The sequence below is a fragment of the Brevibacterium sp. NPDC049920 genome (assembly GCF_040656435.1).
Lineage (GTDB): Bacteria > Actinomycetota > Actinomycetes > Actinomycetales > Brevibacteriaceae > Brevibacterium > Brevibacterium pityocampae.
Window position 1 is genome coordinate 56,585 of the sequence record NZ_JBFAMF010000003.1, and the last position, 57,671, is coordinate 114,255.

46 protein-coding genes (2 of these 46 running past the window's edge) are annotated in these 57,671 nt (G+C 72.0%); 22 read left to right on the forward strand and 24 right to left on the reverse strand.

Annotated features, from left to right (window positions below; genetic code table 11):
• The 4 genes in view from AB0I45_RS03530 to AB0I45_RS03545 are tightly spaced (at most 34 nt apart) and all read left to right on the forward strand, a layout consistent with a single transcriptional unit that may run on beyond the window.
• Positions 1 to 247, forward strand: partial view of an LLM class flavin-dependent oxidoreductase gene (locus tag AB0I45_RS03530; RefSeq protein WP_247423912.1) — the final stretch only. 959 nt of this gene lie to the left of the window's left edge; 247 of the gene's 1,206 nt are visible here — the last part of the coding sequence; its start codon lies beyond the left edge, outside the window; the stop codon is at positions 245 to 247.
• Complete coding sequence (locus AB0I45_RS03535) at positions 244 to 576, forward strand: NAD(P)H-dependent oxidoreductase (RefSeq protein ID WP_295689605.1); 333 nt, start codon at positions 244 to 246, stop codon at positions 574 to 576. Before AB0I45_RS03530 ends, AB0I45_RS03535 begins: the two co-directional genes overlap by 4 nt.
• The gene (locus tag AB0I45_RS03540; protein WP_175406993.1) at positions 569 to 1,090 is read left to right on the forward strand and encodes a MarR family winged helix-turn-helix transcriptional regulator; all 522 of its coding nucleotides are present in this window, start codon (positions 569 to 571) and stop codon (positions 1,088 to 1,090) included. Before AB0I45_RS03535 ends, AB0I45_RS03540 begins: the two co-directional genes overlap by 8 nt.
• 34 nt (positions 1,091 to 1,124) lie before the next feature.
• Complete coding sequence (locus AB0I45_RS03545) at positions 1,125 to 2,078, forward strand: 2-hydroxyacid dehydrogenase (protein ID WP_295689600.1); 954 nt, start codon at positions 1,125 to 1,127, stop codon at positions 2,076 to 2,078.
• A 103-nt stretch (positions 2,079 to 2,181) separates the two neighbouring features.
• Here AB0I45_RS03545 and AB0I45_RS03550 read toward each other — a convergent pair whose 3' ends face one another.
• The gene (locus tag AB0I45_RS03550) at positions 2,182 to 3,231 is read right to left on the reverse strand and encodes a hemolysin family protein (protein ID WP_247423904.1); all 1,050 of its coding nucleotides are present in this window, start codon (positions 3,229 to 3,231) and stop codon (positions 2,182 to 2,184) included.
• On the reverse strand, positions 3,228 to 4,706 hold the full coding sequence (locus AB0I45_RS03555; protein ID WP_295689597.1) for a hemolysin family protein: 1,479 nt from the start codon (positions 4,704 to 4,706) through the stop codon (positions 3,228 to 3,230). Before AB0I45_RS03555 ends, AB0I45_RS03550 begins: the two co-directional genes overlap by 4 nt.
• Positions 4,707 to 4,867: 161 nt before the next feature.
• Here AB0I45_RS03555 and ilvD point away from each other — a divergent pair, with 161 nt between their 5' ends.
• Together ilvD and AB0I45_RS03565 are read left to right on the forward strand one after the other, a co-directional pair.
• On the forward strand, positions 4,868 to 6,586 hold the full coding sequence (ilvD, locus tag AB0I45_RS03560; RefSeq protein ID WP_137320218.1) for a dihydroxy-acid dehydratase: 1,719 nt from the start codon (positions 4,868 to 4,870) through the stop codon (positions 6,584 to 6,586).
• 64 nt (positions 6,587 to 6,650) lie between these two features.
• A complete protein-coding gene (locus AB0I45_RS03565) occupies positions 6,651 to 7,748 on the forward strand; it encodes a C39 family peptidase (RefSeq protein ID WP_295689594.1) in 1,098 nt (365 codons plus the stop codon).
• A gap of 20 nt (positions 7,749 to 7,768) precedes the next feature.
• On the opposite strand, the gene AB0I45_RS03570 is transcribed toward AB0I45_RS03565, so the two are convergent.
• Both AB0I45_RS03570 and AB0I45_RS03575 read right to left on the reverse strand, forming a co-directional pair.
• Entirely contained in the window at positions 7,769 to 8,323 is a 555-nt protein-coding gene (locus AB0I45_RS03570) for a hypothetical protein (RefSeq protein WP_295689592.1), read from the reverse strand.
• Complete coding sequence (locus AB0I45_RS03575; protein ID WP_137320214.1) at positions 8,320 to 8,544, reverse strand: helix-turn-helix transcriptional regulator; 225 nt, start codon at positions 8,542 to 8,544, stop codon at positions 8,320 to 8,322. Before AB0I45_RS03575 ends, AB0I45_RS03570 begins: the two co-directional genes overlap by 4 nt.
• A 301-nt stretch (positions 8,545 to 8,845) precedes the next feature.
• Here AB0I45_RS03575 and AB0I45_RS03580 point away from each other — a divergent pair, with 301 nt between their 5' ends.
• Positions 8,846 to 10,045: an alpha/beta fold hydrolase gene (locus AB0I45_RS03580; protein ID WP_295689591.1), complete on the forward strand. Its 1,200-nt coding sequence runs from the start codon at positions 8,846 to 8,848 to the stop codon at positions 10,043 to 10,045.
• Between the two features lie 194 nt (positions 10,046 to 10,239).
• Positions 10,240 to 11,727, forward strand: a complete 1,488-nt coding sequence (locus AB0I45_RS03585) for a nucleobase:cation symporter-2 family protein (RefSeq protein WP_217494870.1) — start codon at positions 10,240 to 10,242, stop codon at positions 11,725 to 11,727.
• A 73-nt stretch (positions 11,728 to 11,800) separates the two neighbouring features.
• Here AB0I45_RS03585 and AB0I45_RS03590 read toward each other — a convergent pair whose 3' ends face one another.
• The 7 genes from AB0I45_RS03590 to AB0I45_RS03620 form a co-directional block, all read right to left on the reverse strand.
• On the reverse strand, positions 11,801 to 12,934 hold the full coding sequence (locus AB0I45_RS03590; protein ID WP_137320212.1) for a ring-opening amidohydrolase: 1,134 nt from the start codon (positions 12,932 to 12,934) through the stop codon (positions 11,801 to 11,803).
• A gap of 160 nt (positions 12,935 to 13,094) precedes the next feature.
• Positions 13,095 to 13,757 carry a carbon monoxide dehydrogenase subunit G gene (locus AB0I45_RS03595; protein ID WP_217494869.1) on the reverse strand — a complete coding sequence of 221 codons (663 nt, stop codon included), beginning with the start codon at positions 13,755 to 13,757 and terminating at the stop codon, positions 13,095 to 13,097.
• Between the two features lie 49 nt (positions 13,758 to 13,806).
• The gene (gene cutA, locus AB0I45_RS03600) at positions 13,807 to 16,197 is read right to left on the reverse strand and encodes an aerobic carbon-monoxide dehydrogenase large subunit (RefSeq protein ID WP_295689585.1); all 2,391 of its coding nucleotides are present in this window, start codon (positions 16,195 to 16,197) and stop codon (positions 13,807 to 13,809) included.
• Entirely contained in the window at positions 16,194 to 16,694 is a 501-nt protein-coding gene (locus tag AB0I45_RS03605) for a (2Fe-2S)-binding protein (RefSeq protein WP_295689583.1), read from the reverse strand. The genes cutA and AB0I45_RS03605 overlap by 4 nt, the downstream gene beginning before the upstream one ends.
• Positions 16,691 to 17,596, reverse strand: a complete 906-nt coding sequence (locus AB0I45_RS03610) for an FAD binding domain-containing protein (protein ID WP_360316777.1) — start codon at positions 17,594 to 17,596, stop codon at positions 16,691 to 16,693. The genes AB0I45_RS03605 and AB0I45_RS03610 overlap by 4 nt, the downstream gene beginning before the upstream one ends.
• Positions 17,593 to 19,086 (reverse strand): solute carrier family 23 protein, encoded by a 1,494-nt coding sequence (locus AB0I45_RS03615; RefSeq protein WP_137320208.1) that lies wholly within the window; start codon positions 19,084 to 19,086, stop codon positions 17,593 to 17,595. Before AB0I45_RS03615 ends, AB0I45_RS03610 begins: the two co-directional genes overlap by 4 nt.
• Positions 19,087 to 19,263: 177 nt before the next feature.
• On the reverse strand, positions 19,264 to 21,039 hold the full coding sequence (locus AB0I45_RS03620) for a PucR family transcriptional regulator ligand-binding domain-containing protein (RefSeq protein WP_360316781.1): 1,776 nt from the start codon (positions 21,037 to 21,039) through the stop codon (positions 19,264 to 19,266).
• Here AB0I45_RS03620 and AB0I45_RS03625 point away from each other — a divergent pair.
• Positions 21,018 to 21,950, forward strand: coding sequence for a DUF2877 domain-containing protein (locus AB0I45_RS03625; RefSeq protein WP_360316784.1), 933 nt, complete (start codon positions 21,018 to 21,020; stop codon positions 21,948 to 21,950). The two genes, AB0I45_RS03620 and AB0I45_RS03625, sit on opposite strands and share 22 nt — an antisense overlap.
• 11 nt (positions 21,951 to 21,961) lie before the next feature.
• Complete coding sequence (locus AB0I45_RS03630; RefSeq protein WP_360316787.1) at positions 21,962 to 24,943, forward strand: DUF1116 domain-containing protein; 2,982 nt, start codon at positions 21,962 to 21,964, stop codon at positions 24,941 to 24,943.
• Positions 24,944 to 24,950: 7 nt separating this feature from the next.
• On the opposite strand, the gene AB0I45_RS03635 is transcribed toward AB0I45_RS03630, so the two are convergent.
• The 8 genes from AB0I45_RS03635 to AB0I45_RS03670 form a co-directional block, all read right to left on the reverse strand.
• On the reverse strand, positions 24,951 to 26,084 hold the full coding sequence (locus AB0I45_RS03635; RefSeq protein ID WP_137320204.1) for an XdhC/CoxI family protein: 1,134 nt from the start codon (positions 26,082 to 26,084) through the stop codon (positions 24,951 to 24,953).
• Positions 26,077 to 27,201: a VWA domain-containing protein gene (locus AB0I45_RS03640; protein ID WP_360316791.1), complete on the reverse strand. Its 1,125-nt coding sequence runs from the start codon at positions 27,199 to 27,201 to the stop codon at positions 26,077 to 26,079. Before AB0I45_RS03640 ends, AB0I45_RS03635 begins: the two co-directional genes overlap by 8 nt.
• Positions 27,198 to 28,763 (reverse strand): NTP transferase domain-containing protein, encoded by a 1,566-nt coding sequence (locus tag AB0I45_RS03645; RefSeq protein ID WP_360316794.1) that lies wholly within the window; start codon positions 28,761 to 28,763, stop codon positions 27,198 to 27,200. Before AB0I45_RS03645 ends, AB0I45_RS03640 begins: the two co-directional genes overlap by 4 nt.
• Before the next feature lie 77 nt (positions 28,764 to 28,840).
• A complete protein-coding gene (gene arcC / locus AB0I45_RS03650) occupies positions 28,841 to 29,782 on the reverse strand; it encodes a carbamate kinase (RefSeq protein WP_360316797.1) in 942 nt (313 codons plus the stop codon).
• On the reverse strand, positions 29,779 to 31,827 hold the full coding sequence (locus AB0I45_RS03655; protein WP_360316800.1) for a hydantoinase B/oxoprolinase family protein: 2,049 nt from the start codon (positions 31,825 to 31,827) through the stop codon (positions 29,779 to 29,781). Before AB0I45_RS03655 ends, arcC begins: the two co-directional genes overlap by 4 nt.
• Positions 31,824 to 33,950: a hydantoinase/oxoprolinase family protein gene (locus AB0I45_RS03660; RefSeq protein ID WP_360316803.1), complete on the reverse strand. Its 2,127-nt coding sequence runs from the start codon at positions 33,948 to 33,950 to the stop codon at positions 31,824 to 31,826. The genes AB0I45_RS03655 and AB0I45_RS03660 overlap by 4 nt, the downstream gene beginning before the upstream one ends.
• Positions 33,951 to 34,152: 202 nt before the next feature.
• Positions 34,153 to 35,967: an ABC transporter ATP-binding protein gene (locus AB0I45_RS03665; protein ID WP_360316806.1), complete on the reverse strand. Its 1,815-nt coding sequence runs from the start codon at positions 35,965 to 35,967 to the stop codon at positions 34,153 to 34,155.
• Positions 35,964 to 37,712, reverse strand: a complete 1,749-nt coding sequence (locus tag AB0I45_RS03670) for an ABC transporter ATP-binding protein (RefSeq protein ID WP_360316809.1) — start codon at positions 37,710 to 37,712, stop codon at positions 35,964 to 35,966. Before AB0I45_RS03670 ends, AB0I45_RS03665 begins: the two co-directional genes overlap by 4 nt.
• A 356-nt stretch (positions 37,713 to 38,068) precedes the next feature.
• On the opposite strand from AB0I45_RS03670, the gene AB0I45_RS03675 reads away from it, so the two are divergent.
• The 7 genes from AB0I45_RS03675 (at position 38,069) to serA (ending at position 46,034) form a co-directional block, all read left to right on the forward strand.
• On the forward strand, positions 38,069 to 39,952 hold the full coding sequence (locus AB0I45_RS03675; protein ID WP_345032794.1) for an acetolactate synthase large subunit: 1,884 nt from the start codon (positions 38,069 to 38,071) through the stop codon (positions 39,950 to 39,952).
• Positions 39,952 to 40,464 (forward strand): acetolactate synthase small subunit, encoded by a 513-nt coding sequence (ilvN, locus tag AB0I45_RS03680; RefSeq protein ID WP_137320197.1) that lies wholly within the window; start codon positions 39,952 to 39,954, stop codon positions 40,462 to 40,464. The genes AB0I45_RS03675 and ilvN overlap by 1 nt, the downstream gene beginning before the upstream one ends.
• Before the next feature lie 93 nt (positions 40,465 to 40,557).
• Positions 40,558 to 41,586 carry a ketol-acid reductoisomerase gene (ilvC, locus tag AB0I45_RS03685; RefSeq protein WP_137320196.1) on the forward strand — a complete coding sequence of 343 codons (1,029 nt, stop codon included), beginning with the start codon at positions 40,558 to 40,560 and terminating at the stop codon, positions 41,584 to 41,586.
• 208 nt (positions 41,587 to 41,794) lie between these two features.
• The gene (locus AB0I45_RS03690) at positions 41,795 to 42,640 is read left to right on the forward strand and encodes a hypothetical protein (protein WP_137320195.1); all 846 of its coding nucleotides are present in this window, start codon (positions 41,795 to 41,797) and stop codon (positions 42,638 to 42,640) included.
• A gap of 41 nt (positions 42,641 to 42,681) precedes the next feature.
• Positions 42,682 to 43,968, forward strand: a complete 1,287-nt coding sequence (locus AB0I45_RS03695; protein ID WP_137320194.1) for a GNAT family N-acetyltransferase — start codon at positions 42,682 to 42,684, stop codon at positions 43,966 to 43,968.
• A 14-nt stretch (positions 43,969 to 43,982) separates the two neighbouring features.
• Positions 43,983 to 44,231 carry a hypothetical protein gene (locus tag AB0I45_RS03700; RefSeq protein WP_360316816.1) on the forward strand — a complete coding sequence of 83 codons (249 nt, stop codon included), beginning with the start codon at positions 43,983 to 43,985 and terminating at the stop codon, positions 44,229 to 44,231.
• A 210-nt stretch (positions 44,232 to 44,441) separates the two neighbouring features.
• On the forward strand, positions 44,442 to 46,034 hold the full coding sequence (serA, locus tag AB0I45_RS03705) for a phosphoglycerate dehydrogenase (RefSeq protein WP_360316819.1): 1,593 nt from the start codon (positions 44,442 to 44,444) through the stop codon (positions 46,032 to 46,034).
• Positions 46,035 to 46,082: 48 nt separating this feature from the next.
• On the opposite strand, the gene AB0I45_RS03710 is transcribed toward serA, so the two are convergent.
• Positions 46,083 to 47,060 (reverse strand): CoA ester lyase, encoded by a 978-nt coding sequence (locus tag AB0I45_RS03710; RefSeq protein ID WP_360316822.1) that lies wholly within the window; start codon positions 47,058 to 47,060, stop codon positions 46,083 to 46,085.
• Positions 47,061 to 47,216: 156 nt separating this feature from the next.
• Between AB0I45_RS03710 and AB0I45_RS03715 the strand changes: the two genes are divergently transcribed.
• The 5 genes from AB0I45_RS03715 to thyX all read left to right on the forward strand — a co-directional run bounded on the left by AB0I45_RS03715 (position 47,217) and on the right by thyX (position 53,330).
• Positions 47,217 to 48,257: a 3-isopropylmalate dehydrogenase gene (locus tag AB0I45_RS03715; RefSeq protein ID WP_137320190.1), complete on the forward strand. Its 1,041-nt coding sequence runs from the start codon at positions 47,217 to 47,219 to the stop codon at positions 48,255 to 48,257.
• A gap of 199 nt (positions 48,258 to 48,456) precedes the next feature.
• Positions 48,457 to 49,548, forward strand: coding sequence for a branched-chain amino acid aminotransferase (locus AB0I45_RS03720; protein ID WP_360316826.1), 1,092 nt, complete (start codon positions 48,457 to 48,459; stop codon positions 49,546 to 49,548).
• Positions 49,549 to 49,731: 183 nt separating this feature from the next.
• The gene (locus tag AB0I45_RS03725; protein WP_137320188.1) at positions 49,732 to 51,207 is read left to right on the forward strand and encodes an MFS transporter; all 1,476 of its coding nucleotides are present in this window, start codon (positions 49,732 to 49,734) and stop codon (positions 51,205 to 51,207) included.
• A 45-nt stretch (positions 51,208 to 51,252) separates the two neighbouring features.
• Positions 51,253 to 52,326, forward strand: a complete 1,074-nt coding sequence (locus AB0I45_RS03730) for a biotin/lipoate A/B protein ligase family protein (RefSeq protein ID WP_360316830.1) — start codon at positions 51,253 to 51,255, stop codon at positions 52,324 to 52,326.
• 218 nt (positions 52,327 to 52,544) lie between these two features.
• Positions 52,545 to 53,330 (forward strand): FAD-dependent thymidylate synthase, encoded by a 786-nt coding sequence (gene thyX / locus AB0I45_RS03735; protein WP_137320186.1) that lies wholly within the window; start codon positions 52,545 to 52,547, stop codon positions 53,328 to 53,330.
• Positions 53,331 to 53,428: 98 nt separating this feature from the next.
• Here the strand turns inward: thyX and AB0I45_RS03740 are convergent, their stop codons facing one another.
• From AB0I45_RS03740 to AB0I45_RS03755, 4 genes are all read right to left on the reverse strand, one after another.
• Positions 53,429 to 54,625: a cell envelope integrity protein TolA gene (locus tag AB0I45_RS03740; RefSeq protein WP_345032775.1), complete on the reverse strand. Its 1,197-nt coding sequence runs from the start codon at positions 54,623 to 54,625 to the stop codon at positions 53,429 to 53,431.
• Between the two features lie 165 nt (positions 54,626 to 54,790).
• Complete coding sequence (locus tag AB0I45_RS03745) at positions 54,791 to 55,825, reverse strand: alcohol dehydrogenase catalytic domain-containing protein (RefSeq protein ID WP_360316836.1); 1,035 nt, start codon at positions 55,823 to 55,825, stop codon at positions 54,791 to 54,793.
• A gap of 57 nt (positions 55,826 to 55,882) precedes the next feature.
• Complete coding sequence (locus AB0I45_RS03750; RefSeq protein WP_247423875.1) at positions 55,883 to 56,857, reverse strand: 3-methyladenine DNA glycosylase; 975 nt, start codon at positions 56,855 to 56,857, stop codon at positions 55,883 to 55,885.
• A 74-nt stretch (positions 56,858 to 56,931) separates the two neighbouring features.
• Positions 56,932 to 57,671, reverse strand: partial view of an ATP-dependent helicase C-terminal domain-containing protein gene (locus tag AB0I45_RS03755; protein WP_360316840.1) — the 3' portion only. Its footprint extends 1,942 nt past the window's final position; the window shows 740 of its 2,682 coding nt (coding positions 1,943–2,682); its start codon lies beyond the right edge, outside the window; the stop codon is at positions 56,932 to 56,934.

Below are 57,671 nucleotides of genomic sequence, written 5' to 3' on the forward strand. Positions count from 1 at the left end.
GATGGATATCTTCGGTGCCGAGGTGCTGCCCGTCCTCCGCAAGGAGATGGACGTCCTCCGCCCGGCCGATGTGCCCGACGCCCCCACCCACGAGTGGCTCGTCGAGCGCCACCGTGCCGGACTCGACCCGGTGGCCGGGGGCAGCCCGGAGTCCCGCGCCTTCCAGGACCGGGCCGCGCGCGCCGAGCGGGAGTCCGCGGAGAGCGCGTCCACCGGCGCCGCAAGCAGTGCAGGAGGTGCGCGATGACCTACCGCATCATCGCCGTCTCCGGCGGCATCGGCGACCCGTCGAACTCGACCGCGCTCGCCGAGCGCATCCTCGCCGCCGCGCGCGAACAGCTGCGGCTCGGCGGCGTGGACGCCGAGGTCGAGGTGATCGAGCTCCGCCCGCTCGCCCACGACCTCGTCGACATGACGCTCACCGGCATCGCGTCCGAGGCACTCGAGACGGCATTCGACCGGATCCGCACCTCGCACGGGCTCGTCGTCGCCGCCCAGCCGGCGGAGACCCGCAGCGTCTTCGACGACCTCGACCCGGAGGCGGTGACCCCCTTTGACCAGCTCCTCGGTGCCTGAACCCGGCGCGCCTCCCGGCACGCCGGCCGGCGGCGCCCCATCCGCCGGTGAGGTCCCCGGGGCGGGGCCGAACCTGCTCGCGGAGGCCGGGGTGCTCGACGCCTGGCGCAGCTACCTCGAGACCTCGCAGCGGCTCATCGGCCACCTCGACACCGAGCTCCGCTCCGCCACCGGGCTCGGGCTCAGCGACTACAACCTCCTGCTCCTCCTCGTCGAGGCGCCCGCCCGCACCCTGCGGATGAGCGTCCTCGCCGAGCGCCTCGTGTTCTCCGCCCCCCGGCTCAACTACCGGATCGGGGTGCTCGAGAAGAAGGGGTGGGTGGTCAAGAGCGCCTGCCCGCAGGACGGCCGTGCGCACCTCATCACCCTGACCGATGCCGGCTGGGACGAGTTCCGGGCCGCCGGCCGGGTGCACCGCGCCCACATCGGCGAGGTGTTCGAGGACGCTCTCGCCCCCGGCGATGCGGCGGTCCTCCTCCGGATCACCCGCGCGATCGCGGACCGGCTGCCCTGAGACCGGGCGCCGGGGCATCTGCCAGAATGAGGGCATGACGACTCTCGACATCCGCACCATCGCCTTTCCCGACGCCGAGCTGCGCGACCGCGTCGACTCCCGGATCCCCAACCACCAGCGCGCCGATCTCAAGCTCGTCGTGTGGTCCGCGGAGGACCAGGAGGCCGGGGTGAGCCGCGAATCGATCGACGCGATCGTCCTGCCCTACATCGACGCCGGACCGACCGTGGAGCTCCTCGACGAGCTCCCGAACCTCAAGCTCATCCAGCTCCAGACCACCGGCTACGACATCGTCGCCGACCGGGTCGGCACCGACGTCGCCATCGCCACGGCCTCCGGGGTGCATGCCGCGGCCACCGCGGAGATGGCGATCGCGCTCACCCTGGGCAGCCTGCGCGGCATCGACGACGCCGCCCGGGACATGGTGTCGCGGACGTGGAACCACCGTCGCCGGCGCTCGCTCGCCGACCGGCGGGTGCTCGTCGTCGGCGTCGGCGGGATCGGCGCGGAGATCTGCCGGCGCCTGGCCCCGTTCGAGGTCGAGATCACCCGGGTCGGCACCCGGGCCCGGACCGACGAGTTCGGGCAGGTGCACGCCACCGAGGAGCTGCCGAAGCTCCTCCCGCACGCCGAGGTCGTCATCCTCATCACGCCGCTGACCGAATCGACCCACCACCTCGTCGACGCGGAGTTCCTCGCCCAGCTGCCCGACAACGCCCTCGTCGTCAACGTCGCGCGCGGGCCGGTCGTCGACACCGCGGCCCTCGTCGAGGAGCTGCGCTCCGGTCGCCTCCACGCCGCCCTCGACGTCGTCGACCCCGAGCCGTTGCCGGAGAACCACTCGCTGTGGGGCACCCCGAACACGCTGCTGACGCCGCACGTCGGCGGGGACACGACGGCATTCGTGCCGCGCATCGAAGTGCTGCTCGCCGAGCAGCTGCGCCACATCCAGGCCGGCGAGACGCCCGCCAATATCATCACCGAATGACCGCCGCTTCCGGGTGACTTCCGTCGCCGGATGACCGCTGCCCCCGGGTGGCGGTTACCCGGGGGCAGCGGAACGGCGGCTGAAACGACTCGGGCCGGGCGGCTCAGACCGGGCTCGTGGCGTCGCGCACCTCGCCGACGAGCTCCTCGAGCACGTCCTCGAGCGCGACCACGGCGACCTCGTCCGCGGAGCGCGGCCCGCCGTCGATGAGCGCCATGTGGGAGTTCGTCCGCTGCATGGCCACCATGACGCGGCGCAGCTTGGCGTCGCCGGGCACCGCGCCGAGCTCGCGGATCACCGTGTCCGGGAGTGCTGCGAGACGTTCCTCCGGGCCCAGGACGAGCAGATCCTTCGCGTGCACGTAGCCCACGAGCCCGCCCGATCCGTCGGTGACCGGGAACCGGGAGAACCCGGTCTCGATGCACAGCTGCTCGACCTCGGCGACCGTCGCGGTGCGCGGGATCGTGCGGACGGTGCCCGGTGCCAGGGCGACATCGGCGGCGGTGAGCTCCTCGAACTTCAGCGCGCCGGTGAGGAGTCGGATCTCCTCCTCGCCGAGCAGGCCCTCGCGGCCCGACTCCGCGACGAACTCGAGCACCTCGCCGGAGGAGAAGGACGAGGACACCTCGTCCTTCGGCTCGGCCCGGAGCACGTGCGTGACGACGAGGTTCGCCGCAGTGTTCATGAGCCAGATGAAGGGCCGGAACACGACGACGAACACCCGCAGCACCGGCCCGAGCAGGAGTGCTGCGGCGGCGGGCTTCGCGATCGCCATGTTCTTCGGCACCATCTCGCCGAGCACCATGTGGAGGAAGGTGACGATGAGCAGCGCGATGACGAGGGCGATCGGATGGACGAGCCCCCCGGGCACGCCCCAGGACTCGAGCGGACCCTCGATGAGGTGGGCGATCGCCGGTTCGCCGACCGCGCCGATGAGGAGCGAGCAGGCGGTGATGCCGAGCTGGGTGGCGGCGAGCGAGACCGAGACGTCGGTGATGCCGCGCAGCGTCCACCGGGCGGACTGGCTGCCCTCGGCGGCCTTGGGCTCGATCTGATCGCGGCGCGCGGACACCATGGCGAACTCCGCGCCGACGAAGAACGCGTTGCCGGCGAGCAGGAGGATCAGGACGAGGATCGCGACTCCGTCGCTCATGGGCGGTCTCCTTCTGCTGCGGTGGAGCCGGTGCGGTCTGCCGCACGGTCGGCCGGCTCCTCGGCTCCGGTGCGGTCATCGGATCCGCCGTCGGCGTCATCGCTGTCGTCATCGTCGTCATCGTCGTCCGGCACCGTGAGGCGATGGACGACGACCTCGTCGACGCGCTGGCCGTCCATCGCCCCCACGGTGAGGGCGATCCTGGCCGGGGTGGGCAGGTCGTCCTCGTCGGTGACCGCGAGATCGGCGCCGTCGACCTCGATCCGGTCCCCGGCCTCGGGCATCTGGTTGAGCCGTTCGGCGATGAGCCCGCCGAGCGTGTCGGACTCCTCGCCCTCGGGCATCCGCAGGCGCATGATCTCGCCGAGCTCGTCGGGGCGGAGCAGCCCGGACACGGCGAGCCCGCCGTCGGGGAGCCTGCGGTGCTTGTCCTCGCCGGAGTCCTGCTCGTCGTCGATCTCGCCGACGATCTCCTCGAGCAGGTCCTCGAGCGTGACGATGCCGGCCGTGCCGCCGTACTCGTCGGCGACGATCGCGATCTGGAGGCCCGGCTCGCGGAGCTGTGCGAGCAGCGGATCGAGCGTCATCGACTCGACGACGTGGGGCGCCTCGACGGCGATGTCGCGGACCGGGGTGGAGGCCCGCTCCTCGAACGACACAGCGAGGGCGTGCTTGAAGTGGACGACGCCGACGACCTCGTCGACGGTCTCGCCGATGACGGGGAAGCGCGAGTGCCCGGTGTCGGCGACGAGGTCGAGGAGGTCCTGGGCGGACTCGTCCTCGAGGAAGGTCACCTGCGGCCGGGGCTGCATGACGTCGGCGGCGGTGCGCTGCCCGAACTCGATCGAGCGGGCGGCGAGCTCCGCCGTGGTCCGGTCGAGCGTGCCCTGCCGCCCCGACTGCGACACGACGGCGCGCAGCTCCTGGGCGGTGCGGGCGCTCGCGACCTCCTCCTCGGGAGTGAACCCGAGGAGTCGGAGGACGACGTTGGCCGCGGAGTTGAGCACCCAGACGAGCCAGCCGAAGACCGTCATGAAGACCTTCTGCGGGTACACGACGAGCCGCGAGACGAGCGCGGGCTCGGCGATCGCCCAGTTCTTCGGGACGAGCTCTCCGAACACCATCTGCGAGAAGGTCGCGATGATGAAGGCCGCGGTGGTGGCGATCCCGGTCGCGGCGGCCGGCGCCAGCCCGGCCCAGCCGAGGCCCTCGGTGAGGAGGACGCCCAGGGACGGGCCGGTGAGGAACCCGACGACGAGGCTCGTCACCGTGATGCCGAGCTGCGCCCCGGACAGATTGCTCGAGGTCTTCGTGAGCGAGTCGGACACCGCCTGCATCGTGCGGTCCCCGTCGGATGCGGCGCGGCGCACCTCGGTCTTGTTGACCGTGAGATAGGCGAACTCGACCGCCACGAAGAGGGCGTTGGCGAGGATGAGGACGACGACGGCGAGGAGGACCAGCCAGGCGGCCGTCATGTGGTAATCAGCATGCGGGAATCCTACCCAGCTCGCCCTGTCGTGAACGAGTCGAGCACCGGCCGCCCGGGCCGGGGACGCCGGTGGCCCCGGTCAAGGTGCCGGGAGTCCATCATGTGTCGGGTGGAGACAGAACCGACCCCCGGTCCTAGACTGCGAGCATGAGCACAGAATCGGATGTCAAGCCCGGGATCGATATCAAGCCGCGCTCGCGCGACGTGACCGACGGACTGGAGAAGGCCGCCGCGCGCGGCATGCTCCGCGCCGTCGGCATGGACGACGGCGACTGGGTCAAGCCGCAGATCGGCGTGGCCTCCTCGTGGAACGAGATCACGCCCTGCAACCTCACGCTCGAGAAGCTCGCCGCGTTCGCCAAGGAAGGCGTCCACAACGCCGGCGGCTACCCGCTCGAGTTCGGGACGATCTCCGTGTCCGACGGCATCTCCATGGGGCACGAGGGCATGCACTATTCGCTCGTGTCGCGCGAGATCATCACCGACTCGGTGGAGACCGTGATGAATGCCGAGCGCCTCGACGGCTCCGTGCTGCTCGCCGGCTGCGACAAGTCCATCCCCGGCATGCTCATGGCCGCCGCCCGCCTGGGCCTGTCCAGCGTGTTCCTCTACAACGGCTCGATCATGCCCGGCACCGCGAAGCTCTCCGACGGCACGGAGAAGGAGGTCACCCTCATCGACGCCTTCGAGGCGGTCGGCGCCTGCCGCGCCGGCAAGATGACGGAGGCCGATGTCGACGCGATCGAGCGCGCGGTGTGCCCGGGCGAGGGCGCCTGCGGCGGCATGTACACCGCGAACACCATGGCCTCGGCCGCAGAGGCGATGGGCATGTCCCTGCCCGGCTCCGCCGCCCCGCCGGCGATCCACCGCAATCGCACGCTCTACGCCCGCCGGTCCGGCGAAGCCGTGGTCGAACTCCTCAAGCAGGGCATCACCGCCCGCGACATCATCACCCGCGAGTCGCTGCTCAACGCGATCGCCGTGGTGATGGCGTTCGGCGGGTCGACGAACGCCGTCCTCCACCTCATGGCGATCGCCCACGAGGCCGAGGTCGAGCTCACCCTCGACGACTTCAACCGGGTCGGCGACCGGGTCCCGCACCTCGGCAACGTCAAGCCCTTCGGCGACTACGTCATGAATGACGTGTTCAAGATCGGCGGCGTGCCGGTGGTCATGAAGGCGCTCCTCGACGCCGGGCTGCTCAACGGCGACTGCCTCACCGTGACGGGGAAGACCGTCGCGGAGAACCTCGAGAAGATCAACCCGCCGGACCCCGACGGCAAGATCCTGCGCGCGCTCGACAACCCGATCCACGCCACCGGCGGGCTCACCGTGCTCCACGGCTCGCTCGCCCCGGAGGGCGCGGTCGTCAAGTCCGCCGGCTTCGACGCCGACGTGTTCGAGGGCACCGCGCGGGTGTTCGACCAGGAGCAGCCGGCGATGGATGCCGTGCTCGGCGGCGAGCTCAAGCCCGGCGACGTCGTCGTCATCCGCTACGAGGGCCCCAAGGGCGGACCGGGCATGCGCGAGATGCTCGCGATCACCGGCGCGATCAAGGGCGCCGGGATCGGCAAGGACGTGCTCCTCATCACCGACGGCCGGTTCTCCGGCGGCTCGACCGGCCTGTGCATCGGCCACGTCGCGCCCGAGGCCGTCGACGGCGGGCCGATCGCGCTCGTCGAGGACGGCGACCGGATCCGCGTGGACATCGCCGGTCGCTCGATCGACCTCGACGTCCCCGCCGAGGTGCTCGAGGAGCGCCGGAGGAACTGGACCGTGCCGGAGAACCACCGCCTGCACGGCACCCTGGGCAAGTACGCCAAGCTCGTCGGCTCGGCGTCGACCGGTGCGGTGACGACGGACTGAGGCGCGGACCGAGGAGACACGGACCGAGGCGCCGGCCGAGCCGCGCGCTGACGGTGCAGCGACGATGACGGTGACCCATGTGCGCGGGGAGTCCCGCGCCCTCGATGCGCAGGTGCACCGGTGGCAGGCGCCACCGGTGCACCTGCGCGTGTTCACCGAGGCGATCCCCACCTGGACCGCGCTCACCCCGCCGGGCACGTCGATCGAGATCCGCCTGCGGGTGGGCCGCAGTGCCGAGGCGGAGCCCTCGGGCGGCTCGCGCTGGTCGGACTGGGCGGTGCTCGCGCGCTGGTCGACCGATCCCGGGTTCTGCTCGACCACCGTGCCCGGGCAGGCCCTGCACGGCATCCGGGTCGATGCCGACACCGCTGTCGTCGACACCGCGGTGCTCGGCGGTGCGGCGGACCTCGTCGAGGCCGAGGCGCTCCTCCACGCAGCACCGTCGGGAGCGGTCCCCGTGCTCGAGCGCGTCTCCGTGCTCACCCGCGGCCCGGCGCCCCGGCGCCCCGAGCTCGCGCACTCGGTGCCGCGCGGCACGAACCTCGAACTGCTCCTGCCGCCGATCTCGCAGCGGCAGCAGGGGGAGCTGCCCGGCTACGGCGCCGGTGACGTGTGGTGCTCGCCGACCTCGCTCACCATGCTGCTGGACTTCCTCGACCGGGCGGACCGACGGTCGGGGCCGGCGGACCCGGGAGCGGACGATGCGGCCGCTGCTGCTCCTGCGACCTCAGCGTCGGGTCCGGAGGACGAGGGCGGCTCGCCCGCGGTCCGCACCACCCTGCGCGGGGTGTGGGACCACGCCTACGACGGGGCGGGCAACTGGGCCTTCAACACCGCATGGGCCGCCGCCCGGGGCTACGACGCCTTCCTCGACACCCTGCCGGATCTGCGCGCCGGCGAGGAGCTCCTCGCCGCCGGCGAACCCTTCATCGCCTCGGTGACCTTCGACGCCGCCGAGCTGCCGGAGGCCGGCTACGAGACCGGCGGCCATCTGCTCGTCGTCTCCGGGGTCACCGCGGGCGGCGACGTGCGCGTGCACGACCCCGCGGCTCCGACCGCCGCCGCAGTGCGGCGCATCTATCCGCGCGCTGCCTTCGAGCGCGCCTGGCTGTCCCGCGAGGGCAGCGGGGGCCTGGTCTACCGGGTCCGCCGGCGGCGCTGACGAGGTGGGACGGCGGAGGCTCAGTCCTCGTCCTCAGCGGCCTGCTCGCGCTTCCTGATCGAGCGGCTCGTGAGCTTGAACGCCACGATCACCGCGGCGATGCCGCCCGCACCGCCGACGAGGGCGCCGGCCACAGTCGCGAAGCCGTTGTCCGAGGGTCCGGGGAACCCGAGGTCGACGGGGACGAGCGGTGCCCCGGTGAGCACGTGGAACAGCATGGCCGCGACCCAGAGGACGGAGAGCACCGCCATCGAGGAGTAGGTCACCCTCCTGCGACGCCCGGTCGTCCGCTCGGTCATCGCGGGGAGGTCGACATCGTTGCGCGCGCAGTACCAGATCGCACCCCAGCCGGTCAGGCCGGCGGCGAGGACGACGAGGACCGACCACAGGCCCGCGCCGATGACGGCGAGGAGGATCGCGACGGCGAACGCGGCATACGTCGCGACGACGGAGGAGAAGGTGTAGGCGCGGAGGATGACGTCGCGCTCGCGCTCGTCGCCCATCGAGGGGTCTCTCACGCCGCTGATGGAATCGGCGATCTCGGTGAAGCGGGACTGCGGGCGGGAGGTGCTCATGAGTGGTCCTTCCGGTCGAGTGGGAACAGCTCCTCGACAGTCGTGTCGAGGGCGCGGGCGATCCGCAGGGCGAGGTAGACGCTGGGCGAGTAGTCGCCGCGCTCGATCGCGATGATCGTCTGGCGGGACACCTCGACGAGTCCGGCGAGCTGCGCCTGGGTGAGCCCGGCGCGCTTCCGGCGGTCCTTGAGGGTGACCTCGCCGACGTCGAGTTCGGGCATCGGTCCTCCTTCCGGGGCGGTGCCATCGGTATGTGAAGTTCTCTTGACACTTTAAGTCAAATATCCTTGACATCTCGTGTCAAGCATCTTCGACATCTTCTGTGTCGGCCCCGGCAGGTGGTCAGAGATCCACGGAATATCCGGCGGAATCATGGATCCCCGACCACCTGAGGCCCTCCTGCCGAACTTCAGGCGGCAGGGCCGGGGGCGTGAGCGGGTAGCGTTCTCCTCGGAAGCGCGATCGGCGGGCGCCGCGCGCCGCCGGGCGATCGATCGGAAGGCGTCGAACCGGAAGGCATGCATGAGCACTGAAGAGATCACCATCCCGACAGCCCGCGGCACGGAGCTCCGCGGCTTCCTCGACCGGCCCGCGGGGACCCCGCTCGCCTACGCGGTGTTCGCCCACTGCTTCACCTGCTCGGCGAAGTCCCCGGCCGCCTCGCGCGTCTCCCGGGCGCTCACCGACGAGGGGTTCGCCGTCCTCCGCTTCGACTTCGCAGGCCTCGGCGGTTCGGAGGGGGACTTCGCGGAGTCGACCTTCTCCTCCGATCGCGCGGATCTGCTCGAGGTCATCGCCTGGCTCGGCGCGCACCACGCCGCGCCGCGGCTGCTCATCGGGCACTCGCTCGGCGGGGCCGCGGTGCTGTCCGTCGCCGCCGAGGTCGAGGGCCTCGATGCGGTCGCGACGATCGCCGCTCCCTTCGACCCCGGCCACGTCACCGGGCTGTTCGCCTCCGAGATCGAGACCATCCGGCAGGAGGGCTCGGCGGAGGTGATGATCGGCGGGCGCCCGGTCGTCATCGGCGAGGCGCTCGTCGACGACATCTGCGGCGTCGAGCAGACCCGGCGCATCGAGGCGCTGCGCACCCCGCTGCTCATCCTGCACTCGCCGACGGACGAGATCGTCGACGTCCACAACGCGCAGGCGATCTACCGCACCGCGCACCAGCCCAAGAGCTTCATCGCCCTCGACGGTGCGGACCACCTGCTCACCGGGCCCGGGCAGGGAACCTACACGGCCGGGGTCATCGCCGCATGGGCCGCACGGTACATCGATGCCCCCGAGGACGCCGAGGCGCCCCACGCCGACCTGCCGCCGGGGAGGGTGCGCGTCCACCCCGACGGCCGGACCGACTTCGGCACCGTGCTCGCGACCGCCTCCCACACCTGGCTCGCCGACGAGCCGCGCTCGGTGGACGGCGGCCACGACGCCGGCCCCAACCCCTTCGACCTGCTGCTCGCCGCGCTCGGTGCCTGCACCTCGATGACCATGGGGATGTACGCCCGCCGCAAGGGCTACGAACTCGGGGACACCCGCACCGACCTCACCTTCCGGCAGGTCAAGCGCGACGGCGACCTCGTCACCCGGATCGAGCGGAGCATCGTCTTCGACGCGGAGCTGAGCACCGATCAGCGCCGCGCACTGCTGCGGATCGCGGACCGCTGCCCGGTGCACCGGGCGCTCGAGGGGCGCTTCGAGATCTCGACGGCGGAGGCCTGACCCGACCACCGGGGCGACCCGGGGGCCGGTGGGGCGGCGCGGGCAGATCTGCCCGCTGTCGCCGGCGTCGCTTCGGCAGGACCTGCCGACGGCTGCCCGGGGTGGGTTCTCTAGGATTGTGATCCAGGGCACAGTGCAGGGCCGCATCTGCACGCCGGAGCCGCTGGGCGCAGGCCCGGAGGGGAGTGGATCCTATGACCGGAGAACGAGAGACCGCACCGCAGCCGCCGAGCGCGAACCGACCCCCGCCGGAAGGTGTGACACCGCGCTACGGCATCGACGAGATGCCGCCGCTCGGGACCGCGATCGTGCTGGGCATCCAGCACGTCCTCGTGATGATGGCGAGCAATGTCACGATCCCGATCATCCTCGCCACGGCGATCGGCGCGACGACCGGGGAGACCGCCTTCCTCGTCCAGGTCGCCCTCCTCGTCGCCGGGATCACCACCCTCATGCAGACCATCGGCTTCGGGCCGGTCGGTTCGCGCCTGCCGATCGTCCAGGGCACGAGCTTCGGGTTCCTCGTCGTCGCCATCCCCCTGGCCCAGCAGTACGGGATCGCCGCGGTGCTCGGAGGAGCGATCTTCGCAGGCCTGGTCCAGGTCGTCCTCGGGTTCAGCCTGAGATGGCTGCGAGCGCTGTTCCCGCCGCTCGTGTCCGGCATCGTCGTCCTCGTCATCGGGATCGGGCTGCTCCCCACCGGGATGGCGCTCTACGCCGGGGGCAACGGAGCCGAGGACTTCGGATCCTGGACGAACCTCGGCCTCGCGACGCTCGTGCTCGTCGTCATGCTCGTCCTGTACCGGTTCGGCAAGGGGATCATCGGCGCGGCCTCCGTGCTCATCGCACTCGTCGTCGGATACCTCGTGGCCATCCCCCTCGGCCTCGTGGACTTCTCGCAGGTGGCCGAGGCGGACTGGTTCGCGATCCCGATGCCTCTCCGGTTCGGTCTCGACTTCCCGTCCGCCGCGATCATCGGCATGGGAGCGATGGCGATCGCCACCTCCGTGGAGACGATCGGCGACCTGTCCGCCATCACCAAGAGCGGCGCGGGCCGAGAGGTCACCGACCGCGAGCTGTCCGGGGGAGTCATCGCCGACGGCGTCGCCACCGCCTTCGCATCGATCTTCAGCGCCCTGCCGAACACGTCGTTCGGTCAGAACGTCGGTCTCGTCGCGTTCACCGGTGTGATGAGCCGGCATGTCGTGTCGATCGGAGCGGGGTTCCTCATCCTCCTCGGCCTGCTGCCCAAGTTCGCCGCAGTCATCGCCGTCATGCCCTCGGCAGTCATCGGCGGTGCCGCCGTCGTGATGTTCGGGATGCTCATCGGCGCCGGGATCAAGCTCCTCGCCGAGACCGCGCTCGACCGCCACGACATGCTCGTCATCGCGGTGTCGATCGGGGTCGGCCAGGGATTCGCCGCGGTGCCCGCGGCGGTCGGCGGGATGCCCGAGACCCTCGAGGTCCTCCTCGTCTCCGGAATCGTGCCGGCGGCCCTCTTCGCCGTCGTCATGAACCTCTCCCGGCCCGGCCCTGCACAGGGCGCGGTCCTCGATATCGATGTGCCGCTCGAGCAGCCCCTCGCCGAGCCCGGGCGCCCCGCCGAGCCCGGGCATCCTGACGAGCCCGGGCACCCCGACGCGCGGCAGCCCGGTCGCCGGGGGCACGGCGATCCGGGCTGAGGATTCCGGCGGGCGGCGCGCGACGGCCGGGCGACAGGAGATCGCCCGGCCGTCGCGTCGTGCGGCGCTGCCCTCAGCCGCTGAAGGTGTATCCGGTCGGATCCTCGCCGAGGTCGACGATCGCGGCCACCGGGCCGCCGCCGTCCGGCCCCTGGTGGGCGGCGGAGACGGAGACGAAGACGGCGGGATCGCCGGTCACCTGGGCGGTGACCCCGCCGACGGCCGCCTTGATCTGCCGGTGCCAGTGCACGTCGGAATCGTCGAGCATGGCGTTGCGCCGGCCGAGCACGGAGCCATCCTGGCTCGTCTCGCACTTGAGGAAGACATTGACGAGCCGACCGGCGAGATCGTCGCGGTGCGGGCGCTCGGGCAGGTCGAGGCCGGCGTCGGCGATCGCCTCCCAGATCCCGTCGGCGTCGAGGGCGTGGCGCATGACGGAATGGCCGATCCGGTACCGGCCGCCGATCCCGCTCGCATTCCCGACGACGACGACCTGCGCCCGGTCGAGCTCGACCCCGGAGGAGCACGAGGCCACGGCGGAGTACTTCGACCGGTCGGCCATGATGTCCTCGTCGCGGATCTCGGCGACCTCGCCGAGCGCCTTCGCGATCCCGAGCCCGGTGGTGCCGTTCGAGACGTCCATCGACGCCAGGGTGTCCTCGGTGACGACGTCGTTGCCGCGGGAGCGGGCGTCGCGGATCGTGTCGATGGTGAGCAGCGGGGTCTTCGTCTGCACGTAGTGGACGTCCGCGTCGTCGGTGATCCCGGCCCGCTCCTTCGCCTCCTGCACGGCGACGGCGACCTTGTCGACCATGCCCATCCGGCCGATCTCCTCGGGCAGGATCGGCTCGCTCAGCGCGAATCCCACCGACAGGCGCTTCTCCTCCGTCGGCTCCACCTCGGACGGGTCGACGGTGGCGAAGATCGTCGCGTGCGGGCTGATCACCCCGTCCGTGCCGCCGGACCACACGATCGGGATCCGGCTCACCTGATCGGCGGGCGCCCCGGCGGCGACGAGTGCTTCACGGAAGGCGCGGTCGGCGATGATCCGGGTGTAGTCGTTGACCCCGCCGTTGCCCTCGGTCTTGCCGATGATGGCGATCACGCGGTCGGCGGACAGGGTGCCGGCGTCGATGAGTGCGGTGAGCTCGGAGGCGTCGGTGACGCTGTGGAGAGGGACCTTGCGGACTTCGATCGGATCGGGCATGTTCGGCTCCTTCGGCCTCGGTGGCTGAGTGTCGCCGTGCCGGACGCGCACGGTGCGTTCACTCTACGGACCGGACTGTGATCAGCGACACGTCAAGAACTGCTGATCGGCACCGAAGGGAAGTGGCACATCTGGCCGGAAGGGCGCGGGGCGCCCGCCCTCAGCGGCGCCCGGCGAGGACGCCGACGATCACCCCGGCCAGCGCGATCCCGGCCCCGGCGAGCAGACCGGTGAGGAGATCACCGCCGCCCCGCGGAGCCGGACCCGAGGCGGCCGCCGGTGGGCTGCGACGCTCCGCCGGGACCGTCGCCGGCGCCGGTGCGGCGTCGGCGAGCGCGTCCCCGGGCGCGGTCCCGGCGGGGGAGGCCTCCTGGGCGGCGCCGCCGGCTGCGATGTCGGCATCGATGTCGGCGAAGAACTTCGTGGCGATGCGCTTGGCGACCCCGGAGAGCATGCGCTGTCCGACGCCGCCGATCGGGCCGCCGAGCACTGCGGAGGCCTCCCACGCGATGTCGGTCCCGGATTCGGCTCCCGGAGCCAGGTGCACGGTGATGTCCGCGCCGATCGTGCCCGGTCCTCCGCTGCCGGTGGCGGTGAGGACGAAGGACTCGTTCTCGACCTCCTGGGAGAACGCCACCGTGCCCTTGTACGTCCCCTTGATCGCCGCGACCCCCATGGTGAGGACCACCGCATAGGTGCCCGGGGCGGTGGGGGTCAGCGACTCGACGCCCGGGATCGTGCGGGACAGGACCCCGGTGTCGTGGAACGCCTGCCAGGCGGTCGCGGAATCCGCCTGCATATGGGCCGTCGATGAGATCTGCACGTGGTGTCCTCCGTGGTCGGGTGGATGGTCGGGTGGATGGTCCGGGGTGTCAGCGGGCGGCGGGCGCGGGTGCGTCGGCGGTCTCGCGCCGCAGCTGCCAGAGCTCGGAGGGTGAGATCGGCATCCGGCGGATCGGGATGCCCTCGGCGTCCTCGATCGCCGCGGCGATCACCGCGGTGCCCGGGATCGTGCCCGCCTCGCCGGCGCCCTTGATGCCGAGCGGGTTCAGCGGGCTCGGGGTCTCCAGGTGGTCGGTCTCGATGTGGGGCACCTCGGAGGCGAAGGGCATGAGGAAGTCCATGAAGGAGGCATTGAGGAGCTGCCCCATGTCGTCGTAGGCCATCCGCTCGTACAGGGCGCCGCCGACTCCCTGCGCGACTCCGCCGTGCACCTGGCCCTCGACGACGAGCGGGTTGATCATCGGCCCGCAGTCGTGGACGACGCAGTAGCGCAGGATCCGGATGTCGGCGGTGTCCGGGTCGGTCTCGACGATCGCCGCGTGCATCCCGGAGGCAAAGGTCGAGCGCACCGGGGAGAAGAAGTCCTGGTCCTCGAGACCCGGGGCACGGCCCGGGGTGACCGGCGGGGCCCCGGGAGCGGGCGGCCGAGCGAACTGGGTCGCGGCCTTCGCCGATTCGTCGAAGGCGTAGCGCAGCGGGTTCGACAGCACGGACACGGCCGACAGCGGCATGGAGGCGCTCGGGTCGCCCTTGACGCGGACGGTCCCGTCGACGATCTCGAGGTCGCCGGGGTCCACCTCGAGGTTGTCGCCGGCGATCGCGAGCGCCTTCTCCTTGACCTTCCGCGCCGCGAGATGCACGGCGTTGCCGCTCATCACCGCTCCGCGGGAGCCCCAGGTGCCCACCGAGTACGCCATCTTCCGCGTGTCCCCGGTCGTCACATGCACCTGGTCGATGGGCACGCCGAGCTCGTCGGCGACGATCTGGGCGAACACCGTGGCGTGGGCCTGGCCCTGCGTCGTGAGCCCCGTGAAGACGTTGACCCGGCCGGAGGTCTCGACCTCGATGTGACCGCCCTCGTACGGGCCGGCACCGGTGGATTCGACGTAGCAGGCCACGCCGATCCCGACCCTGCGGCCCTCGGCCCGTGCCTGCTCACGGAACTCGACGAAGTCCTCCCAGCCGACGAGCGCGCGCAGCTTGTCCATCGAGGCGACGTAGTCGCCGGAGTCGAGCACGCCCTCGGCGCCGTCCTGCATGATGACGCCGAGCGGATGCGGGAACTCGCGGACGAAGTTGTTCATCCGCACCTCGGTGCGGTCCATCCCGAGGCGTTCGGCGATCGCATCCATGGTGCGTTCCATGATGTACACGCCCTGCGGGCGGCCGGCACCCCGGTACGGGGTGACGATGACGGTGTTCGTGTACATCGACCAGAACTCCACCCGGTAGTCCGGCACCAGGTAGGGCCCGAGGACGTGGGTCGAGGTGTTGAGCGGGCAGATGACGCCGTAGGGGAGATAGGCGCCGTTGTCGTGCCAGAACTGCACATCGAGCCCGCGGATGCGACCGGAGTCGTCGAATCCGACCCGCACCCGCTGGAGCTGCCCGCGCTCGTGGGCGGAGGAGATGAAGTGCTCGCGCCGGTCCTCGGTCCATTTCACCGTCGTCGACAGCGCCCGGGCGGCGCAGGCCACCGCGACCTCCTCCGGCCAGGGGTGGTTGATCTTCACCCCGAAGGCGCCGCCGACGTCCGGGGTGATGACCTCGATGTCGGTGAGCGCCAAGCCGAGCTTGGCGGCCAGAGCCGCCCGCAGGCCGGTGCTCGTCTGGGTGGAGGAGTGGACGACCATCGTCCGGTCCTCGGAGTTCCACCGCGCGATGACGCCCTTGCCCTCCATCGGGATGCACGCGCTGCGCTCGATCTCGAGCTCGAGATCGAGCACGTACGGGGCGGAGTCGATCGCCGCGGCGGCGTCGCCGACGGTCTGCACGTGGTGGGCGGCGACGTTGTCCGGGGTCTCGTCGTGGACGGCCCGGGCGGCCTCCCGTGCGGCGGGGAGCCCGACGACCGGCGGGAGGAGCTCGTAGTCGACCTCGATGCGCCCGCACGCGTCCTCGGCGATGTACCGGTTCTCGGCGACGACCATCGCCACGGGCTCGCCCACGTGGTTGACGTGATCGCGCGCGAGCGCGAACCCGGTGTGGGGAGAGCTGATCGAGGGGTGCGGCAGGAGCATGGGCAGGCGCTCCGCCGCCGCGCCGGGCAGGTCCTCGTGCGTCCACACCGCGACGACCCCGGGGACTTCGAGGGTGCCGGCGACGTCGATGTCGCGGATCCGGGCATGGGCGTGCGGGCTGCGGACGAACGCAGCGGCGAGGACTCCGGGGGCGAGGTCGTCGAGGTAGGCTCCGGCGCCGGTGACGAGGCGGGGGTCCTCCCGTCGGGTGATCGACTGTCCGAACATCCGCGTCGTCATGCGTCCTCCTCCCGCTCGCGCACGAGCTCGGCGGCCCGGCACACCGAGCGCACGATGTTCTGGTACCCGGTGCACCGGCACAGGTTGCCGGAGATCGCCTCGCGTGCCTCCTCCTCGCTCGGATCGGGGTTCTCGCGGACGTAGGCATCGATGGTCGTGACGAAGCCCGGGGTGCAGAAGCCGCACTGGAGGCCGTGGCAGTCGATGAAGGCCTGCTGCACCGGCCCGGGGTCGTCCGGGCCGTTGCCCAGCCCTTCGACGGTGGTGATCTCATGGCCCTCCGCCGAGGCGGCGAACATCAGGCACGAGCGCACCGGCCGACCGTCGAGCTGGACGGTGCACGCTCCGCACACGCCGTGCTCGCAGCCCACGTGCGTGCCGGTGAGCCCGAGGGTGTGGCGGAGGGCGTCGGAGAGGAGCTGCCGGTCGGGGACGTCGACCGTGCGGTCCACGCCGTTGACGCTCAGTCTCACGGTGCTCGTCGGTTCGCTGCTCATGCGTGCGCCTCCTGGGTCCGGGGCCGGTCGTTCGTGCGGGCCAGCCGGGTGAACGTGCGGCGGGCGATGACGCCGGCGAGGTGCCGGCGGTAGTCGGAGGTGGCGTGGATGTCGTCGATCGGGTCGATGTGCTCGCGCACGGCGGCGGCGACCGCCTCGGCGACCTCCCGGGCCTCGGCGGTGGGGGTGCCAGCCACGTGCTCGTCGAGCACGAGCCGCTCGGGGAGGTCGGTCACGGAGACGAATCCGGCGCTGAGCCCGGTGATCGTCTCCGCGGCGCCGTCCCCGTCGGTCGCGAGCACCATCCCGACCCCGGCGAGCGCGTAGTCGCCGGATCGGCGTGCCAGCTCGTCGAAGCCCGTGCGCGCCCCGGCCCCGGCTGCGCCGAAGGTCGCCGAGACGAGGATCTCGTCGGGCTCCAGGCAGGTCTCGAGCGGGCCGACGAACAGCTCTGCGGCCGGGATCTCGCGCTCGCCGCGGCTGCTCACGGCGCGCACGTGCCCCTCGGTCAGCGCGAGGATCATCGGCATCTCGCCGTTGGGGTCGGCGTGGGCGAGCGATCCGACGACGGTGCCGCGATTGCGGATCGCCGGGTGGGCGACGTGGGTGAGGGCCTGGCGGAGGAGCGGCTGGTGCTCGTGCGCGCCGGCATCGTGCTCCACGGCGCGATGGGTGGCGAGCGCGCCGACCGTCACGCCGGCCCCGCTCGACTCGACGCGGTCGACGTCGGGCAGCGCGGTGATGTCGACGAGGTGGGCGGGTGCCGCCAGGCGCATGTTGAGCACCGGTACGAGGCTCTGTCCGCCGGCGAGCACCTTGGCGTCGGGGCCGAGCTCGGCCAGCAGCTCGAGCGCGGCCGCGAGGGTGCGCGGACGGTGCAGAGTGAAGGGGGCGGGCTTCACGTATCGGTCCTCTTCTCGCGTGCCCGACGGGCACCGTAGTCCTCGGTGAGCTCCTCGCCGATCCGGCCCTCCGATCCGGTGGACCCGATGGTGATCGCCGTGCCGCCGGGCTCGACGGCCTCTGCGGCCGCGGCATCGCGCATCGAGCGCGGGGCGACGAGTCGGGCGAGGTGGTACATGACCAGGGTGACGATGGTACCGAACGCGATGCCGGAGAGGGTGAAGTTCTCGGTCACCGTCAGACCGACGTCGCCGATCGCGATGATGATGCCCGCCGCGACCGGGGCGAGGTTGAGCGGATTGGCGAAGTCGACCCGGTTCTCCTTCCAGATCTTCGCGCCGAGCATGCCGATCATGCCGTAGAGCACGACCGTGATGCCGGCGAGGACGCCGCCGGGGACCGCTGCGATGACCGCGCCGAACTTGGGGGAGAGGCCGAACCCGATCGCGACGAGCGCGGCGACGTAGTAGGCCGCGGTCGAATACACGCGGGTGGCTGCCATGACGCCGATGTTCTCCGCGTAGGTGGTGGTCGGCGAGCCGCCGACGCTCGAGGCCATCGCGGTGGCGACGCCGTCGGCGAACACCGCGCGTCCCACATAGGGGTCGAGATCGACGCGCGTCATCTCCTCGACGGCCTTGACGTGGCCGACGTTCTCCGCGACGAGCGCGATGACCGCGGGGAGCATGAGGACGATGAACCCGGCGTTGAAGGCGGGCAGGTGGATGCCGACGACGCCGGCGGCCTCGTCGGTGAAGGGCGGGAAGCCGATCCATGCGGCGGCCTCGACGCCGGACCAGTCGACGCGGAAGCGGGTGGTGATGTCGTCGACCGCGGAGTCGTAGGACGTGATCTGGCCGAACACGAGGTCGAAGACCCAGGAGAGCACGTAGCCGAAGACGAGTCCGATGAACACGGAGACGCGGCCGAGGAACCCGCGCAGGCCCACCGACATGAGGATGACGGCGACCATGACGATGAGGGCGACCCACTGGTCCTGCGGCCAGTAGACGTTCGCCACGACCGGGGCGAGGTTGAACCCGATGAGCATGACGACGGCGCCGGTGACCACGGGCGGGAGGATCCGGGTGAGGATGCGTGCGCCGATGAAGTGGATGAAGACGCCGGCGACCGCGAGGACGAGTCCGGCGACGAGGATCGATCCCGACACCTCCTGGATGGTGCCGCCCTGGGCGGTGACGGCGGCGACGCCTCCGACGAACGCGGCAGAGGTGCCGAGGTAGCTCGGCACCTTCCCGTTGACGATGAGGAGGAAGATGATCGTCGAGAACCCGCTGACCATGACGGCGAGCTGCGGGTTGAGACCCATGACGATGGGGAAGACGAAGGTCGCGCCGAACATCGCGACGACGTGCTGGGCGCCGAGCCCCACGGTGCGCCCCCAGCTCAAGCGCTCGTCCGGGGCGACGGCGCGACCGGGCAGGACGTCCTTGCCGTCGCCGTGGAGTTTCCATCCGAATGCCGACATGACTGCTCCTCGGGTCGCGGGCGGTGGCGATGGTGCTCGGGAACCGCTCCCGGTCACTCGCCGCTGTGTACACCCTAGAAGGGCGATGAGGCGCAGGTCACGTCAGCATCTGACGAACCGGATCGGTGTGCACTGGAGGTTTCCGCCAGTCGGCCGGGCCGGGGTCGCGCGCCGTCGTCACGGGAGCCGGACGATCTGCAGAGCCAGGGTGATCGCGAGGCGCAGGTGCGGGTCCGTGGTGAAGGGCCCGAGCATCCGCTCGAGCTTCGTGATCCGGTAGCGCAGCGAGTTGTAGTGGAAGAACAGCGCGCGGGCGGTCTCGGCGACGTTGAGATTGTGGTCGAGGAGCACCTGCAGGGTCTCCCGCAGGTCGGCGTACTCGGTCTTCGCGTCCCCGGCCAGCGGGCCGAGGGTGTCTTCGGCGAAGGCGCGCAGCTCCTCGGTGTCGGCCACCTGGAGGAGGAGCCGGTGGACCCCGAGGGTGTCGAAGTGGCTCAGTGCGCTGCCGCCGTGGATCCGGCGGCCGATCTCGACCGCCCGGGTGGCCTCGACGTAGGCGGTCGGCAGATCGTGGACGGTCGCCGCCGGGCGGGAGATCCCGGTGGAGAAGGCCCGTCTGCCGCCGCCGCCCATGCCCCGGACCTCCCGAATGCACTCCTCCACCGCCGCGGTCTGGCGTTCGGTGTCGGCCGCGGGCAGCAGCACGATGACCTCGTCGCCGGCCCCCACCACGGCGGCCTTCTCGTCGAGCCGCTTCACCGCGGCGGTCCACGCGGTGGCGAACAGCTCCTGGAGCGTGCGCTTCTCGTCTCCCTCGGAGGCGTCGGCATCGGCGTCGACCTCGGCCACGACGACGGACAGCGGCCGGTCGAGGTCCCAGCCGAGCGACTCCGCATGGGACAGGATCCGGTCCGTCGAGGTGATGCGGCCGCGCATGACCTCGTGGACGAAATCGGTCCGGTACTTGCTCTCCACCGCGGAGATCGCCTGCTGCTTGGTGATGACGAGGGCGGCGGCCGCGGCCGCCTGCTCGAGGACTCCCAGGTGGGCCGGGCCCAGCCCCCGCTCGGAGAACACGACGAGCCGACCGAGATCGCGGGACCCGCCGAGGATCCTGGTGCTCATCCGGTGCATCCCGTCCTGCGCGAGGTCGACGCCCGTGGGCTCGCTCTCCACGCGGAAGCGGCCCGTCGGATCGAAGCACGGCAGCTCGCGCGGCCGCGGGGGGTCCGCGACCGCGCGGGGATCGGGGACCTCGGCGCGGACCCGGCCGTCCATCGTGGTGACGACGACGTGGATCCCGATCTCGTGGGCGAGGCGCGCGCACACGTCGTCGAGGTCGCCTCCGGTGACGACGGCATCGACGAGCTCGCGCATCACCCGTTCGCTGCGATGGAGGGAGTCGGCGCTGCGGCCGAGCACCTCGGCGAGGACCTCGTTGATGATGTCGTCGAACCCGGTGTCCGCGGGCAGCGCGATGATCGGCAGGCCGAGGTCGTCGGCGCGTGCGATCGCCTCCTCCGGGATCTCCTCGAGGTACCGGCTCATCTTGATGCCGAGGCCGGAGAGTCCGTGCGCGGAGAACTCGGAGACGAGCTCCGTCAGCCGCCCGGGGTCGTCGCGGAGCGGGTACCCGGTGGTGAGCAGGAGCTCGTGCGGGCGCACCCAGGGGAGGATGTCCGGCACCTCCATGATGTTCACCCGCCGCACCGTCCGGTCGAGCCGGTTGCCGCCGGCGACGAGCCGGGAGCCGAGCAAGGAGGGGAGGGTGAGGACCTCGGAGAGCGGGAGAGCGGCGGGGTCGAGCTCGGTGATCGCGGGCTCCTCTCGGGATGCGGCATGAGCCGTAGCATGTTCTGCCGGATCGCACCGGCTGGTTCGGCATGATTCGCCGTGACCTGCACCATACCAGCCGGGCATAGGCTGAGTGGATGACCACAGCGCCCGTCGCATCGACCGATCCTCCCCGGGACCCGACGACTGCGCGCCGGCCCGCGCCCGCACAGCTGGCGGCCGCCGCTTCGACCCTGACGCCGGCGGCCGGGCCGGGCCCCTGGCAGGTCGTCGGCATCATGCGCCACGGCTTCTACGCGGCCTCGGAGACCGGCGCGGTGCTGCCGGTGCTCGGCCCCACGGCGCTGCGCCTGCCGACGGCCGTCCTCGTCCCCGAGCTCACCGGCGATCGACTGGCCTCCCTGCAGATGGGCGGAGCCCTCCGGGTGGAGTCGGGACGCATTATGACCGAGCACTTCCACTGCGCGGTCCGCCGCCGCTGGAATCCCACGCGCATCCGGCCGTGCGATCCCGCACGCCGTGCCTCGGCCGCATCCGTCTCCGCCTCGATCGCCCACCCCGCGTGGCCGGAGCCGGGCATCGAGGATCTGGCCCACCGTGCCGCACGACTCGTCCATGCCGGACGCGCCCTCGACCCCGGGGCCGTCGACTCCGCGCTCGCCGCGCTGCTCGGCCTCGGCCCCGGCTCCACCCCGTCCGGCGACGACGCCGTCTGCGGCGTGCTGCTCGCGCTCCGGCAGGTCCGCGCCGTGCCCGCGCTCGACCTCCTCCGGAACCGGCTCCGCGCGGCCCTCGCCGCCCGACCTGCCCCCACCGGCGGGCTGTCGGCCTCGCTCCTCGACGCCGCCGCCGCCGGCGCCTGCGTGCCCGAGGTGCGCGCGGCCCTGGAACTCCTCGTCTCCGGCGCGCCGGCCGGCCCGATCGCACGCGCCGTCGCCGCGGTCGGGACGAGCTCGGGAGCCGACATCCTGTGCGGCGCCGCAGCCGTCCACCTCACCGACGCGACCGCACCCGACAGCGGTCCCGCAGCTGTCCCGCCGTCCGCCTCGCCCGTCGCACCGTCCTCCTGAAAGGAACCCCGATGACCGATTCGATCGAGATCCGCAGCGGAGTCTACTTCGACTCCGTGGCCCTCATGCAGGTGTCCGCACGGGTGAAGAGCACCCCGGGGATCAGCGATGCCCTCATCGGCATGGGCACCCCGCTCAACCTCGACCTCATGCGGGAGGTCGGGTTCGTCGTCGCGGACGGAGCGGCACCCACCGACCTCGTCATCGCCGTGCGCGGCGAGACCGAGGAGGCGCTGGAGGCCGCGCGATCCGCACTCGATGCGGCGTTCGCCGAGCTCGCGGCCGCCGCGGCGGCCGCCGGTGGGCCGCTCGGCGGGGACAGCCCGCCGCTCACGCTGGGTTCGGCCGCGCGCCGGACCGGAGCGGGCCTCGCCGTCGTCTCCGTGCCCGGCGAGTACGCTGCCGTCGAGGTCCACGATGCGCTCGAGGCCGGCTGCTCGGTGATGCTCTTCAGCGACAACGTCCCGGTCGAGACGGAGATCGCGCTCAAGGACGCCGCCGCCGCCCGCGACCTCCTCGTCATGGGCCCCGACTGCGGGACCGCCGCGATCGGCGGGGTCGGACTCGGTTTCGCCAACACCGTGCGGTCGGGGACCTTCGGGATCGTCGCCGCCTCGGGCACCGGCGCGCAGCAGGTCATGACGCTGCTCGACGAGGCCGGGGCCGGGGTGAGCCACGTCCTCGGCACCGGCGGCCGCGACCTCGGGTCCGCCGTGGCCGGACGGACGACGAAGCAGGCGCTGCGCGCGCTCGCCGCGGACCCGGGCACCGAGCACGTCATCATCGTGTCGAAGCCCGCGGACCCCGCGGTTGTGCGCGAGGTCGAATCGCTCGCCGGCGAGCTCGGCCTGCCGGTCTCCTGGGCGGTCCTCGGACCGGACAGCCCGGATCTCACCGCCGGGGTCGAGGCCGCCCTCGCCGCCACCGGGCGCACCGTCCCCCAGTGGCGGTCCTGGGGAGCGGGGGAGCCGCCGGCCGCGGCTACCGCCGCCGGCGGGGACCTGCACGGACTGTACGTGGGCGGGACGCTCGCCGACGAGGCGATGCTCATCGCCTCGTCGGTGCTCGGACCGATCCCGTCGAACATCCCGCTCGACGGAGCACCGGAGATCGACGGCCACAGCCTGCCGGCCTCCGGCCACCGCGTGCTCGACTTCGGCGACGATGCGATGACCCGCGGCCGTGCCCACCCGATGATCGACCCGGAGCTGCGCCAGAGGGCGATCCGGAGCGCGGGCGGGACGGCAGGGGTGCTCCTCCTCGATCTCGTCCTCGGACACGCCTCCCACCCGGACCCGGCCGCCGAACTCGCAGCGGCGATCGCGGAGGCCCGCGAGACGGCGGCGGCCGCCGGTCGCACCCTGCCCGTCGTCGTCGGCCTCGTCGGCACCGACGCGGACCCCCAGGGGCGCGCGGCCGCCGCCGAGGCGCTCGTCGCCGCCGGGGCCGAGGTCTTCAGCTCCCATGCCCGAGCGGTGGGGCGGGCGCTCGCCCACCTCGGCCACGCGGTGCCCACGGCGTCGCCGGTGCGCTCCGCGGACGGGACCGGGGGCGCCGGCGCCGGGCGCGCGGCTGCGTCCGATCCCGCGAGCAGCCCGCTGCGCGGACTCCTCGACCGCGACCCGGTGGTCGTCACCTCCGGGGTGTCCCTGTTCGCCGAGGCCCTGCACGCCCAGGCCGTCGCCGTCACGGAAGTGGCCTGGCAGCCGCCGGCCGGCGACATCCGCGCGCTCACCGCCGTCATGGCCGATGAGCGGCGGGAGGCCGCCAATGCGCAGGCCCTGGAGCGGATGCTCGCCGCCGGCGCCGAGCTCGTCGGCCTGCGGCCGGCGCGCGAGTGCCTGGGACTGGCCGAGACCGAGCTGCTCCACTCCGGCCCGCCGCTGGACTGGGAGCGCGCCTCCGGCCCGATGCGCGGAGCGCTCGCCGGCGCGGTCGTGTTCGAGGGCCTGGCGGATTCCCTCGACGAGGCGGAGGAGGGTCTCGCCGCCGGTCGCTTCTCGTTCGCGCCCTGCCACAGCCGGGACGCGGTGGGTCCGATGGCCGGTGTGGTCTCTCCGAGCATGTGGATGATGGAGTTCGTCGACCCGGTCCACGGCAACCGCGCCTACTGCTCGCTCAACGAGGGTCTGGGCAAGGTGCTGCGCTACGGGGCGAACGGCCCGGAGGTGCTCGAGCGGCTGCGCTGGATGCGCGACGTGCTCGGGCCGGTGCTCGCCGCGGTGCTCGCCGCGCACGGACCGATCGACACGAAGAACTACGTCTCCCAGATGCTCCAGTCCGGCGACGAAGGGCACAACCGCAACCGCACCGGCACGCTGCTCTTCCTCCGGGACATCATGCCCGACCTCCTCTCCCTCGACGGCTGGTCGCGCGAGGACCTCGCCGAGTGCGCGCGGTTCCTCGGCTCGAACGACTACTTCGCGCTCAACATCGTCATGCCCACGTGCAAGCTCGCGCTCGCCGCGGCGAAGGACGTCCCCGGCTCGACCCTCGTGGTGACGATGGCCCGCAACGGCACGGACTTCGGCATCCAGCTCTCCGGCACCGGGGACCGCTGGTACACCGGCCCCGCCCAGCTCCCGCAGGGGCTGTTCCTCGGCTCCTACGGGCCCGACGACGCCAACCCGGACATCGGGGACTCCGCCATCACCGAGACCGCGGGGATCGGGGGGCTCGCGATGGCGGCCGCCCCGGCGATCGTGCGCCTCGTCGGCAGCGATGTCGCGTTCGCGGTGGAGACCACTCTGCGGATGTACGAGATCACGCTCGGCGAGCACCCCGTGCACCAGGTCCCGGTGCTCGAGTTCCGCGGCGTGCCCAGCGGCATCGACGCGACCAAGGTGGTCCGGACCGGGGTGCTCCCGCAGATCAACACCGGCATGGCCGGGAAGATCGCAGGGGTGGGGCAGGTCGGTGCCGGGCTCGTCACCCCGCCGGCGGAGTGCTTCACCGCCGCGCTCGCCGCGCTCGAGGAGACCGTCCCCGGGTGACCGCCGCTCAGCGGTGGATGGGGCCTGCGCCGGATGTCAGCGGCAGACCGGTGGCCCCGGAGGCGTCGCGGAGCACCTCGGCGAAGATCGAGACCGCGGTGGCCTCCGGGGTGCGCGCCCCGAGGTCGAGGCCGATCGGCGCGCGGAGCCTGCCGAGCTCCTCCTCGCTCAGCCCCGCCTCCCGCAGCCCGGCGAGCCGGAGCGCATGCGTGCGTCGGCTGCCGAGCGCCCCGACGTAGCCGACATCGGCCCGGAGCGCGGCGGCGAGGACGGGGACGTCGAACTTGAGATCGTGGGTGAGCACGGCGACGACCGTCGAGGGGTCCACCCGCCCCGCGGAGATCTCCGCCGCGAGGTGATCGTGCGGCCACCGGGCGATGACCTCGTGCGCCTCCGGGAACCGGGCCGCCGTGGCGAACACCGGGCGGGCATCGCACACCGTCACCCGGTAACCCAGGAAGCGGCCGAGCCCTGCGAGCGCCCGCGCATAGTCGATCGCCCCGTAGACGAGCAGCCGGGGCGGGGCGGCGGAGACGACGATGAGCACCCGGGTCCCGCCGCCGAGGCGCCGGCCGGTCGAATCGTACTCCCGCACCCGGGTGCTCCCTGCGGTGAGCAGGCCGCGGGCGTCCTCGGCGACATGCGCGTCGAGGCGCGGATGGCCGAGGCCGCCGACCGTCGCATCCTCGACGGGGATGGCGAGCCACGGGGAGCCCCCGCCGAGCGCGTCGCCGGGCGCGGACCCCGCCGGATCCGCGGGCAGACGCAGGGCGAGGGCCGCCGGTGATTCCGCGCGCACCGCGTGGAGGAATGCGATGAGCGCGGCGGGGTCGGTGACCGGGACGACGCACACGTCGAGCGTCCCCCCGCAGGCCAGCCCCACACCGAACGCCTCGTCGTCGCTGATGCCGTAGTGGGCGATCTGCGCCGAGCGGGATTCCATGACCTCGAGCGCAAGGGCGTGCACGGCGCCCTCGATGCAGCCGCCCGACAGGCTGCCGATCGCCTCGCCGGCGCGGTCGACGGCCATCATGGTGCCGGCCGGGCGGGGCGCGGAGGACCACGTGTCGACGACGACGGCGACCGCGCACTCCCGCCCCTCCTCGAGCCACGCGAGCAGGGGTTCGCAGATGTCACGCACGGGCAGGCTCCCGTCCCGGGGAGGGAGCCCGTCCGATGGTCGCGGCGACCTGCTCCCAATCGGCGACGGTCGTTCCCGGCAGGGTCCGCTCGGCGTGGGCGGCGGCGATCCCCATCGCGCGGGTGGCCGGCTCCCAGCCCGGGCGGCCGGCCCGTGGGTTCACCCAGAGGAAGCGTCGCGACAGCCGGGCGAGCCGCTCGCAGGCGTGGTCCAGCGAGTCCATCGACCCCGTCTCCCAGCCGTCGGACACGAGCACGCAGACGCTGCCGCGCACCGCGAGGGCATTCGAATCGAGCAGGGTCCCCAGCGAATCCCCCAGCCGTGTCCCGCCGACGGCATCGGGCACGTGGTCGAGCATCCGCTCCAGGGCGGCCCCGGCATCCGCCTCGCCGAGCTCAGCGGTGACATGCGTGAGCCGGGTGCCGACGGTGAACACCCGGGCATCCGCCTCGATCCGCCAGCGTCGGGCGAAGCGGATGATCGCGTCGAGCCAGGGGCGCATCGAGGCCGAGACGTCGAGGACGAGGACGACCCGGCGCGGCCGGGGGAGCGGGCGTCGACGCGGCAGCCGGGGGAGGTCGTCGGCGCGCGCCAGAGCGCGCAGCGTGCGCTCGAGATCGACCGGCCCGTGCACCGCGCGGCGGGTGCGCGCACCGATGCGCACGGGCCGCTGCACCGTGAGGCCGTCGATGAGTCGGGCCGCCGCCTCCCGGTCGGCGCCGTCGCCGAGGTCGGTGCGGCGCAGCAGCTCCGTGCGGCTCGCGGCGGCCTCGGGCACCCCGGTCTCCGTGCCCGGGGCCTCGCCGGCACCGGAGCTGTCCGGGGTCCGCACCGGGACGGGGGCAGGGGGCTCGACGCGCGACGGACGCAGCCCGAAATAGCGGGCGAACACCGCATCGTGGACGGCGATCTGCGATTCCTCCCGGCAGCAGATGGCCCGTGAGGCCGCGCGCACCTGCCGGGGGTCGAGCGGGTCGAGCCGCGCCGCGGCCGCGACGAGCAGGTGCATCTCCGGCGGGGTCACGGGGAGCCCGGCCCGCCGCAGGGCGCCGCCCAGACCGAGCAGCACCCCGCTGAGGTCCTGCGTCGTCCCGGCGGCCGGTGTGCGCGGCGTCATGATCCGGGCTCCCGGTCGGCGCCCTCTGCGAGCACTGCGCCGTCGCCGAGTGCTGTACCGTCGCCGAGCACCGCGGCCGGGTCGAACCCGCGGACGTCCGCGGCGTCCTTGAGCACCGTCGACAGCGTCGCCCGCACCGTCGGCTCGGTGAGCTCGACGACGCCGAGCCGGTCGAGGGCACGCAGCCAGTCGAGGGTCTCCGCGGTGCCGGGCGGCCGCACGAGCGGCAGCTCGCGCAGCCGTGCGGCGGCCGCGACGACGGCGGCGCGGAGATCTGCGGACGCTTCGGGTGCGCGCGCCGCCAGGATGCGCTCCTCGAGGGCCCGGCTCGGCTGCTCGAACCAGTGGTAGAGGCAGCGGCGGCGCAGCGCATCGTGGATCTCGCGCGTGCGGTTCGAGGTGAGGACGACGATCGGGGGCCTGGATGTGCCGATCGTCGATTCGGTGCGCCCGAGCTCGGGCACCGACACCGTCCACTCGGAGAGCACCTCGAGGAGCACCGCTTCGAACTCGTCGTCCGTGCGGTCGAGCTCATCGATGAGGAGCACGGCGGGGGTGTCCGCGGTCGACGCCTCGAGCGCGCGGAGGACCGGCCGGGTGAGCAGGAACCGGCGGGAGTGGAGCGCGTCCTCGACCGAATCCGAGGCGAGCACGGTGCCCGTGGTGCGGGCCTCGGCCTCGAGGGAGCGCAGATGGAGGATCTGGCCGGCGAAGTCCCAGTCGTACAGGGCGTGGGCGGCCGTGATCCCCTCGTGGCACTGGAGCCGGAACAGGGGACCGCCGTACACCTCGGCGAGGGCCGCCGCGAGACTCGTCTTGCCCACGCCCGGCACGCCCTCGCACAGGAGCGGGCGCCCGAGCTCGCCTGCGAGCCAGGCCGCGGTCGCGAGGTCGTCCGAGGCGAGATAGCCGGTGCGCGCCAGGGCTGCGGCGAGGGCGGCCGGGGTGTCCGGCGGATCGGGCGGGAGCCGGAGCCCGGCCGCCGCGCAGTCCTCCGGGGTGTCGACGTCGGCTCCGCGATGCGGATCACCGCCGTCGACGAGGGTGAGCTTCCCGCTCGCGGCCGCGTGCTCCAGGAGGCCCCGGGCGCCCGTGTCCCCGGTGGCCGCGGCGCGTGCCGCCGGAACGTGCGCGGCGCCGATGAGCACGGGGTGACCGGGCGCCCCGTCCCACTGCACACGGGCGAGGACGTCGGGACGGGCGTGCTCGAGGAGGCGGGCGCACACCTCGGTCGGGAGCTCGGCGAGATCGACGAGGGAGACGAGCACCGCGGTGAGGCCCGGAGCGTCCGCGGCATCGAGCCCGGCCCGCAGGGAGGTGCCCATGCCGGAGCGCCAGTCGTCGGCGACCACCGCCTCGGCACCGGGCGGAACGAGGTGGCGCGCCCGGTCGGCGGCGCATCCGAGCACGACGACCACCCGGTCGCATCCGGCCGCGCGGAGCCGGTCGACCTGGAGGGCGAGCAGCGGTGCGCCCTCGGAGGTGCGCAGGAGGGCCTTGGGCCCGCCCAGGCGGGTGCCGGCCCCTGCGGCCAGGAGCACGCCGGTGACCTGCACGTCCACTGTTCTCCTCCTCCTCGGAGCCGGCCGGGTCGCTCGTCCCCGCGCGGTCCGGGGGAGCGCGGGGGCGAATCCCGAGTCTACGCGGGACCGGCAGAGGTGACGACGGTGCCCACAGCGCCCTCGGCCGCGGCCCCGAGGGAGGACAGCGCGGTGATCACGCCGCGCCGCCCGCCGCCCTCGACGAAGCGCAGGACCGCTTCGATCTTCGGGCCCATGGACCCGGAGCCGAACTCGCCGGACCGGTGCATCTCGCGCAGCTCGGCGACGGACACCGCGCCGATGTCGCATGCCTCCGGGGTGCCGTACCCGGATACCGCATGGGGCACGTCGGTGGCGATGAGGAGGCAGTCTGCACCGACGCTCGCCGCCAGCCGAGCGGCCGTGAGGTCCTTGTCGATCACCGCGGAGACCCCGTTGTGGCCGTGCCCGTCGGGGACCACGGGGATGCCGCCGCCGCCGGCGGCGACGACGATCCAGCCGGCGTCGACGAGGTGGACGATCGTCCGGGTCTCGAGCACCTCGACGGGGTCGGGGCTCGCGACGACCCGGCGCCAGCCCTTCTCCCCGAAATCGTGCCAGACCTGCCCGTGGCGCTCCATCCGAGCGGCGTGCGCGCGCGGGTGGTAGGCCCCGATCGGCTTGACCGGGTGGGTGAAGGCGGGGTCGTCGGGGTCGACCGCCGTGCGCGTGACGAGCGCGACGACCGGCCGGGCGAGGCCCCTGTCGCCGAGCTCCTTCTCGATCCGGTCGACGATCGTGAAGCCGAGGGTGCCCTGGGTCTGCGCCCCGCACCAGTCGAGCGAGACGGGAGGCAGCTCGCCGGCCGCGATCTCGTTCTTCCGCAGGATGTTGCCCACCTGGGGGCCGTTGCCGTGGGTGACGATGACCTCGTGGCCGGCGGCGACGAGGTCGGCCAGATGGACGGCCGCCCCGGCGATCGCTCGGCGCTGATCGTCCGGTGCGGCCGAGCCGTCCGGTGCGGTCATCGCGTTGCCGCCGAGGGCGACGAGGATCCTCACAGCCAGTCCACCTGCGCGGCCCGGGTGCCGTCCCCGGCGAGCCGGGCGTATCCCGGTCCGCGATCGAAGAACGGCTCGTCCCCGTCGCGCGCGGAGCGCAGCCGCTCCCGCTCGGCGTCGGAGGCCGCGGAGTCCACCGCGAGCTCGTCGCCGGATCCGGTGACGACGATCCCGTAGTCCGCGCGGGCGCCCTCGACGCTGACCTTGCCCCAGGAGACGTCGCGGAGGACCTCCTCGGCGGGCCGGTCGAGGGGATCGCCCCAGCCGCCGCCGCCGGTGGTGCGGATGCGCACCACCTCGCCGGCGGCGATCGGCTCGGCATCGGCGAGCGCGTCGATCTCCCGCTCGTTCGGACCGCCCGGATCGATCGTGACCTGGAACGGACGTCCCGCCTTCCCGCCGCGCACGCCCCAGCAGGCGAGGATCGAGCGGTCGGCGATCGACATGAAGTGGCCTTCGCGCAGCATCCTGATGTGCTTCTCGTAGCCGAGCCCGCCGCGGTAGCGGCCGGCCCCACCGGAGTCGACGGCGAGCCCGAGCCGCTCGACCCGGAAGGGGAACCGGGACTCGGTGAACTCCGTGGGGAGGTTGCGGGAGTCGGGCACGACGTGGATCGTGTCCTCGCCGTCGGCGTAGTAGCGCCCGCCCGAGCCGCCGCCGAGCACTTCGCGCATGAGGTAGTCGTTGCCGTCGGTGTCCTTGCCGTAGACGCCGGTGTAGCGGATCGTCTCCTGGTCGGCCGGCATCTGTCCGTCGACCGCCTTCGCGACGACCCCGGCGAGCACTCCGAGCAGACGCAGGATGACGAAGGTGCGGGCGTTCGTCGGGCCGGGGAAGATCGGGGTGAGCAGGGTGCCCTTCTCCGGGAAGCGCATCTCGATGAGCGGGACGATGCCCTCGTTGACGTCGAGCTCGGCCATCCGCTCGGGCCCGTCGGCGAGGTTGCGGAGGATCGGGGCGAGCCACTTCTTGAGGAAGTTGCCGCCGACGTAGTCCCCGCAGTGGTTGATCGGCCCGGCCGCCTGGGCGGCGGTGCCGGTGAAGTCGATGATGAGGCGCGGTCCGCCGTCGCCCGGACCCGGGCCGCCGGTCGAGGTCTTCGTCAGCGTGATCCGCTGCGTGTGGAGCTGCGGCTCGGCGACCCCGTCGTGCTCGGCGTAGTCCTCCCACACGTACTGCCCGTCGGGGATCTTCGCGAGGATCTCACGGCGGTAGATGTCGGTGGTGTTGTCGAGGATCGTGTCGAAGGCGCCCTCGACGGTCTCGACCCCGTAGCGGGTGAAGAGCTCCGCGAGCCGCCGGGCTCCCATGAGGCAGGCCGAGCACTCGGCGTCGAGGTCGGCGGCGAGCGAGTCGGGCATGCGGGAGTTCCGGGTCATGATGCGCAGCGCGGCTCGGTTCGGCACACCGGCGTCCCACAGCTTGATCGGCGGGATCATGAGACCCTCCTCGAAGACGCTCGTCGCTCCCGAGGGCATGGAGCCCGGGCAGGCCCCGCCGATGTCGTCGTGGTGGCCGAAGGCCTGGACGAAGCACACGACCTCGCCGTCGGCGAACACCGGGACGGTGACGCACATGTCCGGCAGGTGTCCGATCCCGCCCTCGGAGGCGTAGACGTCGTTGTGGAAGAACACGTCCCCCTCGCGCATCTCCTCGATGGGGAAGTCGCGGACGACCGGGTGGACGAGTGCGGAGTACGAGCGTCCGGTGAGCTTGCGGAGCTGCCGGTCGTGGATGCCGGCCCGGAAGTCGTGGGCGTCGCGGATCATCGGCGAGCGCGAGGTGCGGGCGATCGCCGTCTCGACCTCCATCTCCACGCTCGCCAGCGTCCCCTCGACGATCTCGACGATGATGGGGTCGACGGCGGTGCCGTCCGGGGTGAGCCGACCTCCGTGGGAGTACGCGGTCGGGAGCCCGGCCGGGTTGATCGGGGAGGCGGCGATGTAGTCCGCGAGCTCCTGTCCGGTGAGCGGCGCGAGGCCGAGCATCGAACCGGAGTCCTGAGCGGGCGTCTGCCGGGTGGGTGTGGAGTCGGTGGTGGTCACTGCGCTGCCTCCGTGGTGGTGCGGGTGATGACGAGGTTGCCGGCGGAATCGACGTCGGCGCGGAATCCGGGATGGACGGGGACGGTGGAGCCGAACTCCTCGATGATCGCCGGACCGGTGATCCGGTCGCCGGAGAGCAGCTCGGGCCGCCAGTAGACACCGGCCTCGACGAACCCGGCGTCGGCGTCGAAGCACACCTCGCGGACGGAGGTGCGGGCGCGCTCGTCGATGTCGGGGGCGCCGGCTGCGGCGGCGATCTGCGGGATCTCCGGACGGGTGATGGGGCCGATGCCCGACACCCGGAGGTTGACCCACTCGACCTGCTGCTCGGCGTCGCCGGCGAAGTCGTAGCCGTAGAGGCTGCGGTGCTCGGCATGGAAGGCGGCGGTGACGGAGTCGGCCCATTCCCGGGTCACCGGACCGGCCGGGGCGGGCACCCGGACCTCGAAGGCCTGACCGAAGTAGCGGAGGTCGACCGAGCGCTGGAACTCGTGGTCGGCGGCTTCGAAGCCCTCGTCGGTGAGCGCGGACGCGGCCTGCGCGGTGAGCGCGTCGAAGATCGAGGTGATCGCCTCGAGGTCGAGACCGATGTCCTTCGCGACGTTGGTCTGCACGTAGTCGTTGCGGACGTCGACGGTGAGGAGTCCGAAGGCGGAGACGTTGCCGGGGTTGGGCGGGACGAGCACCCCGGCGAGGTCGAGGATGTCGACGAGCCGGCAGGCGAGCAGCGAGCCCGAGCCGCCGAAGGTCGCGAGCATGAAGTCGCGCACGTCGAGCCCGCGCTTGACCGAGATCTGCCGCAGCGCGTTCGCCTGGTTCCAGGCGCTGATCTCGAGGATGCCGGCCGCGGCGTGCTCCGGGCTCAGACCCAGGCGCTCGGCGAGCGCGGCGATCCCGGTGCGCGCCGCCTCGACGTCGAGGGGGATCTCCCCGCCGAGGAGGTGCGCCGGGATGCGCCCGAGGAACACGTGCGCATCGGTGATCGTGGGTTCGGTGCCGCCCTTCGCGTAGCACAGCGGACCCGGATCCGCTCCTGCCGACTGGGGGCCGACCTTGAGCTGGCCCTCGGGGGTGGTCCACGCGATCGAGCCGCCGCCGGCGCCGACGGTGACGACATCGATCATCGGGATCTTCGACGGGTAGGCGCCGACGGTTCCCTCGGTGGTGAGCGCCGGCTCTCCGTCGAGGACGACGGTGACGTCGGTCGAGGTCCCGCCGCCGTCGCAGGTGAGGACCTTCTCGAAGCCGGCCTCCCGGGCGATGAGTCCGGCCCCCAGGGCGCCGGCGGCGGGGCCGGAGAGGACCGTGGTGATGGGCTGGTGGACGACCTCGTCGGCGGACAGCACTCCGCCGTTGGACTTCATGATGTAGAACGGGATCGAGCCGCGGTCGCCGTGCTCTGCACCGGTGTAGGCGTCGAGGCGCTCGTGGATGTTCGTCACATAGCGCGACACCTTGGGCTTGACGGCCGCGTCGACGAGCGTCGTCATCGACCGCTCGTACTCGCGGTACTCCCGGAGCACCTCGGAGCTCAGGGACACGACGGCGTCCGGGTGCTCCTCGGCGAGGATCGCGCGCATGCGCTGCTCGTGATCGGGGTTCGCATAGGCGTGGAGGAAGTTGACCCCGAGGGTGTTGACGTCGTGCTCCCGGAACCACCGGGCGGCGGCGCGGGCCCCCTCCTCGTCGAAGGGGCGGACCTCGTTGCCCTCGAAGTCCATCCGGCCGGCGACCGTCTTGACGAGGTCGGCGGGCACGATGCGCCCGGGCTTGACCCAGAAGTAGGAGTTGCCGTAGCCGTCGGGGACGGCCTGGCGGGCGATCTCGAGGATGAACTCGTAGCCCTCCGTGGTGATGAATCCGAGGCGGTCGAGCTTGCCCTCGAGGAGCTGGTTCGTCGCCACCGTCGTGCCGTGGCTCACCGCGGCGATGTCCGCGCCGGTGGCCGAGAGCTCCGCGAGCACCTTGTCGATCCCGGTGATGAAGCCGTCGGCGGGGTTCGCCGGGGTCGACGGGGTCTTCGTCGTCGTCAGAGTTCCCGAGTCCTCGTCGAAGGCGACGATGTCGGTGAAGGTTCCGCCGGTGTCGATGCCGATGCGGATGCGCCGCTGCGCTGTCGTCATGGGAGTCCTTCCGGATGCGTTCGCTCGAGTGCTGAGCGGCCGGACCGCCCATGGCACGGAAGGGGTCCGTGCCTGCTCGCGCTCTCATTCTCCCGGGTGATGCACGCCACACCTTCGGCAACTTCTGCCGAATCAGCACCGCTTTCTTGGGAACCGGGGCGGCTGCTCGCCGGCCTCCCGGATCAGTCCCCGGCCTCCCGCCTCAGGCCAGGGAGTCGCGCCAGGCGCGGTGGAGGGCGGCGAACCGCCCGGTGCCCGCGATGAGCGCGGCGGGCTCGCCGTCCTCGATGATCCGGCCCGCCTCCATGACGAGCACCCGGTCGGCGATCTCCACCGTGGACAGGCGGTGGGCGATGATGATCGCGGTGCGGCCGGCGAGCACGGTCTCGAGCGCGGACTGCACGAGCCGTTCGGAGGGGATGTCGAGGTGCGCCGTCGCCTCGTCGAGCACGATGACGCCGGGATCGGCGAGGAACGCCCGGGCGAAGGACACGAGCTGGCGCTGCCCGGAGCTCAGCCGGCCCCCGCGGGAGCGGACGTCGGTGGCGTAGCCGGCGGGCAGGCGGGCGACGTAGGCATCGAGGCCCACGGCCCGACCCGCCGCCTCGACCTCGGCGTCGGTGGCCTCCGGGCGGCCGATCCGGATGTTGTCCGCGATCGTGCCGCTGAGCAGGAACGACTCCTGGGTCACCATGACGATGGACCGGCGCAGCGCGGCGTCGGCGAGATCGCGCAGATCGACGCCGTCGACGGCCACGGTGCCGGCGGACGGATCGTAGAAGCGGGTGACGAGCTTGACGAGCGTGGACTTCCCGGCGCCGGTCGCCCCGACGAGCGCGACGGTCTGGCCGGCCGGGATCCTCAGGTCGAAGGTCGGGAGGATGTCCGGGCCCTCGCCGTAGGAGAACCGGACGGCGGAGAACGCGAGCTCCCGCCCGGCCGCGTCCGCGCTCCGGCGCGCGGGCAGGGCGACGGGGTGGTCCGGCTCCTCGACCGTGGGCTCGGTGTCGAGGACCGCCGCGATCTTCTCCAGGGCGGCCGATGCCGACTGGTAGAGGTTGAAGGTCTGCACGAGCTCGTCGAGCGGGCCGTAGAACCGGCGCAGGTAGAGGACGAACGCGGCGAGCACACCGATCTGCGTCCAGTCCTCGATGACGAACCACGCGCCGACGGCCATCACCGCGGCCTGCGTGACGTTGCCGATGAGCCGGGTCGAGCCGGCGAACCACGCGACCCCGCGCAGCGCCCGGACGTTGGCGTCGCGGTACTGCTCGTCCTCGCTCTCGAGCCGCTGCCGGCCGTGCGGCTGGCGGCGGAACGCCTGCACCGCGCGGATCCCGCCCATCGTCTCGACGAAGTGGACGATGACCTTCGCGATCGAGGTGCGCGTGCGGCGGAAGGCCGCCCGCTGGGTGCGCTGGGCGGCGCGGGTGGTGAAGACGAGCGGGATGAACCCGGCGAACACGACGAGCGCGAGCCGCCAGTCGAGGACCACGAGGATGACGGCGATGCACGTCATCTGCCCGAGCGCGGAGAGCGCGTCCATGAGCGAGTAGCCGAGGAACTGCTGCACCGATTCCATGTCCGAGGTCTGCCGGGACACGAGCCGGCCCGAGGTCGACTTCTCGTGGTAGCCGAGGTCGAGGCGCTGGGTGTGGACGAACAGGCGCGTGCGGAGGTCGAACATGATCTTCTGCGCGAGCACGCCGACGAGCCGGTTCGCCAGGCCCATCCCGAGCCCGCCGAGCAGGGTGACACCGACGAAGCCGCCGATCGCCCAGGCGAGCGCGCCGAAGTCCCCGTCCGCGGCGCGGGGGAGGCCCTCGTCGAGCGCGAGCGCGACGAACACCGGGTCGAGCACCGAGGCGAGGATCGTCAGCGCGACGATGACGGCGAAGGCGATGATGCCGCCGCGGTAGGGGCGGGCGAGGGAGCCGAGCAGCCGGCGGGCGCGGCGCGCGATGTCCGGCGGCAGCACCTCGGTGTCGTGCGCCTCGTCCGGGCGGGTGGCTGTCACCGGTGCACCTCCTCGGGGGCGGAGGCGCCCATGAGGTCGCGGTAGGTGCGGCTCGTGCGGAGCAGCTCCTCGTGCGTGCCGGTCGCGACGATCCGGCCGTCGTCGAGCACCGCGACCCGGTCGGCAAGCGCGGTCGTCGAGGGCCGATGGGCGATGATGAGCGTCGTCGAGGCGTGGAGCACCTCGCGCAGGGCGCGCTGCACCCGCTCCTCGGTGTCGACGTCGACGGCGGAGAGCGGATCGTCGAGGACGAGCAGCCGGGGGCGGCCGATCACCGCGCGGGCGAGCGCGAGGCGCTGGCGCTGGCCGCCGGACAACGACAGCCCCTGCTCGCCGACCTCGGTGTCGAGGCCCGCGGGCAGGGCGCGCACGAAATCGGCGGCCCGCGCGATCTCCAGGGCCTCCCACACCTCGGCCTCGCCTGCGCCCGGCGAGCCCATGCGGACGTTGTCGGCCACGGTGGCGGAGAACAGGATGGGCTCCTCGAAGCTCACCGAGACGAGCCGGCGGAGCTCGTTGAGGGGGAGCTCGCGGATGTCGGTGCCGTCGATCCGGATCGCCCCCGAGCTCACGTCGTAGAGGCGCGGGACGAGCGAGGCGAGCGCTGTCTTGCCGCTGCCGGTGGCACCGACGAGCGCCAGCGTCTCACCGGGGGCCACCCGCAGGCTCACCCCGCGCAGGGTGAGGAGGTCCGTGTCGGGGAAGCCGAAGGCGACGTCGTCGAACTCGAGGACGCCGGTGAATGCGCGGGACGGGGGAGCGTCATCGATGCCGCCGTCGGTGTCGGTGATGTCGAAGGCGGTGTCCATGACCTCCCAGTAGCGGGCGGCGGCGGTGACGGACATGATCGCGTCGGACAGCAGGAAGCCGAGCATCTCCACCGGGATGCGGAGCACCATGACCAGGGTGACGCCGGCGACGACGGTGCCCACCGTGGTCCAGCCGGCGAGCACGCCCCAGGAGCCCACCGCGATGACCGCGGCCATCGCGAGGCGCGGCAGGGTCATCGTGCCCGCCCACATCCACGAGTCGAGGTAGGCCTTCCGCACCTCGATGGCGCGGAGGTGGGCGGAGATCGCCTCGAACCGCTCGGTCACCCAGGGTGCACGGCCGAACGCCTTGATCACCCGGATGCCCTGGACGGACTCCTCGACCTGGGTGGAGATCACGCCCATGGTGTCCTGGGAGGCGCGGGACTCCCGCTGGTAGCGGGCGTTGAAGACGATGACGCCGGCGAGCATGGGGATCGCCATGAGCACCGCGATGAGCCCGAACGCCGGCTCCATCACCGTGAGGACGATGATGCCGGTGACGATGACGAACGGGGTGGAGACGATGAACGGGGCGCCGAACGCGAAGAACCGGCGCAGCTGGGTCATGTCGTTGATCGCGCGCGACAGCAGCTGCCCGGACTCCCAGAAGCCGTGCACGCCGATCGACAGGTACTGGAGGCGGTCGTAGATCCGGGCCCGCCAGGTGATCTCCCACTGCGAGACGACCTTCGCCGCGATCATCCGCCGTCCCCACAGGGCCACCGCCTCGACGACGCCGATGCCGAGCACCGCCGCGATCGGCAGCCACAGGGCGGACAGGTCCTGCTCCGCGATCGGCCCGTCGACGATCCGCCCCATGAGTGCGGGCACGAGCAGCGAGATCGCGTTCGCCGCGAAGGTCAGCGCGATGATCGTGAGGTAGACATGGAGCTTGCGCCGGATGTCGGGCCAGAAGCGGAGGAGGGAGCGCACGGCAGTCAAGCCTACTCCGCGGGCCCGCCGCTGTCGCCGGGTAGCAGCCGGGTGCGCGGCCTGCGGCGGCGGTGACCGGAGCGGCGGCGAGCGCGGACACGGAATCCACGATGCGAGACGGAGTGGCCGCCATTTGACATGCACCACCGGGGCGCGGGTAAGGTCGCTCACATGCAGAACCTTGTCGTCGTCATTACGCAGCGCGCGGTGAACCCGTAGAGCTGTCGCTTCGACGACGTCCCGCGCGCCCCTCCCGGAAACCGGACAGGGGCGTTTCTCATGCGGGGACCAGTTCAGTACACGATGAAGGAGTCAAGTTGGCAGCCTCAGCATCGTCCGGCGGACCGGGAGGGCCCGTGAAGCCGGGCCCCGCCCCGGCGTCCCGCCGGACAGCCAAGCCGACCGGTCCCGCCTCCGCGGGCGCCCCCGTCCCCACCGCCGCGCCCCCGGCGCACCGCCAGGACCGCTCGACCGCGGAGGTCCTCAGCGGCGCGCAGGCCGTCATCCGCAGCCTCGAGCTGCTCGGCATCGACACCGTCTTCGGGCTCCCCGGCGGCACCATCCTGCCGACCTACGACCCGCTCCTCGACTCCGAGAAGATCACGCACATCCTCGTCCGCCACGAGCAGGGCGCCGGCCACGCCGCTGAGGGCTATGCCGCGGCGACCGGGAAGCTCGGCGTGTGCTTGGCGACCTCCGGCCCGGGCGCGACGAACCTCGTCACCGCGATCGCCGACGCCCACATGGATTCGGTGCCGCTGCTCGCGATCACCGGTCAGCAGTCCTCGAAGCTGCTCGGCACGGATGCCTTCCAGGAGGCCGACATCGTCGGCATGACGATGCCGATCACCAAGCACAGCTTCCTCGTCACCCGCGCCGAGGACATCCCGCAGGCGCTGATGAGCGCCCACCGGATCGCCACCACCGGACGGCCCGGCCCGGTGCTCGTCGACATCACCAAGGACGCGCAGCAGGCCGAGGCGCCCTTCGTCTGGCCCGAGGAGCCCTACCTGCCCGGCTACCGCCCGGTGCTCAAACCGCATGCCAAGCAGATCCGCGAGGCCGCCGCGCTCATCGCGCAGGCCCGCCGACCCGTGCTCTACATCGGCGGCGGCGTCATCCGCTCCGGCGCGGAGGAGGAGCTGCTCGCGCTCGCCGAGGCGACGCACATCCCGGTCGCCACCACCCTCATGGCCCGCGGCGCGTTCCCCGACTCGCACCCGCAGCACCTCGGGATGCCCGGCATGCACGGCACCGTGCCGGCGGTCGCGTCCTTCCAGAAGGCCGACCTCCTCATCGCGGTGGGGGCCCGGTTCGACGACCGCGTGACCGGCGACCTCGACTCCTTCGCCCCGCGGGCGAAGGTCATCCACGCCGACATCGACCCGGCGGAGATCGGGAAGAACCGGACCGCGGACGTGCCGATCGTCGGGGACGCCGCCGAGGTCATGGCCGAGCTCCTCACCGAGCTCCGGACGCGGCACGAGGCCGTGCTCGCCGACGAGCGCACCGCCTGGTGGCGGATGCTCGACGAGTGGAAGGAGACCTTCCCGCTCGGCTACGAGGAGAACGAGGACGGGCTGTGCGACCCGCAGTACGTCATCTCCCGGATCTCCGCCCTGACCGGGCCGGAGGGCGTGTACGCCGCCGGTGTGGGGCAGCACCAGATGTGGGCCGCGCAGTTCGTGAAGTACGAGCGCCCGCGGTCCTGGCTCAACTCCGGCGGGCTCGGCACCATGGGCTACTCGGTGCCGGCGGCGATGGGCGCGAAGGTCGGCGAACCCGACCGCGTCGTGTGGGCCATCGACGGCGACGGCTGCTTCCAGATGACCAATCAGGAGCTCGCCACCTGCGTGATCAACCGGATCCCGATCAAGGTCGCCATCATCAACAACTCCTCCCTGGGCATGGTGCGCCAGTGGCAGACGCTGTTCTACGACGGCCGCTACTCGCACTCCGATCTCAACACCGGGCACAACTCGGTGCGGGTGCCCGACTTCGTCAAGCTCGCCGAGGCCTACGGCTGCGAGGGCATCCGCGTCGAGCGCAACGAGGACGTCGATGCCGCCGTGCAGCGCGCCCTCGAGATCGACGACCGACCCGTCGTCATCGACTTCACCGTGCCGGCCGACGCCATGGTGTGGCCGATGGTCGCCGCCGGTGTGAGCAACGACGAGATCCAGTACGCACGCGACATCCGCCCGGACTTCGGCGGAGAGGAATTGGAGGAGGGCGTCTGATGAGCCGTCACACACTGTCCGTCCTGGTCGAGAACAAGCCCGGCGTGCTCGCCCGCCTCACCGGACTCATCGCGCGCCGCGGCTTCAACATCCACTCGCTCGCGGTGGGCACCACGGAGATCGAGGCGTTCTCGCGGATCACCGTGGTCGTCGACGTCGCCGACGTGCCGCTCGAGCAGGTGACCAAGCAGCTCAACAAGCTCGTCAACGTCATCAAGATCGTCGAGCTCGAACCCGAGGTGTCCGTGCGGCGCGCGCACATGATCTTCAAGGTGCGCGCCGACGCCGCGACCCGGGCGCAGATCGCGGCCGCGGTGGAGATGTTCCGCGGCCACATCATCGACGTCGCCCCCGATGCGGTGTCGATCGAGGCGACCGGCGAGCAGTCGAAGCTCGACGCGCTGCGCCTCGTGCTCGAGCCGTTCGGGATCAAGGAGATCGTGCAGTCGGGCACGGTCGCGATCGCCCGCGGTCCGAAGTCCATCACCGACAAGGCGCCCCGCGCCGGCTGAGCCGCTCCCGGAGCAGGACACGATGCGGACACCGCTGTCGGCGTCCCGCATTCCCTATCTAGTATCGAGACAACCCCAATGAAGGAGAACCCCATGGCAGAGCGCTACTACGACGATGCCGCCGACCTGTCGATCATCCAGGGCAAGAAGGTCGCCGTCATCGGCTTCGGCAGCCAGGGCCACGCCCACGCCCTGAGCCTGCGCGATTCCGGAGTCGACGTCCGGATCGGCCTGGCCGAGGGCTCGAAGAGCCGCGACAAGGCCGAGGCCCAGGGCCTGCAGGTCGGCACCCCCGCAGAGGTCGCCGAGTGGGCCGACCTCATCGTCATCCTCGCCCCCGACCAGGTGCAGGCGGAGATCTACAACGAGCAGATCAAGCAGCACCTCGGCGAGGGCGACACCCTGCTGTTCGCCCACGGCTTCAACATCCGCTTCGACTACATCCAGGCTCCCGAGGGCGTCGACGTCATCATGGTCGCCCCCAAGGGCCCCGGCCACGTCGTGCGCCGCGAGTACGTCGACGGCCGCGGCGTGCCGGTGCTCGTCGCCGTGGAGAAGGACGCCTCGGGCAAGGCCTGGGACACCGTGCTGTCCTACGCGAAGGCGATCGGCGGCCTGCGCGCCGGCGGGATCAGGACGACCTTCACCGAGGAGACGGAGACCGACCTGTTCGGCGAGCAGACCGTGCTCTGCGGCGGCGTGTCCCACCTCGTGCAGTACGGCTTCGAGACGCTGACCGAGGCCGGCTACCAGCCGGAGATCGCGTACTTCGAGGTGCTCCACGAGCTCAAGCTCATCGTCGACCTCATGGTCGAGGGCGGCATCGCCAAGCAGCGCTGGTCGATCTCCGACACCGCGGAGTACGGCGACTACGTCTCCGGCCCGCGCGTCATCGGCCCGGAGGTCAAGGAGCACATGAAGGAGGTGCTCGCCGACATCCAGAACGGGAAGTTCGCGCAGCGCTTCATGGACGACCAGAAGGCCGGCGGCACCGAGTTCAAGGAGCTCCGCGCCAAGGAGGAGACGCACCCCATCGAGGCCACCGGCCGCGAGCTGCGTCAGATGTTCTCCTGGCTCAAGGACACCGACGACGACTACACCGAGGGCACTGCCGCACGGTGACCCCGTGCGCCTGAGCTGAGCCATCGCCTCCGCGGACGCGGGCAAACCGCCGAGGGGCGGGCACCGGGATCCCGGTGCCCGCCCCTCGGCGCGTGCGAGGACACGTGTGACAACACCGGCACAGCGACTGCGTCATGGGCACAGCGACTGCGTGATCGGCACAGGGGCGGGCGCCGAGGAGCCCGCATCGCGATCTACGATCGTGGACATGGCCCATCCTCCGCACCCGCACCCGCAGCGCCTCCTCCGCCCGCTCGATGCGACGCCCGACGGTGCACGCTTCGCCGTCCCCGCCCGGATCTTCCCGTGGACGGGCTTCGGCTTCGGTCTCCTCGCGGTCGGTGCTGTGCCGGCGCTCGTCTTCTTGGCCTGGGCGCTCATGCTCGCCGGCGCCGGCAGTCGTGCGGAGGCGGAGTCGACGGCCTGGGCGGCCACCGGGCTGAGCGGGATCCTGCTCCTCTGGCTCGGTGTGCACCTCGGGCGCCTCGGCGCGCTGCGGCACCGGTTGGGGACACTCGATCAGGGGGTCGCCGTGCCCCCGCCCCAGGTCGTCGCGGAGTGCATCCGCCGCGACCGGGAGCTCCACGCCCGGGACGACCGGCTCCCGCCCATCCGCTTCCTCAGCCGGATCCAGATGATCGGCACCGTCATCGGCTCATGGATCCTCGACATCTGGGCCGCACTCACGCCCCCGTTCTCCGGCGGCGGGACAGGGGTGTCGCGCGAGGACATCGATGCTGGCCCTCGGCGCGCCTTCACCACCACGATGCAGCTCGCGAGCTTCTGGTCCGTGATCGGGATCGGACTGATGATCATCGCGGCTGCGGCGGAGAGCGGCCTGGCCGCGGTGCCTGGCGCCCAGTGGTGCGCGCTCGCCGGCTGGATCCTGCTGTTCGCCGCGCTGTGGGTCAAGGCCGGTCTCATGCGCGGACTCGACCGGGGCCTGGCCAACCGCCTCGGGCGGATCAGCCGGCTCGGCGCGCGGCCCGAGGATGCCGAGCGCTGGATGCACGGGCCCGGCGGCGGGCAGCAGGTGCATTACCGCCGCGTGTGAACCGCATCACCCCTGACCTGCTATCGGATAGTGTGGACCCCGTGACTGAGTATCGATTCGAGACATTCTCCCCAGCCCTGACCGACGGCGCCCCCGACCGGCGGACCGATCACTACATGCAGGCGGTGATCGCCGGATTCCACGGGAAGCGCCCCACGGACGAGCGTCTCGTCCACCGGGTCGAGAACGCGATCACCGACGGGCGGAAGCTCACCGCCGTCTACGCCGACCGGGCACCATCCCACGCGCTGAGCGCGGAGATCCCGGTCGCGACCTTCGCCCACTTCGAGAAGCGGATGAACGTCGGCGGCGGTCGTCTCGTGCCTGCGCACCTCATCACGTGGATCACCGTGCGCCCCACCCACCGGCGGCGCGGCCTGCTCCGCTCGCTCATGACCTCCGACCTCACGCAGGCGAAGGCCGACGGCTACCCGTTCGCCGCCCTCACCGCGACCGAGGGCGGAATCTACACCCGGTTCGGGTTCGGCACCGCGACCTGGTTCACCGAGGTCGAGGTCGACACCTCGCCCGGCTTCGCACTCGCCTCCGAGGCCGACCGCCGGGTGGAGATGTGCCCGGCGTCCGCGCTCGAGGAGCTCGCCCCGGCGATCTACGCCCGTTTCCTCCAGGCCTCGCCCGGCGCGATGGAGCGCCAGCAGCTCTACACCGACGTCGCCGCCGGTTCCGTGGACCCCCGCACCGACGACGAGGACCGCTCCGTGCGCGCTGCGCTCCACTACGACGAGTCCGGCGAGCCCGACGGCTACGTGAGCTACCGGTTCCACGGCGAGACGTACTACACCGGCACCGTCGAGCTGCTCGACTTCGTCGCGGTCTCCGACGCCGCCTACTCCGCGCTGTGGGCGTTCCTCGGCGCTGTCGACCTCGTGAACACCGTGAAGTTCGGATACGCCGCCCAGAACTCCCCGCTGCCGTGGCTGCTGACCGACCCGCGCCGGGCCAAGACCGTCGGCCAGCACGACGGCGTGTGGCTGCGCATGCTCGACGTCGTCGCCGCGCTCGAGGCCCGCCCGTGGGAGGTCCCCGGCGAGCTCGTCATCAAGGTGATCGACCCCATGCACCTGGCCGAGGGCACCTACCGGGTCACCGCCGACGGCACCGATGCCGAGGTCGAGCGCGTGAGCGCCTCGGTCCCCGTCGACCTCGAGCTCGGGGTGTCCGAGCTCGGCTCGATCTACCTCGGCGGCGCGGACCCGGTGATCCTCGCCCGCGCGGGGCGGATCGTCCAGCACACCGAGGGTGCGGCCCTGCGCGCGCGTTCGATGTTCGCCCTCGAGCGCGCCCCGTACTCGCCCAACGACTTCTGAGGAGCGTGGAGACCGTGACTGCAGACCCGGAGCCCGGGGCCGGCAGCGCAGAGCAGCGGCGGACCCTCCTCGCCATGACGCTCATCCAGATCGTCGCCGGGATCGGTCTGGTAGTCGCCATGATCGTCTGGTTCCCGGAGTTCACCGGGATCTTCGCTCTGCTGGCCTGGGCCTGCGGTGCGGTCGGCGTCGTCTCCGTGCTGCATGGACTGTTCGTCCTGCTGCCGACGGTGCTGCGCGAGCGGCGGGGCCCGGTTTCCTGATCGTCGACCCGAAGGGGGCGGCCCGCCCGCCGAGGGAGTCGCTGTTCACGATGTGACCCCCTTGTGAAAGGCTTCACAAGGGGTCGATACGATGGTGTCGATCCCGTCATCGGGCGGATGCCCAGCAGCCGCCGCCCCGTGCCGTGTGCCCGTGCCACGGCCCGACATCCACCGTCGCCGCACCCGTGCGCGCATCCGTAGGAGGAACCCGTGAGCAAGCCCGCGGTGCTCATCGCCGAGAACCTGTCGCCCGCCACCATCGAGGCGCTCGGCCCCGACTTCGAGATCCGGAGGTGCAACGGCGCAGACCGTGCCGAGCTGCTCTCCGCGATCGCCGACGTCGACGCGATCCTCATCCGCTCGGCCACGCAGGTCGACGCGGAGGCCATCGCCGCGGCGCCGAACCTCAAGGTCGTCGCCCGCGCCGGCGTCGGCCTCGACAACGTCGACGTGCCGGCGGCGACGAAGGCCGGCGTCATGGTCGTCAACGCGCCGACCTCGAACATCATCTCCGCCGCCGAGCTCACGATGACCCACCTGCTCGCCGCCGCGCGGTACTTCGGCGCCGGCAACTCCTCGCTCAAGGCCGGGGAGTGGAACCGCTCGAAGCTCACCGGTGTCGAGCTCTACGAGAAGACGCTCGGCATCGTCGGCCTCGGTCGGATCGGCGGGCTCGTCGCCGAGCGCGCCAAGTCCTTCGGGATGAAGATCGTCGGCTACGACCCCTACATCTCCCAGTCGCGCGCCGCGCAGATGGGCGTCGAGGTCATGAGCCTCGACGAGCTCCTCGCGGCATCCGACTTCATCACCGTCCACATGCCCAAGACCCCGGAGACCGTCGGGATGATCGGCCGCGAGGCGTTCGCCAAGGTCAAGCCGGGCGTGCGGATCGTCAACGTCGCCCGCGGCGGGATCATCGACGAGGAGGCGCTCGCCGCCGCCGTCGACGCCGGCCAGGTCGGCGGCGCCGGGATCGACGTGTGGAGCCAGGAGCCGCCGGAGCACTCGCGGCTCATGGAGCAGGACGCCGTCAACGTCACCCCGCACCTCGGCGCGTCGACCGACGAGGCCCAGGAGAAGGCCGGCGTCGCCGTCGCGAGGTCCGTGCGCCTGGCGCTGTCCGGGGAGCTCGTGCCCGATGCCGTCAACGTCACCGGCGGTGCGATCCACGCCGACGTGCGCCCGGGCATCCCGCTGGCGGAGAAGCTCGGCCGCGTCGTCGCCGCCCTCGCCGAGGAGCCGATCAGCCACTTCCGGTTCGACGTGCGCGGCGAGATCGCCGACAAGGACGTCTCCGTGCTCCAGCTGTCCGCGCTCAAGGGCCTGTTCCGCGACTACGTGTCCCGGCCGGTGTCCTACGTCAACGCCCCGCTGCTCGCGGAGGAGCGCGGGATGACGCTCGAGCTCACCACCGACCCCTACGTCGAGTCCTTCCGCAACGTCACGACGATCGTCGCGACGACCGCCTCGGGGCGTCAGGTGTCGGTCTCCGGCACCGTCACGGGCCCGAAGCTCGTGCAGAAGCTCACCGGGGTCGACGGCTACGAGCTCGAGATCGCGCTCACCGACCACCTGCTGATCTTCAAGTACGAGGACCGCCCCGGTGTCATCGGGCAGCTCGGGCAGGCGCTCGGCCGCAGCGAGGTCAACATCGCCGGCATGCAGGTGTCCCCGGCCGGGGACGGCGGCGAGGCGCTGTCCGTCATGTCCGTCGACTCCGCCGTGACCCCCGAGGTCGTGTCCGCCCTCGCCGGTGCCGTCGGCGCCTCGCAGTTCACCGCGGTGACGCTGACGGAGGACTGAGACCCGTCACCCGGGCAGCCGTCCCGGCCTCGACGGCCGGGGCGCGCCTCAGGCGTTCCAGAGGCCGTAGGAGTCGGCGAGGCGGGCGATCTTCTTCGCACGCGCCAGACGCGGCAGATACGAGCCGTCGGTGATCTTCTCGCCGCCCGCGGCCCGGTCGAGCATCTCCCGCGCCCATCGGCGGTCGTCCTCGCTGGGGGAGAGCTCGGTGTTGAGGATGCCGATCTGCTCGAGGTCGAGCACAAGCTTGCCGGCCATGCCCATCTTCATGGTCCAGCCGCAGTCCTCGACCACCCGGTCGGCAGGTGCACCGGCCGCCGAGGGGCCGTCGATGGCACCCGGCAGCCCGCCCACCCGGGTGGCGACGACGAGCCGCGAGCGGGCGTAGGCCAGCGCCACCGGGTCGTCGGCGACGCCGGTGTCCTTGCGGAAGTCGTTGGTGCCCAGCGCCAGGCGGAAGGTGCCGGGCGCCTCGGCGATGCGGGTGGCGTTCTCGATCCCGCGCGCGGTCTCGATGAGCGCGAGCACCGGCACCCCGGCGCCGGCCCGCATCGAGGTGTAGGTCACCTGCTCCGGGTGCTCGGTGTTCGGCAGCATGATCCCGCGCAGCCCGGGCAGCGACTTGATCTCGTCGAGGTCCGGCTCCCAGTGGTCGGTGGTCGTGCCGTTGACGCGGACCCACGCCGACATCCCGCACTCGAGGGCGTGCACCACGTGCTCGCGCGCCGCGTCCTTGCCGTCCTCGGGCACCGGGGCCTCGAGGTCGAAGATCACCGAGTCCGCGTCGGAGGCCTGCGCGGCCTCGAAGGTCTCCGGCATCGCGGCGTTGACGAGCAGCCACGAGCGGGAGAGCTTCGCCGGCAGGGCGGCGGCGCGGGCGTTGCGCACCGAGTGGGTCTGCGCCTCGGCCGTGCGGGTCGCCCGCTCGGTCGTCTGCTCCGCGGTGCCGTCCGCGGCGGCAGACGGGTCGGCAGGGCGGGAGGAATCGGCAGGGCGTGCGGGGTGTTCGGCGTTCGTCGGCTGCATGGAGATCAGTCTACGGTCGCTCGGCGCCTCGGCGCGGTGCTCTCACGAGCCGGGCACGCACCGCGCAGGGATGCGGGCGGCTGGGAACCACTTCACAGGGCATTCCAGGATCCAAGACGATCCCCCGAATGGTGAGACGACTCGTAGACTGAGCCCATGACCACTTTCAGAATCGCCGTGATGCCCGGCGACGGCATCGGCACCGAAGTCATCCCCGAGGGCCTCAAGGTCCTGCAGCGCGCGATCGACGCGAGCGGGGAGCCCGTCGAGCTCGTCACCACGACCTTCGAGGCCTCTGCGAAGCGCTGGCACGAGACCGGTGAGACGCTCACCGACGCCGAGCTCGCCGACCTCCGCACCCACGATGCGATCTACTTCGGAGCCTGCGGCGACCCGAGCGTGCCCTCGGGCGTGCTCGAGCGCGGCATCATCCTCAAGATGCGATTCGGTCTCGAGCACGCGGTGAACATGCGCCCCTCGAAGTTCTTCACCGGCGCCACCTCGCCGCTGGCGGACCCGGGGGAGATCGACTTCGTCGTCGTCCGCGAGGGCACCGAGGGCTCCTACACGGGCCAGGGCGGCAGCCTGCGCACCGACACCCCGCACGAGGTCGCCACCGAGGTCTCCGTCAACACCTGGTACGGCATCGAGCGCACCGTGCGCTTCGCGTTCGAGAAGGCGCAGGCGCGGCGCCAGAAGCTCACCTACGTCCACAAGCACAACGTCATGGTCCACGCCGGGCACCTGTGGCGCCGCGTCGTCGAGCACGTCGCCCCGGAGTTCCCCGACGTCGCGGTGAACTACGAGCACACGGACGCCTGCACGATCTACATGGTGACCGACCCCGGCCGCTACGACGTCATCGTCACCGACAACCTGTTCGGCGACATCCTCACCGACCTCGCCGCCGCGGTGACCGGCGGGATCGGGCTCGCCGCCTCGGCGAACCTCAACGTCGACGGCACCGCCCCGAGCCTGTTCGAGCCGATCCACGGCTCCGCCCCGGACATCGCCGGGCAGGGGATCGCCGACCCGACCGCGACCATCCTCTCCGCCGCGCTCATGGCCGAATCGCTCGGGCTCGACGTCGTCGCGAAGACCATCCAGACCGCGGTCGAGGCGGATCTCGCCGAGCGCGGGGACGCCGAGCGCTCGACCGCCGAGGTCGGTGACGCGATCGCCGCCCGGATCGGCTGAGCACCGCCCGGCGGCCGAGTCCGCGGCACCCATTCCGGGGCGCGGCGACGGGGCCCCATACCCCGCCGATGTGACCTCCGCGCGATCTGTCCGTATCGTGGGCAGTGGACCAGCGTGTGGCGCGCGACACATTCCGTGCGTGCACGTGCCGCGCGGCCCCATCCACCCGAACACCTGACTCGTAGAAGAGACCTTTCCCATGACCGAATTCCAGCTCCTCAAGAACGCGCAGCCGACCACGGAGAACGTGCGGGAGGCGATCAAGGCCGACCCCGGTTTCGGCAACCACTTCACCGATCACATGGCGCACGTGCGCTTCACCCGTGAGCAGGGATGGCACGCGCACACCGTCAAGCCCTACGGTCCGCTCGTCCTCGACCCGGCCGCGGCGGTCTTCCACTACGGGCAGGAGATCTTCGAGGGTCTCAAGGCCTACCGGCATGCCGACGGCTCGGTGTGGACCTTCCGCCCGGAGAAGAACGCCGCCCGGATCAACATCTCCGCCGAGCGCCTCGCCCTGCCGCAGATCGATGAGGACGATTTCGTGGGCTCGCTCAAGGCCCTCGTCGAGCAGGATGCCGCCTGGGTCCCGACGCCGCAGAACGACCTCGACGAGTGCAGCCTCTACCTGCGCCCGTTCATGATCGCCTCGGAGACCTTCCTCGGGGTGCGCTCGAGCCACGAGGTCGACTACTACGTCATCGCCAGCCCTGCCGGCGCCTACTTCCCGGGCGGCGTGAAGCCGGTCTCGATCTGGCTGTCCCCGAACCTCAAGCGCGCCAGCCACGGCGGCACCGGCTTCGCCAAGTGCGGCGGCAACTACGCCGCCTCGCTCGCCGCCGGCGACCAGGCCGCGGCGAACGGCTGTGCGCAGGTGCTCTTCACCGACGCCGCGGAGTCGAAGTACCTCGAGGAGCTCGGCGGCATGAACCTCATGCTCGTGACGAAGGACGGCAGGCTCCTCACCCCGAACCTCGGCGACTCGATCCTCGACGGCGTCACCCGCCGTTCGCTCATCGAGCTCGCCCCGCAGGTCGGCCTCACCCCCGAGGAGCGGCCGATCACCCTCGAGGAGTGGCGCGAGGGTGCGGCGTCCGGCGACATCGTCGAGGCCTTCGCCTGCGGCACCGCCGCCGTCATCACCCCGATCGGGCAGCTCAAGGGCGAGGACTTCACCATCGAGCAGAGCACGGAGCCCGGTGAGAAGTCGATGCAGCTGCGCGAGACGCTCCTCGGCATCCAGTACGGCCGCGTCGAGGACACGAACGGCTGGATGGTCCGCCTCGCCTGATCTGCAGGCACTCCGGACCGCTCCCGATCCGCCTCGCCGATCCCTCGGCCCCCGTTCCCGCGGGCCGGGGGATCGGTGCGTCGGGAGGTCGCCGCCAACGGCGCGAGGGCCGCGTCCGCGCCGTCCCGCGCCCACCCATCGGGTTATTGCGCGAATCTGCTAAAAAGAAGGTACGCTACCCCCATGCCTCAGACATCTGCCCCCGCGCGCCCGGCCGCGCTGCGCGCCGACGAAGTCGTCGCCGTCCTGCCCTGGAGATGGAACACCCAGGGTGCGATCTTCCTCATCGGCGGCCTCGGCTTCATGTTCGACGCCTGGGACGTCGCCCTCAACGGCTTCCTCATCCCGCTGCTGAGCGACCACTGGGACCTCACGCTCGGCCAGGCCGCCTGGATCGCCACCGCCAATCTCATCGGCATGGCCACCGGCGCCGTGGTGTGGGGCGGGATGTCGGACCGGATCGGCCGCAAGACCGCCTTCACGCTGACCCTCCTCGTGTTCTCCCTGTTCACCGTGCTCGGCGCCTTCGCGCCGAACATCCTGCTCTTCTGCATCTTCCGGTTCTTCGCCGGCTTCGGCCTCGGCGGCTGCATCCCCGTCGACTACGCCCTCGTCGGCGAGTTCACCCCGGCCAAGCACCGCGGCCGCGTGCTCACCGCGATGGACGGCTGGTGGCCGATCGGCGTCACCCTGTGCGCCTTCGTCTCCGCCTGGCTGCTCGACTTCGGCGACTGGCGCCTCATCATGCTCATCATGGTCCTGCCCGCCCTGCTCATCGTGCTCGTGCGGATCTTCATCCCCGAATCGCCGATGTACCTGATCTCCGCCGGGCAGTACGACAAGGCCGACGCGATCCTCCGCCGCCTCGTCGCACGCACCGGCTCCGACATCACCGAATGGCACTACGAGGGGCTCGGCCCCGCGGCCGCCGCCACGGCGAGCAGCACCTCGGCCACGGCCGGGCCGGCCCCGACGACCGACCCGACCCCCGAGGCGGGCATCGGGGTGCAGCGGCGCGGGGTCCTCGGGCGCGTGGCCGCGCTGACCGGGCAGATCGCCGAGCTGTGGCGGTACTCCGCGCGCGTGACCTTCACCGCGTGGCTCCTCTTCGTCGCGGTGCTCGTCCTCTACTACGCCGCGCTCACCTGGCTGCCGAAGATCCTCCGCGAGCAGGGGCTCGGCGACCAGGCGGCATTCATCGTCACCGGGCAGATGACGGCGATCGGGATCGCCGGCGTGGTGCTGTGCGCGCTGCTCGTCGAGCTCACCGGCCGCAAGTGGATGCTCGGCACCACCTCGGTCGTCGCGGCCGTCGCCCTCGTCGGCTTCGCGATCGCCCTCGACTCCTCCGGGGCCGAGCTCAACGGCGCGGCGAAGTTCTCCATCCTCGCCTTCGGGTTCTTCATCCAGATGGCGATCCCGGCGCTCTACACCTATGTCTCCGAGCTCTACCCCACCCGCCTGCGCGGTTCCGGGTTCGGCTGGGCCTCGGCCGCCTCGCGCGTGGCCACCGGAGTCGCCCCGGTGGTGTTCGGCAGCCTCATGTGGCCGGTCCTCGGGCTCACGTGGACCTTCGTCATCACCGGCGCGTTCGTGGTCCTCGCCGCTCTCGTCATGGCGTTCGCGACGCCCGAGACCACCGGCCAGGAACTCGAGTGACGCACCGCACACCCACGACGGCGCGGCGCCGGGTAGCGTGAGGCCATGACAGTCGAGAACCTCCACGCAGAGCACAAGGTCACCGGCGGCAAGCTCGTCGTCGCCGATGTCGAGACCGACGGCACCGCGATCACCGGCGCCACGATCTCCGGGGACTTCTTCCTCGAACCCGAGGAGGCGTTCTTCGACATCGCGCCCGCGCTCGTCGGCGCCTCCGTCCGGGCCGACTCCGCCGAACTCGTCCGCCGCCTCGACGCCGCGCTCGCCTCCCACGGCTCCGGGCTGCAGATGCACGGCTTCACCACCGCCGACATCGCCACCGTGGTGCGCCGGGCGGTGACGAAGGCGGCGAACTTCTCCGACTTCGACTGGGAGGTCATCCACGGCCCGGTGCTGCCGAGCCGCATCAACGTCGCCCTCGACGAGGTGCTGCTGACCGAGGTCGACGCCGGTCGCCGCCGCCCGACCCTGCGGTTCTGGGAGTGGGAGGACCGGGCGACGGTCATCGGCTCGTTCCAGTCCTACGTCAACGAGCTGCGGCCCGAGGGTGTGGAGAAGTACGGCGTCGACGTCATCCGCCGGATCTCCGGGGGCGGGGCGATGTTCATGGAGGGCGGCAACTGCGTCACCTACTCGATGTACGTGCCGGACTCGATCATCGCCGGTCTCGACTACGCGGAGTCCTACGCCTTCCTCGACCGCTGGGTCATCGCCGCGCTCGGCGACCTCGGCGTCAACGCCTGGTACGTGCCGATCAACGACATCACCTCGAGCGACGGCAAGATCGGCGGTGCCGCCCAGCGCCGCCTGACCTCGGGCACGCTGCTCCACCACGCGACCATGAGCTACGACATCGACGCCGACAGGATGGTCGAGGTGCTGCGGATCGGGGAGGCGAAGATCTCCGACAAGGGCGTGCGGAGCGCGAAGAAGCGCGTCGACCCGCTGCGCCGGCAGACCGGGGCGGACCGGCAGGAGATCATCGCGACGATGATCGACACCTTCACCGCCCGCTACGGCGCCGCCCGCGGGGAGGTGAGCGCCGCCGAGCTCGCCCGGGCCGAGGAGCTCGTCGAGTCGAAGTTCGGCACCGAGGCCTGGACCCATCGCGTCCCCTGAGCCCTCAATTTTCGAAGGTTCCTGAGAACGAAACCGCAAGAATGTGCACGGTATCGGCCGGTCCGCCTGGCCCCGCGAACGCCCCTGCCGCGCCTCCTGCGGCCGGGCGGATGACCGACTAGGCTGGGACCGACGGCGTGCACCGCGCGGACCGTCGTAGCGGCGAACCGACCAGCTGTGCGCTCTCCGCCGAGCACCCCACCGAGAAAGAGGACCCTGTGCGCCACGTAGAACCGACCGTCGAACTCCTGGCCCGTCCGTCGATCGACTGGGACGCGATGAAGAAGTACCTCGGCGAGGTCGGCGGCCTGTCCTGGGCCGAGCGCGTCGAAACGGCCGACAGCCCCGACGGCGAGGACCTCCTCGAGTTCGCCGGCCGCATGTGCTACCGCTCCTGGGAGCCGGGTCTCAACCCCAACGTGTCGCGCGTCCGCACGGACTCCGCCTCCTACCTGGGCAACGTCGTCGCCTCGCAGCACGGCTCCGTGCTCGAGCACGCGAACTACACCTTCGTCCTCCACAACGTGTCGCGCGTCCTCACCCACGAACTCATCCGCCACCGCGCCGGCTGCGCCTACTCGCAGGAGTCCCTGCGCTACGTGCGGCTCACCGAGATCCCGTTCTGGTTCCCCGACTGGGCGCGTGAGGACGAGGAGCTCATGGAGCGCAGCCTCGCCGTGCTCGACACCCTCGAGGAGCACCAGAAGTGGATGACCGAGCACTTCGGGCTCGACGACGAGGGGACGAACTTCGCGCACAAGAAGCACATGACCTCCTTCATGCGGCGCTTCGCCCCCGAAGGGCTCGGCACCGGCATCGTCTACACGGCGAACCTGCGCTCCCTGCGCCACGTCGTGGAGATGCGCACCGCGCCGGGTGCGGAGGAGGAGATCCGCCTGGTCTTCGGCAAGGTCGCCGAGATCATGAAGGCCGAGGCGCCGGCGATCTTCGCGGACTACTCCGTGGAGGACGGCGCCTGGCTGCCCGGCACCCGCAAGGCCTGAGCGCGGGCCCGAGCCGAGGCACGAGAAGGCCCCGGGGAGATCATCTCCCCGGGGCCTCCTCGTGCCAGTGCCGAACGCGCCGGTGCTGACTGCGCCGCTCAGCGGCGCGGATCGAGCCCGCCCTCACCGCGCGGATCGCGGTAGTCGGGGTGGTTCGGATCGAGCGGGCGACCCTGCTGGTCGTAGCCCTGCTGGTCGAGGCCCTGCTGACCCTGGATCCGCCCGTCGTAGCCCTGCTGCTGCGGATCGACCGGCTGACCCTGCTGGTCGAAGCCCGGCTGACCCTGCTGGCCGTAGCCCTGCCCGCGCGGGTCCACCTGCTGATCGTGACCGCGCTGGTCATGGCCGAGGCGGTTCGGATCATGCTGGTCGCGCCCGTGCTCGTCGCGACCGAGCTGGTCGTGGCCCTGCCGGTGCTCGTCGGCTCCGGGTCCGCGCCGGCCGTCGACGAAGTCCTGCTGCTGCGGGCCTCCGGCGTCGAGGCGCGGATCGTTCTCACGGGGCCGGTCGCCGTGTCCGGCGATGCCCGCCCCGGCAGCACCGGCACCGGCAGCGCCCGCGGCGTGGGCGCCTCGGTCGTGGTGATCGTCGCGGACACCGTCGCGGTGACCGTCGTGGTCGCGCACGCCGTCGCGGACCCCGTCGTTCACGCCGTCGCGATCGCGGATCCCGTGGTCGTCGCGGTATCCGTCGTGGTCGCGGATGCCGTCGCCGGTGCGGCCGTCGCGGTCGAGGTCGTGCCGACCGTGGTCGTCGCGCAGTCCGCGGTCGTCATGGTGGCGGTCGTCGCGGTGTCCGTCGCCGGAGTGTGCGGCGGCTGCTCCGGCGCCCGCACCTGCGGCTCCGGCGGCGGCAGCGGTTCCGGCGCCCGGGCCGCGCCCGTCGTGGCGCCCGTCATGATGACCGTCGGTGCGAGTGCCGTCGGTGCTGACATCCGGGTCGAGGCGGTCGGCCTCGGCCTGGCGCCGGCGGACCTGTTCGCGCTCGGCCCGGATCTTCTCCTGCTCGCGAGCGATCTCCTGATCCTTGCGCTCGGCGTCGACGCGGGCGCGCTCGGCCTCGATCTTGCGGTTCTCCGCCTCGAGCTCGCGCTGGCGGACATCGAGGTCGGCCTCCTTGCTCTCCTGGCGCAGCTCTGCGGCCCGCTGACGATTCTCCTCGTCGCGGCGCTGCTGCTCGATGCGCTCGCGCTCCTTCCTCTTCTTCGAGGAATTCACGGCGAACACGATGATGCCGATGATCGCGAGGAGCACGACGATGGCCACGACGATCCAGATGATCGCTTGTGCGTTCATGATCTTTCTCCTTGGGTCCAGGAACCGGTGTGTTCCCTCTCACAAGGAACGTTACCGTCAACCGGGGGTGCGGTGAAGGATTGGAGGGGTCGGATCCTGTCGTCGGTCGCGGCGCAGGCGCCGTGATTCGACTGAGCGGTCATCGCGGAACCCGCCGCGGTGGACTCAGGGTCGGATGATCGTCATCCCCGGGTGCGTCCCGGCATCCATCGCCCGCAGCGCCTCCGGGGTCTCTTCGAGGGTGATCGTGCGGGTGACGAGGTTCTGCGGGCGCAGCGCGCCGCTGCGCACGAGGTCGAGGAGGGCCGGGTAGTCCGCGGCGGCCATCCCGTGGCTGCCGAGGAACGACAGCTCGTGGGAGATGACGCGCCCGATCGCGGCTTCGGGCGGGCCGGCGAACAGCCCGATCTGCACGTGGCGGCCGAGCGGGGCGAGGCAGAGCAGGGCGGCGTTCATCGTGTCCGCCCGGCCGAGCGCCTCGAGGGTGACGGCGGGGGCGGAACCGGCGGCGCGGACGACCTCGGCGGCCACCTCGGCCGGGGTCAGGCCGGTCGAGTCGACGAGCACCTCGGCGCCGTGGCGGGAGGCGAGGGCGAGCGCCTCGGCGCTGATGTCGACGGCCACGACGCGCGCGCCGAGCGCGCGGGCGATCATGATGGCCGACAGTCCGACCCCGCCGCAGCCGAACACGGCCAGCGTCTCCCCGGCGGCCAGGCGGGCGCGGTCGTGGAGTCCGCGGAAGGAGGTCGCGAAGCGGCAGCCGAGGCTGCAGGCGGCCTCGGCGGGGATCTCGTCGTCGACGGCGACGAGGTTGAGGTCGGCGTGGCGGATGACGACCTTCTCCGCCCAGGACCCGAAGTGGGTGAAGCCGGGCTGGGTCTGGTCCGGGCACACCTGGGCGTTGCCGCTCGCGCACCATTCGCACGCTCCGCAGCCGCCGACGAACGGCGTGGTCACGCGCTGTCCGAGCGTCCACTCCCGGACGTCCGCGCCGACCTCGACGATGTGCCCGACGAGTTCGTGACCGGGGACGTGGGGGAGGGCGACGGTGTCGTCGTGGCCGGACCAGGCGTGCCAGTCGCTGCGGCACAGGCCGGTGGCCTCGACGGCGATGACGACGCCGTCGGCGGGAGCAACCGGATCCGGGAGCTCGGCGATGGTCGGGGTGGTGCGGAAGGACTCGAAGCAGACGGCGCGCATGAGGTCATCGTAGGTCCGGCGCACCGGCCCGGTCGGGGCGTCTCAGGGTGCGGCGCCTCAGACGGTGATGCCCGCGGCGGCGAGCTCGGCCAGCAGGGTGCGGCGGATGTCCTGGGCGCGATGGCTGAACGCCTCCTGCCGGCGCATGTACTCCGCCTTGCCGGCGGCCGTCTCGATCCGCACCGGCGTGTACCCCCAGGCGCGGAGGTCGTAGGGGGAGGCCTCCATGTCGAGGCGACGGATCGCGCAGGCGAGGTCGAAGGCTTCGAGCACCGTCTCCGAGGCGACGATCGGCTCGAGCTTCATCGCCCACTTGTAGAGGTCCATGCCGGCGTGGAGGCAGCCGGGCTGCTCGTTCGCCCGCATGCCGGCGCGGGTGGGCTGCAGGGTGTTGCGCGGCACGGCGGCCGGCGTGAAGAACCGGAAGGCATCGAAGTGGCTGCACCGGATGCGGTGGGATTCGACGACGGCGTCGGTGTCGGCCTGCGAGAGCCGCAGCGGGACCTGATCGTGGCGGTGCTCGCCGGGGGACTGGCGGTAGACCATCGCCCATTCGTGGAGCCCGAAGCACCCGAGCGTCGCCTCGCGTCCGAGGGTCGAGTGGAGGAGGCCTGCGATGAATCGCGCCCCGTCGCCGCGCTCGGTGCGCCACGCGGGGAGGTCGACGAACGCAACCGCACCGGCACCGGCGGGGGAGGACCGGGTCGAGGCGCCGGCGGGGGCCTCCTCGATCCGGAACCAGCGCCGGTCGAAGGCCGCCCGGTCCTCATCCGTGGCGATCTCGACCGCGCGCCGCGCGCCGGGCTGCCAGCGGGCGAGCTTGCCGGGCTTGAAGGGGTAGTAGGTGAAGAGGAAGTCCTCGACCGGGTGGGTCTCCCCGCGGGAGCGCCGGGCGAGGTGCGCCGCGGTGCGTTCGCCGACGGTCGCCTCGTGCGCGGCGCGCAGCGCATGCCAGCTCGCTGCGGTGAGCACGGGGACCTCGACGGCGGTCTCCGGGCTGCGGGCCGAGGCGGGAGCGGTGGACGCGGTCATGACCCCCATTGTCCAGCGCGCGCCGGGTCCCGGACAAACGCGGGATCGGTGCGTGACCAGGTCTCCCGGCGCCCCTACCTCTCGCTGCGCTTCGTGCCGCGGGCCGGTGGGGCGTTCCACGGATCCTGAGGCCACGGGTGCTTCGCGTAGCGGTTCCGGTTCTCCGCCCGGACGTGGGCGTAGGCACCGTCCCAGAACGAGGCGAGGTCGCTCGTCACCGCGAGCGGCCGGCCCGCCGGCGACAGCAGGTGGAGGACGACGGGCACACCGCACACCTCCGGGCCGGTCGCCCAGCCGAAGCACTCCTGGAGCTTGACCGCGAGCACCGGCGGCACGATCCCGGTGCCGTCACCGGTGCTCCCCTCCCCGTCATGCGCCTCCGGCTCCGGGTAGTCCAGCCGTACGGCGCGCCCGCTCGGCACCGTGACGCGCTCGGGCACGAGCTCATCGATCCGGGCCGCCTCGGGCCACGGCAGGATCTCCTGCAGCCAGCCCACCGGCGCGCGCTCGCGCAGCCGCCCGGAGAACCGGTCGAGCAGCGCCTCCCACTTCACATCCGGCCACGGTTCCCCGAGGGCGGCATGGAGGAGGCCGAGGCGCCGGCGCAATGCCGCGAACCCCGCGCTCGGAGCGAGCATTCCGGGTCCCTGCTCAGCCACCGCGGCGGCGAGGGCGAGCTCCTCGGATGCGGGCGTCGGCTTCACCGGGGTCGAGGACAGCTCGATCGCGCCGAGGCGCTCGACCCGCCGGGCCCGGATGCGCCCCTCGTGGAAGCGGGCGTCCTCCGCCGTGCGCCGCATGCCGGATGCGGCGA

What these genes read in the sequence shown, in the direction of transcription:
- AB0I45_RS03555 (WP_295689597.1), bottom strand. Translation starts at nt 4,706, where the DNA reads ATGACGGCCGCCTGGCTGGTCCTCCTCGCCGTCGTCGTCCTCATCCTC.
- AB0I45_RS03630 (WP_360316787.1), top strand. Translation starts at nt 21,962, where the DNA reads ATGACCGATTCGATCGAGATCCGCAGCGGAGTCTACTTCGACTCCGTG.
- AB0I45_RS03620 (WP_360316781.1), bottom strand. Translation starts at nt 21,039, where the DNA reads ATGCGACGGGCGCTGTGGTCATCCACTCAGCCTATGCCCGGCTGGTAT.
- AB0I45_RS03740 (WP_345032775.1), bottom strand. Translation starts at nt 54,625, where the DNA reads ATGAACGCACAAGCGATCATCTGGATCGTCGTGGCCATCGTCGTGCTC.
- ilvC (WP_137320196.1), top strand. Translation starts at nt 40,558, where the DNA reads ATGGCAGAGCGCTACTACGACGATGCCGCCGACCTGTCGATCATCCAG.
- AB0I45_RS03690 (WP_137320195.1), top strand. Translation starts at nt 41,795, where the DNA reads ATGGCCCATCCTCCGCACCCGCACCCGCAGCGCCTCCTCCGCCCGCTC.
- AB0I45_RS03710 (WP_360316822.1), bottom strand. Translation starts at nt 47,060, where the DNA reads ATGCAGCCGACGAACGCCGAACACCCCGCACGCCCTGCCGATTCCTCC.
- AB0I45_RS03625 (WP_360316784.1), top strand. Translation starts at nt 21,018, where the DNA reads ATGACCACAGCGCCCGTCGCATCGACCGATCCTCCCCGGGACCCGACG.
- cutA (WP_295689585.1), bottom strand. Translation starts at nt 16,197, where the DNA reads ATGACGACGCGGATGTTCGGACAGTCGATCACCCGACGGGAGGACCCC.
- AB0I45_RS03550 (WP_247423904.1), bottom strand. Translation starts at nt 3,231, where the DNA reads ATGAGCGACGGAGTCGCGATCCTCGTCCTGATCCTCCTGCTCGCCGGC.
- AB0I45_RS03590 (WP_137320212.1), bottom strand. Translation starts at nt 12,934, where the DNA reads ATGCCCGATCCGATCGAAGTCCGCAAGGTCCCTCTCCACAGCGTCACC.
- AB0I45_RS03585 (WP_217494870.1), top strand. Translation starts at nt 10,240, where the DNA reads ATGACCGGAGAACGAGAGACCGCACCGCAGCCGCCGAGCGCGAACCGA.
- AB0I45_RS03750 (WP_247423875.1), bottom strand. Translation starts at nt 56,857, where the DNA reads ATGACCGCGTCCACCGCTCCCGCCTCGGCCCGCAGCCCGGAGACCGCC.
- AB0I45_RS03660 (WP_360316803.1), bottom strand. Translation starts at nt 33,950, where the DNA reads ATGACGACAGCGCAGCGGCGCATCCGCATCGGCATCGACACCGGCGGA.
- AB0I45_RS03640 (WP_360316791.1), bottom strand. Translation starts at nt 27,201, where the DNA reads ATGACGCCGCGCACACCGGCCGCCGGGACGACGCAGGACCTCAGCGGG.
- AB0I45_RS03580 (WP_295689591.1), top strand. Translation starts at nt 8,846, where the DNA reads ATGAGCACTGAAGAGATCACCATCCCGACAGCCCGCGGCACGGAGCTC.
- AB0I45_RS03715 (WP_137320190.1), top strand. Translation starts at nt 47,217, where the DNA reads ATGACCACTTTCAGAATCGCCGTGATGCCCGGCGACGGCATCGGCACC.
- ilvD (WP_137320218.1), top strand. Translation starts at nt 4,868, where the DNA reads ATGAGCACAGAATCGGATGTCAAGCCCGGGATCGATATCAAGCCGCGC.
- AB0I45_RS03615 (WP_137320208.1), bottom strand. Translation starts at nt 19,086, where the DNA reads ATGTCGGCATTCGGATGGAAACTCCACGGCGACGGCAAGGACGTCCTG.
- AB0I45_RS03545 (WP_295689600.1), top strand. Translation starts at nt 1,125, where the DNA reads ATGACGACTCTCGACATCCGCACCATCGCCTTTCCCGACGCCGAGCTG.
- AB0I45_RS03730 (WP_360316830.1), top strand. Translation starts at nt 51,253, where the DNA reads ATGACAGTCGAGAACCTCCACGCAGAGCACAAGGTCACCGGCGGCAAG.
- AB0I45_RS03725 (WP_137320188.1), top strand. Translation starts at nt 49,732, where the DNA reads ATGCCTCAGACATCTGCCCCCGCGCGCCCGGCCGCGCTGCGCGCCGAC.
- AB0I45_RS03575 (WP_137320214.1), bottom strand. Translation starts at nt 8,544, where the DNA reads ATGCCCGAACTCGACGTCGGCGAGGTCACCCTCAAGGACCGCCGGAAG.
- AB0I45_RS03535 (WP_295689605.1), top strand. Translation starts at nt 244, where the DNA reads ATGACCTACCGCATCATCGCCGTCTCCGGCGGCATCGGCGACCCGTCG.
- AB0I45_RS03570 (WP_295689592.1), bottom strand. Translation starts at nt 8,323, where the DNA reads ATGAGCACCTCCCGCCCGCAGTCCCGCTTCACCGAGATCGCCGATTCC.
- AB0I45_RS03720 (WP_360316826.1), top strand. Translation starts at nt 48,457, where the DNA reads ATGACCGAATTCCAGCTCCTCAAGAACGCGCAGCCGACCACGGAGAAC.
- AB0I45_RS03565 (WP_295689594.1), top strand. Translation starts at nt 6,651, where the DNA reads ATGACGGTGACCCATGTGCGCGGGGAGTCCCGCGCCCTCGATGCGCAG.
- AB0I45_RS03605 (WP_295689583.1), bottom strand. Translation starts at nt 16,694, where the DNA reads ATGAGCAGCGAACCGACGAGCACCGTGAGACTGAGCGTCAACGGCGTG.
- AB0I45_RS03745 (WP_360316836.1), bottom strand. Translation starts at nt 55,825, where the DNA reads ATGCGCGCCGTCTGCTTCGAGTCCTTCCGCACCACCCCGACCATCGCC.
- ilvN (WP_137320197.1), top strand. Translation starts at nt 39,952, where the DNA reads ATGAGCCGTCACACACTGTCCGTCCTGGTCGAGAACAAGCCCGGCGTG.